This window comes from Streptomyces sp. NPDC031049, assembly GCF_055571015.1.
On the sequence record NZ_JBVIGC010000006.1, the window covers coordinates 322,364 to 379,687 of the forward strand.

The window sequence follows — 57,324 nt, forward strand, 5'->3', positions numbered from 1 at the left end:
TCCCCTCCCCCTCCCTCCCCCCCCCCCTCCCCTCCCTCCCCCCCCCCCCCCTCCCCCCCCCCCCCCCCCCCCCCCCCCCCCCCCCCCGCCGTGCGGTGCCCCGTTTCCCGCGCCCGCCGGGCGCCCCACAATGAGCGGACGCCCGGCGGGGGCCGGGCGGCATCACACGGAGGGGGAACACGTGCGGACGATCACCTGCAGAGGGCTGACGGGTCTGCTCGCGGGGGCCCTGCTGATTGCGGGCGCGCTCGTCGCGGCGGCCGCCCCGGCCCAGGCCTACGACCCGGACCCGAGCGTGGCCACGTACTACCGCGACACCGACTCCTGCCCGTGCAGCGGCGGAAGCCTGACCGACCCGTTCGACGGCACCTACTTCGCCCACGACGCGGGCGGCACCGCCGTCAAGATGGAGCTGACGCACGGGGGCCGGTTCGTCGGCAAGGTGGAGTTCCACCCGTACGACGAGAAGCTCTGGGTGTACGACACCCGCAACGACGGCGACACGGTGTACGTGGCCGTCGGCTACTCCTCGGGCGGCTCCTACCACGACCTCGGCACCTTCTCGGCGCCGGGCACCGACCAGGCGGTGGACCTCACGGTCAGGGACTTCGACATCCCCGAGGGGGCGTACGTCGACATCACGGTGTACGACGGGGCCGGGCGCTCCGACTACATCGCCGGAGCCCGCGGCACCGGCGCCGCGGTGGCCTGACCGACGGCGGGCACGGCCGAGGGCCGCACCCCCGGTGACGCCGGGGGTGCGGCCCTCTTCCTCTGTTCCGCGGGGTGTTACTTGCGGATCAGGCTGCGCAGCACGTACTGCATGATGCCGCCGTTGCGGTAGTAGTCCGCCTCGCCGGGGGTGTCGATGCGGACGACCGCGTCGAACTCCACGCCGGTGTCGGTGGTGACCTTCACCGTGCGCGGGGTGGTGCCGTCGTTGAGCTCCGTGACACCGGAGATGGAGAAGGCCTCCTCACCGGTCAGGCCGAGGGAGTCGGCCGAGGTGCCCTCCGGGAACTGGAGCGGCAGGACGCCCATGCCGATGAGGTTCGAGCGGTGGATGCGCTCGTAGGACTCGGCGATGACGGCCTTGACGCCGAGGAGCGCGGTGCCCTTGGCGGCCCAGTCGCGGGACGAGCCGGAGCCGTACTCCTTGCCGGCCAGGACGACCAGCGGGATGCCGGCGGCCTGGTAGTTCTGCGAGGCGTCGTAGATGAAGGAGACCGGCCCGCCGTCCTGCGTGAAGTCGCGGGTGTAGCCGCCCTCGGTGCCCGGCGCGATCTGGTTGCGCAGGCGGATGTTGGCGAACGTGCCGCGGATCATGACCTCGTGGTTGCCGCGGCGGGAGCCGTAGCTGTTGAAGTCGCGGCGCTCCACGCCGTGCTCCGTGAGGTACTGGCCGGCCGGGGTGTCGGCCTTGATGGCGCCGGCGGGCGAGATGTGGTCCGTGGTCACCGAGTCGCCGAGCTTGGCGAGCACACGGGCGCCGGAGATGTCCTCGACCGGGGCCGGCTCCATCCGCATGCCCTCGAAGTACGGGGGCTTGCGGACGTAGGTGGACTCGGCGTCCCACTCGAAGGTGTCGCCGGTCGGGATCGGCAGCGCCTGCCACTGGGCGTCGCCCGCGAAGACGTCGGAGTAGGACTTGGTGAACATGTCCTCGCCGATGGCGTTCGCCACGACGTCGTTGACCTCGGCCTCGGAGGGCCAGATGTCCTTCAGGAAGACCGGGTTGCCGTCCTGGTCGGTGCCCAGGGCGTCCTTGGTGATGTCCACCTTCATGGAGCCGGCGATCGCGTAGGCGACGACCAGCGGCGGGGACGCGAGGTAGTTCATCTTGACGTCGGGGTTGATGCGGCCCTCGAAGTTCCGGTTGCCGGAGAGGACCGAGGTGACGGCGAGGTCGTGGTCGTTGACGGCCTTGGAGACCTCCTCCGGCAGCGGGCCGGAGTTGCCGATGCAGGTGGTGCAGCCGTAGCCGACGAGGTTGAAGCCGACCTTGTCGAGGTAGGGGGTCAGGCCCGCCTTCTCGAAGTAGTCGGTGACGACCTTGGAGCCGGGGGCGAGGGTGGTCTTGACCCACGGCTTGCGGGTCAGGCCCTTCTCGACGGCCTTCTTGGCGACCAGGGCGGCGGCGACCATGACGTACGGGTTGGAGGTGTTGGTGCAGGAGGTGATGGCCGCGACCGTCACCGCACCGTGGTCCAGCTCGTAGGAGGTGCCGTCGGGGGCGGTGACGCGCACCGGGTTGGACGGGGTGCCGTTCGGGATGGTGGACGGCGCGTCGGAGCCGGGGAAGGACTCCTTGCTGGCCTCGTACTCGTCGTTGACGTAGGTGCGGACGTCCTGCTTGAACTGCTCGGCGGCGTTCGCCAGGACGATGCGGTCCTGCGGGCGCTTCGGGCCGGCGATGGACGGCACGACGGTGGCCAGGTCCAGCTCCAGCTTCTCGGAGAAGTCCGGCTCGGCGGCCGGGTCCAGCCAGAGGCCCTGCTCCTTGGCGTACGCCTCGACCAGCGCGAGCTGCTGCTCGCTGCGGCCGGTCAGGCGCATGTAGTTGATGGTCTCGTCGTCGATCGGGAAGATCGCGGCGGTGGAGCCGAACTCCGGCGACATGTTGCCGATGGTGGCGCGGTTGGCCAGGGAGGTCGCGGCCACGCCCTCGCCGTAGAACTCGACGAACTTGCCGACCACACCGTGCTTGCGCAGCATCTCGGTGATGGTGAGCACCAGGTCGGTGGCGGTGGTGCCCGGCTGGAGCTCACCGGTGAGCTTGAAGCCGACGACGCGCGGGATGAGCATGGAGACCGGCTGGCCGAGCATGGCGGCCTCGGCCTCGATGCCGCCGACGCCCCAGCCGAGGACGCCGAGGCCGTTGACCATGGTGGTGTGCGAGTCGGTGCCGACGAGGGTGTCGGGGTAGGCCTTGCCGTCGCGGACCATGACGACGCGGGCCAGGTGCTCGATGTTCACCTGGTGCACGATGCCGGTGCCGGGCGGGACGACCTTGAACTCGTCGAAGGCGGTCTGGCCCCAGCGCAGGAACTGGTAGCGCTCCTTGTTGCGGCCGTACTCCAGGTCGACGTTCTGCTTGAAGGCGTCGTTGGTGCCGAACTTGTCGGCGATGACGGAGTGGTCGATGACCAGCTCGGCCGGGGCGAGCGGGTTGATCTTCGCCGGGTCGCCGCCCAGCTCCTTGACGGCCTCACGCATGGTGGCGAGGTCCACGACACAGGGCACGCCGGTGAAGTCCTGCATGATCACGCGGGCCGGCGTGAACTGGATCTCCTGCGACGGCTGGGCCTGCGAGTCCCAGTTGCCGAGGGCACGGATGTGGTCGGCGGTGATGTTCGCGCCGTCCTCGGTGCGGAGCAGGTTCTCCAGCAACACCTTCAGGCTGTAGGGAAGGCGCGCGCTGCCCTCGACCTTGTCCAGCCGGAAGATCTCGTACGACTCGTCGCCCACCTGCAGCGTGCTGCGGGCGTCGAAGCTGTTCGCCGACACGACAGTCTCCTTCATTCATGTGCGCGTACCACCGCATCCTGCCGCCACGCCGCCCCGGACGATCCGCTAAGGTAAGGCTAAGTTAGGTAACCCTTACCGCCAGACCCGATGGCGGTGCGCGGCGGCGGTACGCCCCGGCAGATATCTCGATGTCGAGATAACTCTAGTACATGGGGCCGGGAAGGTCATGCCCGGTCCCGGTGTGGCGTGCACCCCACCGCCACGGGGTTGCGCCACGCCGTGCGATCGGCATGCCCATGACTCCCTCCCCTCGGGGTATCCGCACGACACCGGGGACACCCGGCGAACCGAAGGGAGGCACGATGCCACTCACGTTCCGCAAGAGTTTCCGGATCCTTCCCGGAGTACGGCTGAACATCAACAAACGGTCGTGGTCCCTCACGACCGGCGGCAGGCACGGCCCGCGCCACACCCGCAGCAGCACCGGACGTCGTACGACATCGATGGATTTGCCCGGACCTTTCGGATGGCGGCGCACCCGCTCGACCAGGCGCCGTTGACGGCCCGTCACCCGAACGGACCCCCCGGAAGGCGCCATCTCATATCTGAGATAGCCTCAACCTCATGGCAGACGACTACCTCGTACGCATCGGCAAGCTCATCCGTGACGCCCGGCAGCACCGCGGCTGGACGCAGTCACAGCTTGCGGAGGCGCTCAACACCAGTCAGAGCGCCGTCAACCGCATCGAGCGCGGCAACCAGAACATCAGCCTTGAGATGATCGCCCGGATCGGTGAGGCGCTGGACAGCGAGATCGTCTCTCTGGGCTACGCGGGCCCGATGCATCTGCGGGTGGTCGGCGGCCGACGCCTGTCCGGGGCCATCGACGTCAAGACCAGCAAGAACGCGTGCGTGGCCCTGCTGTGCGCCTCGCTGCTCAACAAGGGGCGCACCGTGCTGCGCCGGGTGGCCCGCATCGAGGAGGTGTACCGCCTCCTGGAGGTGCTGGGCTCCATCGGCGTGCGCACCCGCTGGATCAACGACGGCGTCGACCTGGAGATCGTGCCGCCGGCCGAGTTCGACATGGCGGCCATCGACGCCGAGGCGGCGGTGCGCACCCGTTCGATCATCATGTTCCTCGGCCCGCTGCTGCACCACATGGACCGGTTCAAGCTGCCGTACGCCGGCGGCTGCGACCTGGGCACCCGGACCATCGAGCCGCACATGATCGCGCTGCGCAGGTTCGGCCTGGACGTCGCCGCGACCGAGGGCCAGTACCACGCGGTCGTGGACCGCTCGGTCCGTCCCGACCGCCCGATCGTGCTGACCGAGCGGGGCGACACGGTCACCGAGAACGCGCTGCTGGCCGCCGCCCGGCACGACGGCGTCACCGTCATCCGCAACGCCTCCTCCAACTACATGGTCCAGGACCTGTGCTTCTTCCTGGAGGCGCTCGGCGTGAAGGTCGAGGGCATCGGCACCACGACCCTCACCGTGCACGGCGTCCCGGTCATCGACGCCGACGTCGACTACTCCCCCTCCGAGGACCCGGTCGAGGCGATGAGCCTGCTGGCCGCTGCCGTCGTCACCGAGTCGGAGCTGACGGTCCGCCGGGTCCCCATCGAGTTCCTGGAGATCGAGCTGGCGGTCCTGGAGGAGATGGGCCTCGACCACGACCGCACGCCCGAGTACGTCGCCGACAACGGCCGCACCCGCCTGGTGGACCTCACCGTGCGGCCCTCCAAGCTGGAGGCGCCGATCGACAAGATCCACCCGATGCCCTTCCCGGGCCTGAACATCGACAACGTCCCGTTCTTCGCGGCGATCGCGGCGGTGGCGCAGGGCCAGACCCTCATCCACGACTGGGTCTACGACAACCGCGCCATCTACCTCACGGACCTCAACCGCCTGGGCGGCCGCCTCCAGCTCCTGGACCCCCACCGGGTCCTGGTCGAGGGCCCGACCCGCTGGCGCGCCGCCGAGATGATGTGCCCGCCGGCCCTGCGCCCCGCGGTGGTCGTCCTGCTGGCGATGATGGCGGCGGAGGGCACGTCGGTGCTGCGCAACGTGTACGTCATCAACCGGGGTTACGAGGACCTGGCGGAGCGGTTGAACTCGATCGGGGCGCAGATCGAGATCTTCCGGGACATCTGACGGTCCCTTCTCCGGTGCCGCCGCATCTCGTCTGACCTGCTATTTAGCGGGTCAGGATGGGGTGCGGCGGCATCTCTGGGACTTTTCTGGGACTTTGAGGCCTTCTGGGCAACGTGACGGTTGCGGTGTGTGCTGGGGGTCGGGCACCCGCTCGCGGTCTAGGTCTGCGATGCCAGGGTGCGCAGGACGCAGAACTCGTTGCCCTCCGGGTCTGCCATGACCACCCAGTCCCGGTCCGACCCCTGGCCCACATCCGTCTTGGTGGCGCCGAGGCCGAGTAATCCGGTCACCTCCTCCTCGGTGCTGCCGTCGATCGGGCTGACGTCGAGGTGAAGCCGGTTCTTCATGGTCTTTCCCTCGGGTACCTGGATGAACAACATCCGGACCGATCAGCGCCAGCAAGCCCCTGACGGCCTCCCCGAGCGGCCTTCCCACTCCCCCGTGACCCGCACCCGCACGCCGAGGCTTCCCTGGCAGCGGCGGGCCGTCTCCACGGCTGCCGCCTGCTGCTCTGCGGTCCTCTCGGGTCCGGTGACCGGCCGCAATCGCCCCAACTCGCAGTAGACGGCGAGCGCTTCGGCGAGGGCAGCGGTCTGGACGTCCTCCCCGAGGCGGGCGACGTCTCCTCCGCCCTGGACAGCCGCAACCGAAGCGCGCTCCACCACCGGGTCCAGGCCGAGAAGACCGGAGACCTGGGCGGCCTCGCCGAGGAGTACGCCGTCATGCTCGGCCGGGCGGAAGAAGCTCCACTCGTGATCCAGCAGGCCGTCGCCGTCGCCGCTGGCCGGCGTGGAACGACCGGGCAGGCACCGTGCGCGGGGCGTCGGCGAGCGGCGCCCGCCGTGGGACGGGCGCCGGCCTCGGGACGCGTCCGTCAGTCCTGCACCAAGGTCACCTCCTGGCCCTGCTTCGCGTGGAAGGTCGGCAGGGGCAGGCCGCCGAGCGGGCGGAGTTCCATCAGGGTGGCCTCGACGTGGGCCGGGCCGGGGCGGAGGGGGGTGGAGGAGGGGCGGCCGGTGTTGGTCCAGCGGTGTTGCAGGCCGTCGCAGACGGCGCGGGTGCCGCCGATGCCGTGGCGGACGGAGCCGGAGTCCTGGCTGACGGAGGAGCTGACGAAGACCGCGCCGGTGCCGGGCGCGCAGCGGTAGGTGCCGGAGAGGGTGACGGTGCCGTCGGCGGCGATGCGGCCGGTCGGGTCGACGGTCACCGTGCCGGTGTCGTACGGGGCCGAGGGCGTGCCGTGGGCGGCGGGTGCGGCCGGCAGTAGCACGGCCGCGGTGGCCGCGGCGGCGGTGAGGGCGGAGCGCAGGGGCAGTCGCCGGTGCATGGGAAACCTCCTGGGGGTGGGGTTTCCACTGGTACCGGGCGGACGGGCCGGCGGAGGTCATCGTCACCCCTTCGGTGGCGAGTCCGCACCGCCGGTCGCCGCCCCGCCTACGGCAGTACGGCGAAGCCGTCCAGTTCCACCAGGGCCTGCTCGTCCCACAGGCGCACCACCTCCACCACCGCCATCGCCGGGTAGTCGCGGCCCGCCGACGCGCGCCAGATGCGGCCCAGTTCGGCGGCGTGGACGCGGTAGGCGGCGACGTCGGTCGCGTAGACGGTGACCCGGGCGAGGTCGGCGGGGGTGCCGCCGGCGGCGCGCAGCGCGGTCAGCAGGTTGGCGAGGGCGCGCTCGAACTGTTCGGGGAGGGTGTCGCCGGTCACCTTGCCGTCGGCGTCCAGCGCGGTCTGGCCCGCCAGGAAGACGACCCGGGTGCCGGTGGCGACGACGGCGTGGGAGAAGCCGGTGGGCGGACAGAGGTCGGGCGGGTTGACGCGCTCCGCGGTCATGCGGCGTCCTCCGGGTGCTCGGAAACGTCCCGTGCTGCGTACAGTTCCTTGGCGATGATGCCGCGTTGGACCTCGCTGGCGCCCTCGTAGACGCGTGGGGCGCGCACCTCGCGGTAGAGGTGCTCCAGCAGGTGGCCCCGTTGCAGGGCCCGCGCGCCGTGCAGTTGCACGGCCGTGTCGACGACGTACTGGGCGGTCTCGGTGGCCAGCAGTTTGGCCATCGCGGCGCGCTTGGGCACGTCGGCGGCTCCCGTGTCGTGGGCCGTGGCCGCCGCGTACACCATCAGGCGGGCCGCCTCGGTGCGCAGGGCCATCTCGGCGACCTGGTGGGAGACGGCCTGGAGGTCCCTCAGCCGGCCGCCGAAGGCCTCGCGGTCCGCGGTGTGCGCCAGGGTGGCGTCCAGCGCGGCCTGCGCCATGCCGACGGCGAACGCGCCGACGCTGGGGCGGAACAGGTTCAGGGTGCCCATCGCGACGCGGAAGCCCCGGTCCACCTCGCCGAGCACGTCGTCGGCCGTGACCGGTACGGCGTCGAAGGCGAGGGCGCCGATCGGGTGCGGCGAGAGCATCTCCAGGGGCGTGCCGGAGAGACCAGGGCGGTCGGCGGGCACCAGGAAGGCGGTGACGCCGCGGGCGCCGGCACCGGGCGTGGTGCGGGCGAAGACGGTGTAGAAGTCGGCCTCGGGGGCGTTGGAGATCCAGCACTTCTCGCCGGTGAGCCGCCAGCCGGAGCGGCCGGACGGTTCCGCGCGCAGGGTCAGCGCCGCCGCGTCCGAGCCCGCCCCCGGCTCGCTCAGCGCGAACGCGGCGATCGCCGTGCCGTCGCTCACCCGGGGCAGCCAGCGGGCGCGCTGCGCCTCGGTGCCGTGGGCGTGCACCGGGTGGGCGCCCAGGCCCTGGAGGGCGAGGGCGGTCTCCGCCTCGGTGCAGGAGTGGGCCAGCGATTCCCGCATCAGGCACAGGTCGAGGGCGCCCGCGGTGAACAGGCGGCCCAGCAGGCCGAGGGCGCCGAGTTCGGCGACGAGCGGTCGGTTGACGCGGCCGGGCTCGCCCTTCTCGGCCAGCGGGCGCAGCCGCCGTGCCGCCAGGGCGCGCAGCTCGGCGCACCAGGCGCGCTGTGCCGGTTCGAGTGAGAATGCCGTCATCGCCGGTCCTCTCTTCCCCGCGACCGTCCCGGCCGCCGCTTCGAGCCCTGCGCGGCCGGCCCTCGGCCGTACCGTCGTCCCGCGTCCCACGCGACCGACCCTCGGTCGCCGTCCGGCCGCCCAGCCGACGGTCAGCGGTGGAGCGGTCAGCGTCCCGCGGCCGTTGCCCGGCCGCTCACCCGACCGTATCGCGTCCCATTGACTGCCGTCACCAAGACGATACGCTCCATGTGCGAGCCGCAGAGCCCGCCAAGACCTGCCAGAGCCCGCCGAAACCCGCCACAGCCACGAAAGCCCGTCAGGGGCCCACCGAGAGAGCCCACCAGAGGCCCACCACAGCCCGCCAGAGCCCATCACCGCCGGCAAGGGGGCGACCCGCCATGACCGGTCTCACCCGCTCCGCCCACGTCGACACCTTCGCGCGCGACCACCTCCCGCCGCCCGGGCAGTGGCCCGAGCTGACCTTCGACCTGCCGGAACTGCACTACCCCGAACGGCTCAACTGCGCCGCCGAACTCCTCGACCGGACCCCCGCCGACCGCACGGTCTTCCGCACCGCCACCGGCGAGGCGTGGACCTACGGCGCGCTGCGCGCCCGGGTCGACCGGCTGGCGCACCTGCTGACCACCGGCCTCGGCGTGGTCCCCGGCAACCGGGTGCTGCTGCGCGGCCCCACCACACCGTGGCTGGCCGCCTGCTGGCTGGCGGTGCTGAAGGCGGGCGCCGTCGCGGTCACCGTGCTGGCCCAGCAACGCCCGGCCGAGCTGCGGGCGATGTGCGAGATCGCCCGCGTCGGGCACGCCCTGTGCGACATCCGCTGCGTCGACGACCTCGCCAAGGCCGACGTGCCGGGGCTGCGGATCGCGACGTACGGCGGGGACGCACCCGACGACCTGCTGCGCCGCCCGGCCTCCGAAGCGCCGTTCCCGGCCGTGGACACCGCCGCCGACGACGTGGCGCTGATCGCGTTCACCTCGGGCACCACCGGCCGGCCGAAGGGGTGCATCCACTTCCACCGGGACGTGCTGGCGATCGCCGACACCTTCTCGGCGCACGTGCTCAGGCCGCGCGCCGACGACCTGTTCGCGGGCAGTCCTCCGCTCGGCTTCACCTTCGGGCTCGGCGGTCTGGTGGTCTTCCCGATGCGGGCCGGGGCGAGCGCCCTGCTGCTGGAGCAGGCCGGACCCGGCCAGTTGCTGCCCGCGATCGCCGAGCACCGGGTGTCGGTGCTGTTCACGGCGCCGACGGCGTACCGGGCCATGCTGGAGGAGCTGGACGGGCACGACGTCACCTCGCTGCGGCGCTGCGTCTCGGCGGGCGAGAACCTGCCCGAGGCCACCTGGCGGAGCTGGCACGAGCGCACGGGGCTGCGGATCGTCAACGGCATCGGCGCCACCGAGTTGCTGCACATCTTCATCTCCGCCGCCGACGAGGACATCCGGCCGGGGACGACGGGCGTCCCGGTGCCGGGCTGGCACGCGCGCGTGCAGGACGCCGACGGCACGCCCGTGCCGGACGGGGAGCCCGGACTGCTGGCGGTGCGCGGGCCGGTCGGCTGCCGCTATCTCGCCGACCCGCGGCAGCGGGAGTACGTGCGCGACGGCTGGAACGTCACCGGGGACACCTACGTCCGCGACGGCGACGGGTACTTCCGCTACGTCGCCCGCGCCGACGACATGATCATCTCGGCCGGGTACAACATCGCGGGCCCTGAGGTGGAGGACGCGCTGCTGCACCATCCCGACGTGGTGGAGGCCGCGGTGATCGGACGACCGGACGAGGCGCGCGGGCAGGTCGTGGTGGCCTACGTCGTGGTGAAGGAGGGGGCCGGGCGGGACGCCTCGGCGCTGCGCACGTTCGTCAAGTCCCGACTGGCGCCCTACAAGTGCCCCCGGGAGATCGTCTTCCTGGACGCGCTGCCGCGCACGGCGACGGGAAAGCTCCAGCGCTTCCGGCTGCGCACCACCGCCACCGGGGACGACCGGCAGTGAAGCCCACCACCTAAGATGATCAACGTGTCCGATCAGCACGTGCAGCACGCCCCCAGGTCCCTGATCGTCACGCTCTACGGCGCGTACGGCCGCTTCACCGAGGGCCCGGTGCCCGTCGCCGAGCTGATCCGGCTGCTGGCCGCGGTCGGGGTGGACGCCCCCTCGGTGCGCTCGTCGGTCTCCCGGCTGAAGCGGCGCGGGCTGCTGCTGCCCGCCCGCACCGCGCAGGGCGCCGCCGGATACGAACTCTCGCCCCAGGCAAGGCAGTTGCTGGACGACGGCGACCGCCGCATCTACGCGAGCACGCCGCCCGAGGACGAGGGCTGGGTGCTCGCGGTGTTCTCGGTCCCGGAGTCGGAGCGGCAGAAGCGGCACGTACTGCGCTCCCGGCTCGCCGGTCTGGGCTTCGGGACCGCCGCTCCCGGGGTGTGGATCGCCCCGGCCCGGCTGCACGAGGAGACCCGGCACACGCTGCGGCGGCTGCGGCTGGACGCGTACGTGGACCTCTTCCGCGGTGAGCACCTGGGCTTCGCGCCGACCGCCGAGGCGGTGGCCCGCTGGTGGGACCTGGAGGCGATCGCCAAGGAGCACGAGCGGTTCCTGGACCGGCACGCACGCGTCCTGCACCACTGGGAGCGCCGGGCGGACACACCCGAGGAGGACGCCTACCGCGACTACCTGTTCGCACTCGACTCCTGGCGCCACCTGCCGTACACCGACCCCGGGCTGCCCGCGCGGCTGCTGCCCGAGGACTGGCCGGGCGCGCGCTCGGCGGCCGTGTTCCGGGCGCTGCACGAGCGGCTGCGCGACGCGGGGGCGCGCTTCGCCGGCGTACCCGAACAACACCCGCCCGCGTGACGCGCATCACATTTCTTGCCGTGGGGGCAACCTCCGACCCTCTCCCATTCTCTTCTCAGAAATGTCCCCTAGGGTCCTGACGCATGACTCTCATGCGTAACTTGAACCGGGCGCTCACCGCCACCACGGGCCTTCAGGTACGGAGGGCCACCAAGCCGGCGCCGCCCAAGCCCGTGGCGCCGCCCGCGGAGCCGGAGGCGGCGCAGTACCGCCGTCCGCCGGCCGAGGATCTGCCGACCGAACGGCTGCTGCGTCGGCCGGTCTTCATCATCTCCTCGGTCCGCTCCGGCTCCACCCTGCTGCGCATGATGCTCGGCGCCCACTCCCGGTTGCACGCCCTGCACGAGCTGCACCTCGGCAAGATCGGCGTGGACTGCGGCCCCTGGGTCTCGCAGCGGGCCATGAGCGCTCTCGGACTGCACCGCGGCGACCTGGAACACCTGCTGTGGGACCGGATCATGCACCGGGAGCTGGTGAAGTCCGGCAAGGACTTCATCGTCGAGAAGACCCCCGGCAACGCCTTCCTGTTCGACCGGGTACGGGACTGCTGGCCGGACGCGCGGTTCGTCTTCCTGCTGCGCCACCCCGAGTCGATAGCGCGGTCGTGGCACGAGAGCGACCCCGTCAAGCGGCCGTACGACAAGGCCGTCACCGAGGTGCTGAGCTATGTGCAGGCCGTCGAGGAGGCGCGCGGCAGCGGCGCCGACGGCTGCACGGTGCGGTACGAGGACATCACCGACGCCCCCGAGCGGGAGATGCGGCGGCTGTGTGCGTACCTCGGCCTCGACTACGAGCCGGCGATGCTCAACTACGGCGAGAAGAAGAGCGGCGAGCTGATCAGGGGCCTCGGCGACTGGCGGGAGAACATCCGCACCGGCACCGTTCAGCCGGGACGCGAGCTGCCGAAGGACGACGAGATCGCCGAGGTCCTCCGCCCGATGTGCAGAGCCTGGGACTACGCGTCCTGAGCCGGGCCGCTCACCGCCCCAGCGTCAGCCGCGGCCGGGGCGCGTCCGTGCGCCCGGTGCGCGGCGGACGGCTGCCCGCCCGGTACGGCGCCGGCCAGACGGCGCCCGGTCCGCCGTAACCCTGTTCGGCCGCCGCGTGCAGCGTCCAGTGCGGATCGTACAGATGGGGCCGGGCCAGCGCGCACAGGTCGGTACGGCCCGCCAGGATCAGGGAGTTGACGTCGTCCCAGGAGGAGATCGCGCCCACCGCGATCACCGGGACGCGGGCCTCGTGGCGGATGCGGTCGGCGTAGGGCGTCTGGTACGACCGTCCGAACTCCGGCCGCTCGTCGGGGACGACCTGCCCCGTGGACACGTCGATCGCGTCGGCGCCGTGCGCGGCGAAGGCGCGGGCGATCTCCACGGCGTCCTCGGCGGTGGTGCCGCCCTCGGCCCAGTCGGTCGCGGAGATCCGGACGGTCATGGGCCGTTCCTCGGGCCACACGGCCCGTACGGCGTCGAAGACCTCCAGCGGGAACCTCAGCCGCCGCTCCAGGGTGCCGCCGTAGGCGTCGGTGCGCCGGTTGGTGAGCGGGGAGAGGAAACCGGAGAGCAGATAGCCGTGGGCGCAGTGCAGTTCGAGCAGGTCGAAGCCGGCCCGGGCGGCCCGCCGGGCGGCGGCCGTGAACTGCTCCCTGATGTCGGTGAGCTGGGCCCGGGACAGCTCGCGCGGGACCTGGCTGCCGGGGCGGTACGGCAACGGGGAGGCGGCCACCAGCGGCCAGTTGCCGTCCGGGAGGGGTTCGTCGATGCCCTCCCACATCAGCTTGGTGGAGCCCTTGCGGCCGCTGTGGCCGAGCTGCACGCCGAGGGCGGTGCCCGGTGCCTGGGCGTGCACGAAGTCGGTGATCCGCCGCCAGGCCTCGGTCTGGCGGGGGGTGTAGAGGCCCGCGCAGCCGGGGGTGATGCGGCCCTCGGGGCTGACGCACACCATCTCGGTCATCACCAGTCCGGCGCCGCCGAGGGCACGGGCGCCCAGGTGGACCAGGTGGAAGTCGCCGGGGACGCCGTCGACGGCCGAGTACATGTCCATGGGCGAGACCACGACCCGGTTGCGCAGGGTCAGGCCGCGCAGCCGGAACGGGGTGAACATCGGGGGCGTGCCCGGCGGGCAGCCGAACTCCTCCTCGACGGCCTCGGTGAACCGGGCGTCGCGCAGCCGCAGGTTGTCGTGGGTGACGCGACGGCTGCGGGTGAGCAGGTTGAACGCGAACCGGCGCGGCGGCTGGTCGACGTAGCGGGCCAGGTCCTCGAACCACTCCAGGCTGGCGCGGGCTGCACGCTGGGTGGAGGCGACGACGGGGCGCCGCTCCTCCTCGTAGGCGGCCAGGGCCTCGGGCAGCGAGGGCCGCTCCTGGAGGCAGGCGGCCAGGGCCAGGGCGTCCTCGACGGCGAGCTTGGTGCCGGAGCCGATGGAGAAGTGCGCGGTGTGGGCGGCGTCGCCGAGCAGGACGAGGTTGCCGTGGGACCAGCGCTCGGTGACGAGTGTGCGGAACGTCGTCCAGGCGGACTTGTTGGAGCGCAGCGGCCGGCCGCCGAGCGCGTCCGCGAAGATCTTGGCGCAGCTCTCGATGGACTCCTGCACGGGCATGGTGTCGAAGCCGGCCGCCCGCCACACCTCCTCACGCATCTCGACGATCACGGTGGAGGCGGCTTCGTTCTGCGGCCCGTAGGGCCTCGTTGAGGGGTGGTGGTCGGGCGACGGGCGGGAGTAGGGGTAGCCGTGCAGTTGCATCACGCCGTGTTCGGTCTCGGCGATCTCGAAGCGGAAGGCGTCGAAGGCGAGGTCGGCGGCGAGCCAGAGGTAGCGGCAGCGGTGGGTGGTGAGGTGAGGGCGGAAGGCGTCGGCGTAGGCCTGCCGGGTGGTGCTGTGGACTCCGTCGGCGGCGACGACGAGGTCGTGGGTCCGGGTGAGTTCGTCGGGGTGCGGGGCCCCGGTGCGGAAGCGGAGGTCGACGCCGAGGGCTCGGCAGCGGTCGTGGAGGATCTCCAGGAGGCGTGTTCTGCCGACGGCGGCGAAGCCGTGTCCGCCGGAGGTCTGGCGGAAGTTCCTGTGGACGATGTCGATGTCGTCCCAGCGGACGAAGTCCTTCTGGAGGGCCTCGTGGACGACCGGGTCGGCGTGTTCGATGCCGCCCAGGGTTTCGTCGGAGAGGACGACGCCGAAGCCGAAGGTGTCGTCGGGGGCGTTGCGTTCCCAGACGGTGACCTGCCGGTCGGGGTCGAGGCGTTTGAGGAGGGCGGCGGTGTAGAGGCCGCCGGGGCCTCCGCCGATGATCGCTGCGCGCAGGGGGTGGTCCGGCTTCGCCGGCCGCGCCCCTTCGGGCCGGGACACTTACCGCCCCCTCCACTTGGGCGGCCTCTTCTCCGTGAAGGCCGCGTGGAACTCCGCGTAGTCCTCGCCGTTCATGAGGAGGGCCTGGGTGCTGGCGTCCAGTTCGACCGACGCCGCCAGGGGCATGTCCAGCTCGGCCGTGAGCAAGGCCTTCGTCCGGGCGTACGCCAGCGCCGGGCCGTCGGCCAGGCGGCGGGCCAGGCCGGAGGCCGCCTCGTCCGCCCGGCCCTCGTCCGTCAGTTCGCTGATCAGGCCGATGCGCTCGGCCTCGGCGGCCCGGACCGGCTCGCCCAGCATCAGCAGGCGGGTGGCGTGGCCGAGGCCGACGACGCGGGGCAGCAGGTACGCCGCGCCCATGTCGCCGCCGGACAGGCCGACGCGGGTGAAGAGGAAGGCGAAGCGGGCGCCGGGGTCGGCGACGCGGAAGTCCGCGGCGAGCGCGAGGACCGCGCCGGCGCCCGCGGCGACGCCGTGGATCGCGGCGATCACCGGGAACGGGCACTCCCGGATCGCCCGGACGACCTGGCCGGTCATCCGGTTGAAGTCCAGCAGCTGGGCGGTGTCCATCGACAGGGTGGCGCCGATGATCTCGTCGACGTCGCCGCCGGAGCAGAAGCCGCGCCCCTCGCCGGCCAGCACCAGGGCGCGTACGGACCCTTCGCGGGCGAGTTCGGCGAGCAGGTCGCGCAGGTCGGCGTAGGCGCCGAGGGTCAGCGCGTTGAGCTTCTCGGGGCGGGCGAGGGTGACGGTGGCGACGCCGTCGGTGAGATCGAGGCGCAGATGCTTCCAGTCGGGGGTGCGGGCGGCGGAGCCGGTGAAGGGACTCATGGCGGGCGGCCTCCTCGGACGGGCACGGCCTCGTGGAGCACGGCACCTCGACGCTATCACCGTTCCGTGACTGTCGTCATGAGGGCGCGATAGAGCTTCTTCGGGGGCGGAGCACTTCCGTCACAGGCGTCACCGGACGTCGACAACGCGGTAACGGCGGGAGCATCCGGGCGAGGCGAGCCGTTCACCGGGGTAGGCCGCCGGTCACGGGGCCCGAAGGTCCCGGACGGTGCCCGTCGAAGGTCTCTGCCGGGCGGCCCCGTACCATTCATAAGGTTGAAAGCAGGACAGGACCGCCTGCTCCACGAACGGAACCACCGTGTACGAACGCTCCCCCGCCCGCCCGTCGCCGGCCTCCTGGCGCATCGCGCTGCCGCACTCCACCGCGGCCGTGCCGGTGGCGCGTGCGCTGGTGCGGACCGCGCTCACGGAGCTGGAGCACGGCGCCGACTGCGACACCGCCGAGCTCCTCACGGCGGAGCTGGTCGCCAACGCCGTGGAGCACACCTCCGGCGGGGCCCCGATCGAGCTGGTCGTGGAGCTGCTGCCGACCGGCTGCCAGGTCGAGGTGCACGACCCGGACCCGGCGCCGCCCGGCGACCTGACCCGGCCGGCGGTCGCCGTGCCCGACCCGTGGCAGGAGCACGGGCGCGGTCTGCTGCTGATCCGCGCCCTCAGCTCCTCGTGCGGGCACCGCCCCACCGCCACCGGCAAGGCGGTCTGGTTCAGACTGCCTGCGGTTCCCGCTCAGCGGCGTCCGGCGTGACCTCGGCCGTCCGGGCCAGCCGGGAGTTGCGGCGCCCGTAGAGGGCGTAGATCCCGAGGCCGACGGCCAGGAAGACGGCGAACTGGAGCCAGGTCCCGGCGCCCGTCTCGTACATCAGGTACAGGCAGAAACCGACGCCGAGCAGCGGCGTCACCGGGTACAGCGGCACCCGGAAGGTGCGGGCGAGGCCCGGCTCGCGGCGGCGCAGGGCGATCACCGCGATGTTGACGGCGGCCATGGTGGCCAGGGTGCCGATGGTGCAGAGGTTGACCACCGCGTCCAGCGGGGCGAAGGCCGCCGGGAGCGCGAAGACCAGTCCGACGATCAGGGTGCCGGCGACCGGAGTGGCGGTGCGCGGCGAGACCTTCTCGAAGACCCGCGGGACGAGGCCGTCGCGGGACATGGACATCAGGATGCGGGTCTGGCCGTACATCACGGCGAGCACCACCGAGGCGATGGCGACGACCGCGCCGAAGGCGACGATCCCGCCGCCGATCGTGGAGCCGGTGACCTCGTCGACGACGTGCGAGAGCGCGGCGGGCGTGCCGCCGACCTCGCCGGCGCCGATGGCACCGATCGCGGCGACGGCGACGGCGCAGTACAGCAGGGTGACCAGGCCGATGCAGACCAGGATGGCGACGGGGATGTCCCGGCGCGGGTTCCTGGCCTCCTCGCCGGCCGTGGTGATGGCGTCGAAGCCGATGTAGGAGAAGAAGGCGGCCGTGGTGCCGGCGCCGATGCCGGCGAGGCCGGTCGGGGAGAACGGGCTGAGGTTGCCGTCCTGGAAGGCGGTGAGGCCGATGGCGACGAAGGCCACGAGGACGGCGAGCTTGACGACGGCCATGGCGGCCGTGGCCCGGGCGCTCTCCCGTACGCCGCGCACCAGCAGGACCGCGGCCATCGCGATGACGAGCACGGCGGGCAGGTTCACCGCCCCGCCGTCGGCGGGTCCGGCGGACAGCGCCTGCGGGAGCCGGAGGCCGAGGACGCTGTCGAGCAGTTCGTTGACGTACTGGCTCCAGCCGACGGCGACCGCGGAGACGGAGACGCCGTACTCCAGGAGCAGGCACCAGCCGACCAGGAAGGCGGTGGTCTCGCCCAGTCCGGCGTAGGCGAAGGAGTACGAGGAGCCGGAGACGGGGATCGCGCCGCCCAGCTCGGCGAAGGCGAACGCGGTGAAGATGCAGGTGATCGCGGCCAGCACGAAGGAGACGACGACGGCCGGGCCGGCCTCGGCGACCGAGTCGGACAGGCCGACGAAGATGCCGGTGCCGACGATTGCGCCGACGCCGAAGCAGACGAGGTGGAAGAGGCCCATCGTGCGCTTCAGGCCGTGGCCCGCGCGGTCGGCGCCGGCTTCGGCCACCAGGAGATGGGGCGACTTGATGCGGGGCATACGGGTGGTGCTCGTTTCTGGTGGTGCGGTGCGCGACGGTGGTCGCGGTCGGCGGCCCGGAAGGGGTGGCTCCGGGCCGCCGGTCAATATATGCGCTGCTCGGTATGTGCGCTGCTCGGTGTGCGCGCCGCTCTGTCAGGCGAGGGTGGCGACCATCACGGCCTTGATGGTGTGCAGCCGGTTCTCCGCCTCGTCGAAGACGACCGAGTGCGCGGACTCGAAGACCTCGTCGGTGACCTCCAGGGACCGCAGGCCGTGGGCCTCGAAGATCTCCTGGCCGACCTTGGTGCCGAGGTCGTGGAAGGCCGGGAGGCAGTGCAGGAACCTCACGTCCGGGTTGCCGGTGGCGCGCAGCACGTCCATGGTCACGGCGTACGGGGCGAGGGCGGCGATCCGGTCGGCCCAGACCTCCTTGGGCTCGCCCATCGACACCCACACGTCCGTGGCGACGAAGTCGGCGCCGCGGACGCCGCCCGCGACCTCCTCGGTGAGGGTGATCCGGGCCCCGCTCGCCTCGGCCAGCGCCCGGGCCCGGTCGACGACCTCCTGGGCGGGCCAGTAGGACTTCGGGGCGACGATCCGCACGTCCATGCCGAGCAGGGCGCCCGTGACCAGGTAGGAGTTGCCCATGTTGAAGCGGGCGTCGCCGAGGTAGGCGAAGGAGGTCCGCTCGAGCGGCTTCGTGCCGTGCTCGGTCATCGTCAGCACGTCCGCGAGCATCTGGGTGGGGTGCCAGTCGTCGGTCAGCCCGTTGTAGACGGGCACGCCGGCGTGCGCGGCCAGTTCCTCGACCTTCGCCTGGCTGTCCCCGCGGTACTCGATCGCGTCGTACATCCGCCCCAGCACGCGCGCGGTGTCCTTCACGGACTCCTTGTGGCCGATCTGGGAGCCGGACGGGTCCAGGTACGTCGTCGAGGCGCCCTGGTCGGCGGCGGCGACCTCGAACGCGCAGCGGGTGCGCGTCGAGGTCTTCTCGAAGATCAGCGCGATGTTCCTGCCCCGCAGGTACGGTGTCTCGTTCCCGGCCTTCTTGGCGGCCTTCAGCTCCGCGGCCAGCTCGACCAGGCCGCGGAACTCGTCCGCGGTGAAGTCCAGCTCCTTGAGGAAGGGCCGGCCGGCGAGGGCGGTCGGGACAGTCGCCATGGGGGCGCTCCAGGGATACGGCAACAGGGACTCTGGAATACTATACGAGCAGCAGCATTCTTATACGAACCCGTGCCGGCCGCGGGCGCACGCCGACCTGACCCATGCCGGGGACGGGCGCACCCCGCCCGCCTCACACGGCCGCCCGCTCCACCGGGCAGCTCATGCAGCGCGGCCCGCCCCGGCCCCGGCCCAGTTCGCTGCCCGGGATCTCGATCACCTCGATGCCCTGTTTGCGCAGATGGGTGTTGGTGGTGGAGTTCCGTTCGTAGGCGACGACCACGCCCGGTTCCACGGCCAGCACGTTGCAGCCGTCGTCCCACTGCTCCCGTTCGGCGGCGTGCACGTCCTGGGTGGCGGTCAGCACCCGGATCTCGCTCAGGCCCAGTGCCGCGGCGATCGCCCGGTGCATGTGTTCCGGCGGGTGGTCGGTGACCTTCAGCTCCTTGTCACCGGTGCCGGGCTCGATGGTGTACGAGCGGAGCATGCCGAGGCCCGCGTACTGGGTGAAGGTGTCGCCGTCGACCATCGTCATCACGGTGTCGAGGTGCATGAACGCCCGCCGCTTCGGCATGTCGAGGGCGACGATGGTGCGGGCCGAGCCGGCGGCGAACAGCTTGTGGGCGAGCATCTCCACGGCCTGCGGGGTGGTGCGCTCGCTCATGCCGATGAGGACCGCGCCGTTGCCGATGACGAGCACGTCCCCGCCCTCGATGGTCGAGGGGTAGTCGGACTGGCCCTCGGACCAGACGTGGAAGTCCGCCCCGCGAAAGAGCGGGTGGTGGCGGTAGATCGCCTCGAAGTGCACCGTCTCCCGCTGCCGGGCGGGCCAGCGCATCGCGTTGATGGAGACGCCGTCGTAGATCCAGGCGGAGGTGTCCCGGGTGAAGAGGTGGTTGGGCAGCGGGCGGAGCAGGAAGTCGTCCAGCTCCATGACGTGGAAGCGCACCGAGACGGGCTCGGGGTGCGCGTCGAGGAACTCGCGCTTGGTCATGCCGCCGACCAGCGCCTCGGCCAGTTCGGCGGCGGGCAGCGTCTCGAAGGCGCCGCGGAGGTGGTCCGTGGCCAGGACGCCGTACTCCTTCTCGTCGAAGACCCGGTCCAGGACCAGTTCCCGGGCGGCCGGGATGTCGAGGGTCTCGGTGAGCAGGTCGCCGAAGAGGTGGACGGCGACGCCGCGGTCGCGCAGCACGTCGGCGAACCCGTCGTGCTCGGCGCGCGCCCGGCGCACCCACAGCACGTCGTCGAAGAGCAGCGCGTCCTTGTTGCTGGGGGTGAGCCTTTTGAGCTCGAGATCCGGCCGGTGCAGGATGACGCGGCTGAGCCGCCCGGCCTCGGAGTCGACGTGGAATCCCATGGCTCCATCCTGACCATTCGGGCGCCTGTTCACCCCCTGCTTGCGCGGACCCGTGCCCGCCATGCGCCCTCCGTGTGCCCCCGTGCGACGCCCGGCGCGGTGGCGCCCGCTCCGTAAGACGGGTCGTGGGCCGGGCCGCCGGCCGGGTGGCCGGCCCGGGGACGGCCCGTGGACGGCCGGGGACAGGGGGAGACGTGAGCGGTGACGCACTGGTGCTGCACGTGGTGGGCGCCTCCGCGGTGGTCCTGGTGGCGGCGCACGCGAGCGGCCGGCTGGCCGCGCGGCTGCGGCAGCCGCGCATCGTCGGCCAGCTGGCCGCGGGCATCGCGCTGGGCCCCGCGTTGCTCGGCACCGCCGCCCCACAGGCGTACGCGGTGCTCTTCCCGGCGGCCGTGGGGCCGGTGCTCACCGGTTTCGCGCAGGTCGCGCTGGTGGTGTTCCTGTTCGCGGTGGGCTACGAGCTGGATCTGAAGGTCCTGGGCGACCGGGCGCGTACGTCGGTGACGGTGGCCCTGGCCGCGTTCGCGGTGCCGATGGCCGTGGGCAGCGGCTGCGCCGTGCTGTTCCGGGAGCCGCTGCACGACCTCGGCCTGCCGCGGGACCTGTCCCCGGCCACCGTGGTCTTCGCCGGGGTCGCCCTGTCGATGACGGCGGTGCCCGTGCTGACGGCCATCGTGCGGGAGAACGGGCTGTCCCGCTCGGTGCCGGGAGTGGTGGCGGTGTCGGCGGCCGGGCTGCTGGACGTGCTCGGCTGGACGGTGCTGGCCGGGGCGTTGCTGGACGGCGGCGGGGCGGCGGGGCTCGGCGTGCCGTGGCGCGTGGGGCTCGCCGCCGGCTTCGTGGCGGTCATGGTGTGCGCGGCCCGGCCGGTGCTGCGCCGGCTGCTGTGGCGGACGCGGCTGGAGCCCTCGCTGCGGCTGGCGCTGCTGCTCGGTTTCGCGCTCGGCTCGGCGTGGGTGACGCACGCGCTCGGGCTGCATGTGATCTTCGGGGCGCTGCTGGCCGGGGTGGTGGTGCCGCGCGAGGAGGACGGCACGCTCGACGCGGACCTGCTGCGTCCGCTGCACGAGGTCGGCTCGCTGCTGCTGCCGTTCTTCTTCGTGGTCTCCGGCCAGTCGGTGACCCTGGCCGGACTGGACGGCGCCGGCTGGCTGGCGCTCCTGGCGGTGACCGTGCTGGCGGTCACCACGAAGGTCGGCAGCGGTGCGGTCGCGGCCCGGCTCTGCGGGCTGGACCGGCATGACGCGCGAACCGTCGGCGTGCTGCTCAGCGCCCGGGGCCTGACCGAGCTGATCGCCCTGGACGCGGGCCGCCAGGCGGGGCTGCTGGGCGGTCCGCTGTACTCGGTCCTGGTGCTGATGGCCCTCGCCACGACCCTCCTCACCCAGCCGCTCCTGTTCCTGACCCGCCGCCCGGCCGCCCCCGGGACCGACACCCCCGCCCCGCAGGAAACAGCACCGGCTCCGGTCACCGGGGGGAGGTGACCGGAGCCGGTGGGGGCCGTGGTCACAGGCGTGGGTCGACCGGTTCCGACTCCAGGGCCAGGACGCCGAAGACCGCCTCGTGCACCCGCCACAGCGGCTCGCCGTCCGCCAGCCGGTCCAGGGCCTCCAGGCCGAGGGCGTACTCGCGCAGTGCCAGGGACCGCTTGTGGTTCAGGAACCGCTGCCTGAGCCGGGCGAGGTTGTCCGGGCGCGTGTACTCGGGACCGTAGACGATCCGCAGGTACTCGCGGCCCCGGCACTTGATGCCGGGCTGCACCAGCCGTCCCTCCTCGGTGCGGACCAGCGCCCCGACCGGCTTGACGACCATGCCCTCGCCGCCGCGGCCGGTCATCTCCAGCCACCAGTCGACGCCCGCCCGCACCGACTCGGGGTCGCCGGTGTCGACGTAGAGCCGGCGGGTGGTGTGCAGCAGGCCGGTGCCGTCGTGCTCGACCAGCCGGTCGATGAGGCCGAGTTGCTCGTCGTGCGGCAGGGCGGCGAGGCTGCGGCCCTGGACGGCGAGGATCTGGAACGGCGCCAGGCGGACACCGTCCAGGCCGTCCGTCGTCCAGCAGTAGCGCCGGTAGGCGTCGGTGAACGCCGCGGCGTCGGCGGCCCGGTCCCGCTGCCGTGCGAGCAGCTCCGTGACGTCGACCCCGCGGGCCGCCACGCCCTCCAGGGCGGCCAGCGCGCCGGGGAACACCGCGCCGGCGGCGGCGCCCACGGCGGCGTACTGCGAGCGCAGCAGACCGGAGGCCTTCAGCGACCAGGGCATCAGCTCGCAGTCGAGCAGCATCCAGTCGGTGGCGAGTTCCTCCCACAGCCCGGCGGCGCCGATCGCCGCGCGCAGCCGGCCGAGGACCTCCTCGGTGACGGAGGCGTCGTCGAAGAACGGGCGGCCGGTACGGGTGTAGAGGGAGCCGGTCGGGCCTCCCCCGCTCCCGGCTTCGCTCGAGCCGGAGCCGCCACCGGCCCCGAAGCGGGCGCGGGCCGTCTCCGCGTCCCGGCACACCAGGGCCACCGCCCGCGAGCCCATGTGCTTCTCCTCGCACACCACCCGCGCCACCCCGTCGGCGGCGTACTGCGCGAACGCCTCCTCGGGGTGCTCCAGGTAGCCGTCCACCCGGGAGGTGGCGGTCGGGGCCATGGTCGGCGGCAGGTACGGCAGCAGCCGCGGGTCGGCCGCGAAGCGGCTCATGACCTCGAGCGCCGCCGCCGCGTTGTCCTCGCGGACGGTGACCCGGCCCGCGTGCCGGGTCTCCACCGCACGCCGCCCGTGCACGTCCGCCAGGTCCAGCGGCCGTCCGTCGTGCCCGCCGGGCGCCTCGGTGCGCAGCGGCTTGACCGGCTCGTACCACACCCGCTCGGCGGGTACGTCGACGATCTCCCGCTCCGGCCAGCGCAGCGCGGTCAGTCTGCCGCCGAAGACGGCGCCGGTGTCCAGGCAGATGGTGTTGTTCAGCCAGGTCGCCTCCGGCACCGGGGTGTGGCCGTAGACGACGGCCGCCCGGCCCCGGTAGTCCTCCGCCCACGGGTAGCGCACCGGCAGCCCGAACTCGTCGGTCTCGCCGGTGGTGTCGCCGTACAGGGCGTGGCTGCGCACCCGGCCGGAGGTGCGGCCGTGGTACTTCTCCGGCAGTCCGGCGTGGCAGACCACGAGCCGGCCGCCGTCGAGGACGTAGTGGCTGACGAGGCCGTCGATGAACTCCCGCACCTCGGCGCGGAACTCCTCGCTCTCGCCCGCCATCTGCTCCACGGTCTCGGCGAGTCCGTGCGTGAGCTGCACCGTGCGCCCCTTGAGGTGGCGGCCGTACTTGTTCTCGTGGTTGCCGGGCACGCACAGGGCGTTGCCCGACCTGACCATCGCCATCACGCGGCGCAGCACGCCGGGGCTGTCCGGGCCGCGGTCGACGAGGTCGCCGACGAAGACGGCGGTACGGCCCTCGGGGTGCACGCCGTCGAGGTAACCGAGCTTGCCGAGCAGGGTCTCCAACTCCGCGGCGCAGCCGTGGACGTCGCCGATGATGTCGAACGGCCCGGTGAGGTGGGTCAGGTCGTTGAACCGCTTCTCGGTGACGACTCCGGCCCGCTCGATCTCCTCCGCGCCGCGCAGGACGTGCACCTTGCGGAAGCCCTCGCGCTCCAGGTGGCGCAGGGAGCGCCGCAGTTCGCGGACGTGCCGGCGGATCACCCGGCGGGGCAGGTCGGCCCGGTCGGCGCGGGCCGCGTTGCGCTCGGCGCACACCTCCTCGGGCACGTCGAGCACGATGGCGATCGGCAGCACGTCGTGCGCGCGGGCCAGCTCGATCAGCTGCCGGCGGGCGTCGGGCTGCACGCTGGTGGCGTCCACGACGGTGCGGCGGCCGGCGGCGAGCCGCTTTCCGGCGATGTAGTGCAGCACGTCGAAGGCGTCCCGCGTCGCGCTCTGGTCGTTCTCGTCGTCGCTGACCAGTCCGCGGCAGAAGTCGGAGGAGATGACCTCGGTCGGCTCGAAGTGCCGCCGGGCGAAAGTGGACTTGCCGGAGCCGGAGGCTCCGATCAGGACGACCAGGGAGAGGTCGGTGACGGGCAGCACCCGTCCTTCGGTGGTCGTGGTGCCGGTCATGCCGCCTTCGCCTCCTTCGGGGTCTCGGTAGCGGTCTCGCTGTCGAACACGGCCATGTGCGTCGGCGGCCCGACCTCGGGGTCCTCGGGGCCGACGGGGTGGAACTCCACGCGGTAGCCGTGCCGTTCGGCCACCTCCCGCGCCCAGGCGCGGAACTGCTCGCGCGTCCACTCGAAGCGGTGGTCGCGGTGCCGGACGTGCCCGGCCGGAAGGGTCTCCCAGCGCACGTTGTACTCGACGTTGGGTGTGGTGACGACGACGGTGCGGGGGCGCGCGGCGCCGAAGACCGCGTACTCGAGGGCGGGCAGCCGGGGCAGGTCGAGGTGCTCGATCACCTCGCTGAGCACGGCGGCGTCGTATCCCTTGAGCCGGCGGTCGGTGTAGACGAGGGAGCCCTGGACGAGCCGGACCCGCGCGGCCTGCCGCTCGCCCATGCGGTCCAGCTTGAGCCGCCGGGCGGCGACGGTGAGCGCCCGCACGGACACGTCGACGCCGAGGATCTCGGTGAACCGCGGCTCCTTGAGCAGCTCCCGGACCAGGTGCCCTTCCCCGCAGCCGAGGTCGAGGACCCGGGCGGCGGCGCGCTCGCGGAGCACGGTCAGGATCGCCTCGCGGCGCTGCACGGCCAGCGGGACGGGCCTCTGCTCCGCCCCGGGGTCCGGATTCGTCTCCGTCTCTGTCTCCGCCCGGGTTTCGGCCCCTGTCTCCGCCCCTGTCGCCGCTCCGGTCGCCGTCTCTGCTTCCGCTTCCGCCGCCGCCTCCGCCTCCGTCTCCGTCTCGACGGCGTTGTCGATCTCCTCGACCTCGCTGTCGTCGGACTCGGCCAGGCGCAGCAGCTCCAGCCGGTCCATCGCCTCGCGCGCCAGCGACCAGCGGCGGGACAGATAACGGCTGGTGATCAGCCGGTGCTCGGGGTGGCCGGGCAGCCATCCCTCGCCGGCCCGCAGCAGCTTGTCGACCTCGTCCGCGGAGACCCAGTAGTGCTTGGCGTCGTCGAGTACCGGAAGCAGGACGTACAGGTGGCGCAGCGCCTCGGCGACGGTCAGCGCCGCGGACTCCAGCACCAGCCGGACGTAGCGGGAGTCGCCCCACTCGGGAAACTCGGTGTCCAGCGGGACCGGTTCGGCGGTGACGGTCCAGCCGAGCGGCGCGAAGAGCCGGCGTACGAGCTCGGGGCCGCCGCGGGCGGGCAGCGCGGGCACCTCGACGCGCAGCGGCCGGGCCTCGTCCGCGAGGCCGGGCCGTGCCGTGCACACGCCGCGCATCGCACTGGAGAAGACGCGGCTCAGCGCGACGGCGAGCAGCGAGGAGGCGGCGTACGGGCGGTCGTTGACGTACTGGGCGAGCGCGGCGTCGGGGGCGCCGCCGCGGCCCTTGCCCCTGCCGCGCCTGACCAGGCTCACCGTGTCGACCTCCAGCAGCAGCGCCGCCGTGCAGCGCTGGGGCTCCGCCTCCGGGTAGAGCACGTGGGCGGTGCCGGAGGAGGTGGAGAACGCCTGCGCCTTGTCGGGATGCTTGTGCAGCAGGAAGCCGAGGTCGGTGGCGGGGCGTTCGGGCGTGCCGGTGGTGGTGAGCGTCAGGAACATGGCTTCGGGGCCTTTCCGGCCGGTCGGTCGTGGTGTGGAAGCCGTACGTGCGCGAGCCCCCAGGAGGTGGTGATCCTGGGGGCTCGGCAGGACGACGATCACACGATCGCACGAGTTCGCCGGGCGGCGCCTGCGGTTATTCGCGCCGCCGGGGCCGCTACGACAGCTGCGACTGGACCTGGGAGGAGATCAGTTCCAGGTGCTCCAGGTCGTTCAGGTCGAGCACCTGGAGGTAGATGCGCTGCGAGCCGGCCTCGGCGTAGCGGCCGATCTTGTCGACGACCTCGGCCGGGGAACCGGCGAGGCCGTTGGCCTTCAGCTCCTCGACCTCGCGGCCGATGGCGCCGGCGCGGCGGGCGACCTCCTGGTCGTCCTTGCCGACGCAGACGACGAGGGCGTTGGAGTAGGTGAGGGCGTCGGGTGCGCGGCCGGCCTCCTGGGCGGCGGTCCGCACCCGGCCGAACTGGCGCCGGGTGTCCTCGATCGAGGCGAACGGGATGTTGAACTCGTCGGCGTACCGGGCGGCGAGGCGCGGGGTGCGGGTGACGCCGTGGCCGCCGATGAGGACGGGGATCTTGGGCTGGGCGGGCTTGGGCAGCGCGGGCGAGTCGGTGAGGTCGTAGTAGGTGCCGTGGAAGTCGAAGGTCTGGCCGGTCTCGGTCGCCCACAGGCCGGTGATGATCGCCAGTTGCTCTTCGAGGCGGGCGAACTTCTCCTTCGGGAAGGGGATGCCGTACGCCTTGTGCTCCTCCTCGAACCAGCCGGCGCCGAGGCCGAGTTCGACCCGTCCGCCGGACATCTGGTCGACCTGGGCGACCTGGATGGCGAGGACGCCGGGGAGGCGGAAGGTGCCGGCGGTCATCAGGGTGCCGAGGCGGATGCGCTTGGTCTCGCGGGCGAGGCCGGCGAGGGTGATCCAGGCGTCGGTCGGGCCGGGGAGGCCGTCCACGGAACCCATGCGGAGATAATGGTCCGAGCGGAAGAAGGCGTCGAACCCGAGGTCCTCGGTGGCCTTGGCGACGGTGAGCAACGTGTCGTAGGTGGCCCCCTGCTGGGGCTCGGTGAAGATGCGCAGATCCATGACTCCATCCTGCACGCTGAGACGCCGTGGGTGATCGCCGGCCGTCGCCCCGGCAGGTCGGCGCGCCGTGTGCTCCACGGTCGGGTGAATCCGGTCAACCCGGCGCCGGGCGTGGCGGTTGCGGCAGTGACCGGGTCGCGGCTGTGATCGTTGGGTCGGCGGAGCCGGACCGCCCGGCGCCCGCACCGGCCCTCGACCGCCGGGGTGTCACCGTGCCGGCCTCCACGGGGGCCGGGGCCGAGGAGGCCGACTTGTCCGAAGAGACCGTGCCGCACCAGGGCATGGCCGCCACCGACGGGCGGCCGAAGGGGTTGCTCCAGCAGATGGAGGAGCTGATGGCGGCCCTGAACGCGGACCTGTCGGCTCTGGACGCGGAGCTTCAGTCGGCCGGGGGGCCGCGCGACGGGCAGAGCGAGGAGCGCCCCACGGACTGACCGGGCGGCGCCTACGGGGCCAGCACGAGGATCCCGAAGAGCATGAATCCCACGCCGAAGAGCAGGATCCCGCCGAACAGGAACAGTTCTGTCCGGCGGCTCGGTGGGTTCTCCCGGAAGTACTTCAGCGGCCCCCCGGACACGCCCTGCGGTCCCAGCACCATGGACTTCCCCTCTCCGGCTCGGGTGTCCCTTACCCGGCTCCCGCGTGGTTCACCCGGTGCGCCAGCGGTCCTGATCGCTGCGGCGGTCACGTGGATCGGGGTGTGGATCGCCGGCCACGCGCAGAAACTGATGACGACGGTCTTCGCGGGGGACACATGGGCGTACCGGTCGGCCGCTCCCTTGTACCGGCTGGTGTTCACCCCCGTCGGGGCGGTCCGTGCGGGGGGGCAGGATCGCCACGATGATCTGGCTGGCCCGCCGCCGGGGGAGACGGTCACCGGGCCGGGTCTCGTAGCCTCGGACACCGCGTCGCAGCACCGCGGAGAACCGTCGCAAAGCTCCCTAAGGCCCCGACCGCGCCTGGGGTCCGAAGACGTCCGGGACCTGGTGTGCGGCGAGGCCCTGGCCGGTCGCTCCGTCCGGTAACTCCGCCTCCCGGTCAGCCAGTTTGCGGAGCATCTCCAGAACGCGGTCCCGGCACTCGTCCGCCGCGTCGATCGCTTCCATGCACTGCCAGTACACGCCCTCGTCCTCCGCGGCGCTGGCGATGCCGACCAGGGCGATGCCTATCTCGCCGAGCAGGGCACCGAGGCGCATCAGAGCCTGGCGGGCGTCGCCCAACTCGGTCAGCTGGGCGGCGCGCAGCTCACCCGGGGCGAGGTCCGGGGTGTGCAGCACGCCGCAGCCGCGGCCCGCCAGCTCCGTCAGTCCCAGTGCCTCGCCGCGCAGTTCCGGTGGGCCGGAGACCGCCAGGCGGCTGCCGATCGCCTGCGCGAGGGCCTGCGCCTGCCACACCTCCGCGAGAATCTCCGGTACGTCGCCTCCGGCGGTCAGGGCACGCCTGCTCGTCACGATGAGCCGCACAGCGTCCATGCGCTGCCCCCGTCTGTCCGACGCGCGGTCACGCGCGTCCGCCCGAACTCCCTTGTCCACTACCCAGAGTGAAGGCAAGCGGGTCGAAAAGCCAGAGGAAGGCGGAAATCTGTGGACAACAAATCGGTTTCGTCACAGACGTCCGTCACTGAGCGTCACCACGAGGGGAGTTGGGAGCCGGGAACCTCCGCTCGTTGCGGTCGATCTTCGCCTCCAGCGCGGCCAGCGGATCGACGCCGAGCACCTCGCACAGCTGGAGCAGATAGGCCAGGACGTCGGCCACCTCGTCGCGGACCCGGTGCGCGCTGCCGGGGTCGTCCATCACGCGCGCCGACTCCTCCGGCGTCAACCACTGGAAGATCTCGACGAGTTCGGAGGCCTCCACGCTGAGCGCGGTGACGAGGTTCTTGGGCGTGTGGTACGGCTGCCAGTTCCGCGCGGCGGCGAACTCGGCGAGCCGGCGCTGGAGGGCCGCCAGGTCGCGTGGATGATCGGTCACGGCTCCAGGTGTACCACCGTCACCCCGTCCGTCCCCGCCGCCCAGGCCGGGTCGCTGACCGTGCCGACGAGCCGCAGATGCCCCCGGTCGCACATCCGGGCCGCCAGCCCGAGCAGCGCCTGGCGCTGACCGGGATCGAGTCCCCGGTCGAGTCCGTCGGCCAGGACGGTCAGCGTCTGGAGGGCGTCCGGCACCTCGCCGGCCGGGTCGACCTCCAGCACCCCGGGTCCGGTGAGCAGCACCAGGGCCAGGGCGAGGTAGCGCAGCTCTCCGTAGCCCAGCCGGGCCAGGCCGGTGCGGCGGCCGTCGCCCCGGTCGAGCAGGGCGCGGACCACTCCCCCGGTGACGGACTCGGCCAGCACGTCGGCGACGTGCCCCGCGCAGCCGGCGCGCACCGCCTCGACGAACAGGGCGTGCCGCCGCCCGCACTCGGTGCGGGTGCGCCACAGCACGTCGGCCAGGTTGTCGCAGCCGGGCAGCAGCCGCCCCGAGCCGGTCGGCACCGGCTCGCGCATCCGGTCGGGCCGCGGATCGCAGGCGAACACCGAGCGCAGGGCGACGACCATCTGCTCGGCGGCGGCCAGCACCCGGCGCTGCCCGTCGGTCTTGCCGGCCACGCGCAGCGGCAGCAGCGCGGTGCCGAGCCGGTCGTCCGGCAGCGGGGCGCGCGTGACCGGGGCCGGTCCGGCCGTATGCCAGGCGGCCTGCACGGTGCGCCGCCCGGGGTCGCGCAGGGCGGTCTCCAGGAGGACCACCCCGTCGGCGGTCAACCGCTCGCCCGCGATGCGCAGTTCCGGTTCGGCCTGTACGGCGAGGTCGAGCCGCACCGGTCCCTCGGGGCCGTCCGCGGTGCAGCCGATGCGGAAGCCGCGGCGCTGCTGGGCGTCGGGCCGGGCCCGGTCGGGCACGCAGGCTCCCGGGTCGGGGAAGGCGGCGGGGAGCGTGGCGCCGCCGCCGAGCCGGGCCAGCGCCTCGTACGCCCGCAGGGCGCTGGACTTGCCACAGCCCGAGCGGCCGGCGAGCAGGGTGAGCGGTCCGAGCCGCATCGCGACCCGGCGGTGCGTGGCGAACGCGGAGAGCCGCAGTTCGGTGACGCGGGGCCGCTCCGGATGCCGCGCTCCGCCGGCGAGCGGCTCCGGCGGCGAGGAGGGGCCGGTGTCCGAGGGGGACGACGCGGAAGGCACGGTCATGTCCGGACCGTAGGCCTCCGTCCGACGGGCGAACCGTTCCGCCCCGGGGCCCTTCCCACGAACGGGCGACCGGCCGCCCGCGGGACACGGCACCGGTCACACGGGAGGGCGTCGGCACCGGGGCGGCGGCAGCGGTGCCGCCCGGCAGACGGCCACCGGCCGGGACCTGCCGGACGCCGCCGGCCGGGCCCCGCCGGACGCCGCCGGCGTGACTCCGCAGGACGCCCCGTCCGCGCCGGACGCACCCGACCTGACCCCACCGGACGCCCCGTCACGCGCCGGACGCACCCGACCTGACCCGGCAGACACCCGGTCCTCCCCGGACGGCCCCGGCCGACACCCGATCCGCCCTGAACGGCCCGGCCGGACCCCGGTCACGCCCCGGGCAGGCCCGCGCCCTCCATCAGTCCCGTCACCTCGGTGCCCGCGGGGGCCAGCAGGAACACGTTGCGGTCCACCCGGTGCATGCCGCTCGCCAGACCGAAGACGACTCCGGTGCTGAAGTCGAGGACGCGCTTGGCGACCTCCGCCTCCGCGCCGGTCAGGTCGAGCAGGACCGGGATGCCGGCCATCAGGGTCTCGGCGACCTCGCGGGCGTCCGCGAAGACGTTGACGCGCAGGACCACGAAGCGGCGGCGCGCCTCCGTCTCCGCCTCCGGCATCGCCCGGTGGCCGACCGAGGACGGCCACGCGTCGCGCCCGCGCAACGGAACGACCTGGGCGAGTCCTTCCCACTGTTCATCGGTGACGTCGTGGCTGTTCACCGGCTCCCCCGCTCCGACTCGCCTCTGTTGCCTCGCACCAGCCAATTCTTACGTCATGTCACCCGTTCGGCCCAACAGCGACACGGTCCGCGACGGCTCGAGCCGGGCGGGGGCGGGCGGCCGGCCGGTGCGCGGCGTACGGCGTACGGGTCGGGGTCAGGCGCGTTCGGCCTCGTCCTGGCGGCGGGCCAGCGCCCAGATCACGAAGACGTCGATCGCCATGGTGATCACGGACCAGACGGGCGCGTACGGCAGGAACAGGAACTGGGCCACCAGGCTGAGCGCGGCCAGCAGGATGCCCGCGAAGCGCGCCCAGGCCATGTCCTTGAGCAGGCCGTAGCCGGTCGCCAGCAGCAGGGCGCCCAGGACGACGTGGATGACGCCCCAGCCGGTGAGGTTCATCTCGTACACGTACGTGCCGATGCGGGCGTAGACGTCGTCCTCGGCGATGGCCGCGATGCCCTGGAGAACGGCGAAGGCGCCGTTGCACAGGAGCAGGACACCGGCGAAGACGACACCTCCGGTCACCCACCCGCTCTGCCGGGTGGAGCGGCCGGTGGCGCCGGGGGACGGCGTACCGGGGGACGGTGCGGCGTGCTGAGCCATGAGCGGCGTCCTTTCTCGCGCGTGCTCCGAGCCTGCGGGGGGCGGCCCCGGACGGCCATCCGGGGTGCTGCGAACGGGTGAAACCGTTCGGGGTGCAGAACGTGCGGCCGGGACCGGCCTCGCGTTGACTGGGCGCACCTGCCTCGTCGGCCGGCCCACGTGCCCCATGCGACTCGCCGGAGGAGCCCATGACGACACCGGCGAACGCGGCCGTGCCCCGGGCCGAGCAGTCGCTGCGGGACACGGTGCTCAGCCGGGGCTATCTGCGGCTGTTGCTGCTGTGCGTGCTGCTCGGCGTGCCCATCGCGCTCGCCTGCTTCTTCTTCGTCGGGCTCCAGCACCAGCTCCAGCACTGGGTGTGGACCTCGCTTCCGCACGCGGCCGGTTTCGCCGCCCCGCCGTGGTGGTGGCCGCTGCCCGCGCTGGTCCTCGCCGGGCTGGTCCTCGCGCCGATCGTGACCCGGCTGCCGGGCGCCGGGGGCCATCTGCCGGTGGACGGTCTCGGCGGCGCGCCCGTCGGGCCCAAGGCGCTGCCGGGCACCGTGCTGGCGGCGCTGGCGACGCTGCCGCTGGGTGTGGTGCTGGGCCCGGAGGCGCCGCTGATGGCGGTGGGCAGCGGGCTCGCGCTGCTGGCGGTGCGGCGGCCGGCGGCCGTGGACCCCAGGGCGCGGGCGGTGGTGGCGACGGCCGGCTCCACCGCCGCGATCTCGACGATCCTGGGCGGTCCGGTCGTGGCGGCGGTGCTGCTCATCGAGGGGGCCGGGCTCGGCGGCGCCCGGCTGGTGGCGCTGTTGCTGCCCTGCCTGCTCGCCAGCGCGGCCGGCGCCCTGGTGTTCACCGGGTTCGGGGACTGGACCGGCCTGCGGATCGGCGCGCTCCGGCTGCACGACGTCCCGCCGCCGGTCGACCCGGACGCGGGCGACTTCCTGTGGGGCGTGCCGGTGGCGGCGCTGATCGCCGTGCTGGTCGCCCTCGGCCGGGAGCTGGGCCGCTCCACGGCCGGCTGGACCCGGCGCGGGCGGACCGCGGCCCGGACCGTCGCCTGCGCCACGGCCGTGGGCGGGTGTGTCGCGGCGTACGCGCTGATCACGGGCCGCTCCCCCGCCGAGGCGGCCCTGTCCGGCCAGGCCACGCTGGGTGAACTGGCCGCGCAGCCGCACGCCTGGCCGGTGGGGGCGCTGCTCGCGCTCGTCGCCTGCAAGGGGCTGGCCTGGGGGATCGCCCTGGGCAGTCTGCGCGGCGGTCCGATCTTCCCGGCGGTGCTGCTGGGCACCGCGACGGCCATGGCCTGCTCCGGCCTGCCCGGGTTCGGCACGGCCCCGGCCCTCGCGCTCGGGATCGCCGCGGCGGCGGCCGCGGTGACGGGGCTGCCGCTGGCCAGCGCGGTGCTTGCGGTGCTGCTGATCGGCGGCGACGCCGACGACCAGATGCCGCTGATCGTGACCGCGTCGGTCGTGGCCTTCATCGTCGCCCAACTCGTGCGCCGCGGGCGGCCCGAGGAGACACCGGAAGCACCCGGCGGCGAGGACGGCGCGGGCGGTGCCGGGCGGGCGGCGGGGGCGGGGCCGTGACGGCGGGGCCGGACAGGGGGCACGGCCGCCGTCCGCGCGGGGCCGTGCGGTCCGCGCGGCCCTGGGTGGTGCGGGGCGTCGTAGGGGCCGTCGTGGTCGCCGCGTACTTCCTGCTCCCCCTCGATCATCTCGGCCCCCGGCGGGCCGAGGTGAGCTGGGTGCTGTTCGGGGCCGTCCTCACGCTGGTGGCCGTACTGCTGCTGCGCCAGGTCCGCCACGTCCTCACCGACCGCCCCGACACCCGTCCCGGTCTGGCGCTCACCCTGCTGATGCTGCTGTCGGTGCACGTCTTCGCCGCCGCCTACTACTGCCTGGCCAAGCAGCCCGGCGAGTTCTCGGGGCTGCACACCCGTCTGGACGGGCTCTACTTCACCGTCGTCACGCTCGCCACCGTCGGCTACGGCGACATCACCCCGCGGGGACAGGCGGCGCGTGTGGTGACGATCGTGCAGATCCTGTACACGTTCGTGTTCCTCACGGCCGCCGCGACCGCCCTGAGCCAGCGGGTGCGCGCCATGGCCGTGCGACGGCTGGACCGTGACCGGCGCGAGTGACGGCACAGGGAGTGTGTGACCCGGGTCCGAGCGCCCCGTACGCCCTTGTCACCGCGGGTGCGGGCGCACTACTGTCACCACGCCTTGGTGAACGGGAAATCCGGTGCAAAGCCGGTGCGGCCCTCGCCACTGTGATCGGGAAGTCCGGCTCCGGCCCTCGCGGGCAGCCACTGGGTCATCACGACCCGGGAAGGCGGAGTTCGGGCGGTGGTACCCGTCAGCCAGGAGACCGGCCGAGGCGCGTCAACCATCCACGAGGTGCTGGAGAGGGTCTGCCGAGCCATGCACATAGCCGAGGGCTTCCTGCCTCCGGCGCACGCGATCGCCTGGGGTGTCGCGTCCGCGCCGTTCGTCGTCCACGGAGTACGGTCACTCACCCGCGAGGTCAGGGAGCACCCGGAGAGCACGCTGCTCCTCGGCGCCTCCGGGGCCTTCACGTTCGTGCTGTCCGCCCTGAAACTTCCCTCGGTGACCGGGAGTTGCTCCCATCCGACGGGCACCGGGCTGGGCGCCGTCCTGTTCCGGCCGCCGGTCATGGCCGTGCTGGGCACCATCACGCTGCTCTTCCAGGCGCTGCTGCTGGCGCACGGCGGGCTGACCACGCTCGGCGCCAACGTCTTCTCCATGGCGGTCGTCGGGCCGTGGGCCGGGTACGGCGTCTACCGGCTGCTGCGCCGCTGCGCCGCGCCGCTGATGGCCGCCGTGTTCTGCGCCGCGTTCACCGCCGACCTGTCCACCTACTGCGTGACGTCCGTGCAGCTGGCGCTCGCCTTCCCGGACCCGGGCAGCGGATTCCTGGGCGCGCTCGGCAAGTTCGGCTCGATCTTCGCGGTGACGCAGATCCCGCTGGCGGTCAGCGAGGGGCTCCTGACGGTCCTGGTGATGCGGCTGCTGGTGCGGTCCAGCAAGGGCGAGCTGACCCGGCTGGGCGTGCTGCCGGCGGGGACGAGGACGACGACGGAGCAGGAGGCGGCGGCCCGGTGAAGCGCGACACGAGGATCAACGCCCTGCTGCTGCTCGCGGTCGCCGCGCTCGCGGTGCTGCCGCTGGTGCTGGGGCTCGGCGACCACAAGGAGGAGCCGTTCGCCGGTGCCGACGCCGAGGCGGAGACGGCGATCACCGAGCTGGACCCGGAGTACGAGCCGTGGTTCTCGCCGCTGTACGAACCGCCCTCCGGGGAGGTCGAGTCGGCGCTGTTCGCCGTGCAGGCCGCTCTCGGCGCCGGCGTGCTGGCGTACTACTTCGGGCTGCGCCGGGGGCGGCGGCAGGGCGAGGAGCGGGCCCGCGCGTCGGCCCGGCGGGACGATCCCGCGGGGGACTGAGTGCTGCCGATCGACGCGGCGGCGCACGCGAGCCGCTGGCGCCGCCGGCATCCGGTCGACAAGGCCGTGCTGGGACTGGGCCTGACGGTGCTGGCGATCTCCCTGCCGCCATGGCCGGGTGCCGCGCTGGTGCTGGTCGCGGCGCTGGCGGTGCTGCTCGGCCCGGCGGGCGTGCCGGGGCGCCGGCTGTGGCGGGCCTGGCGGGTGCCGCTGGGGTTCTGCCTGACCGGGGCGCTGCCGCTGCTGGTGCAGGTCGGCGGCGCGGACGCGTTCGTGTCCCTCGCGGACGGGGGCCCGGCGCGGGCCGGCGCCCTGCTGCTGCGCACCTCGGCCGCCTCCCTCGGGGTGCTGCTGTTCGCGTTCACCACGCCGATGTCCGACCTGCTGCCGCGGCTGGTGCGGGCCGGGGTGCCGGCGCCGGTGGTCGACGTGGCGCTGGTGACGTACCGGATGAGCTTCCTGCTGCTGGACTCCGTGCGGCGGGTGCGGCAGGCGCAGGCGGCCCGGCTGGGGCACACCACCCGGGCCGCCGCCTGGCGTTCGCTGGCCGGGCTCGGCGCGACGGCGTTCGTGCGCTCCTTCGACCGGGCGGCGCGGCTCCAGGCCGGGCTCGCCGGCCGCGGCTACGACGGCACGCTGCGCGTGCTGGTGCCGGAGGCCCGGGTCTCGGTGCCGTTCACGGCGGCGAGCCTGGCGCTGCTGGCGGCGCTGGCCGCCCTCACCTTCGTACTGGAAAGGCCGCTGACGTGAGCGAGTCCGCCGTCGTGTCCCTGCGGGGCGCCACCTTCGCCTACGAGGACGGGCCGGCCGTGCTGCGGGCGGTGGACTTCGACGTGCCCGAGGGGCGGGCGCTGGCCCTGCTGGGGCGCAACGGCAGCGGCAAGACCACGCTGATGCGGCTGCTCAGCGGCGGGCTGCGGCCGCACGCCGGGCGGCTGACGGTGGCGGGCGAGCCGGTGACGTACGACCGCGGGGGGCTGACCCGGCTGCGCAGCACGGTGCAGTTGGTGGTGCAGGACCCGGACGACCAGTTGTTCGCCGCGTCCGTGGCCCAGGACGTGTCGTTCGGGCCGCTCAACCTCGGTCTGCCTGAGGACCGGGTGCGGGCCCGGGTCGAGGAGGCGCTCGCCGCGCTGGACATCGTCACGCTGGCCGACCGGCCCACGCATCTGCTGTCGTACGGGCAGCGCAAGCGGGCGGCGATCGCCGGTGCCGTCGCGATGCGGCCCCGGGTGCTGATCCTGGACGAGCCGACCGCCGGGCTCGATCCGGACGGGCAGGAACGGCTGCTGGCCACCCTCGACGGGCTCCGTGCGGGCGGCACCACCGTGGTGATGGCCACCCACGACGTCGACCTCGCGCTGCGCTGGTGCGAGGACGCCGCCGTCCTGACGCCGTCGGGGGTGCGCACCGGGCCCGCCGCCGCCACGCTGGCCCGGACCGAGCTGCTGCGCGAGGCCGGGCTGCGGCTGCCGTGGGGTGTCGCGGTGGCCGGTCTGCTGCGGGAGCGGGGGATACTGGCCGACCCGGCGGCGGGGCCGCGGACCGCCGAGGAGCTGGCCGCTCTGCTCGCGCTCGGCGGGAGCGGGGATTCCGGTCGGAGCGGACAGAAATAGATGTCCGGTGAACGGACCCGGTGTCCCGGATAACGGTCTGGTTTCGGCCGCTGCCATTTTCCGGGGTCACCGACCGTGATGTGATTTGCATCACTAAAAAATGCGCAAAGGGCGTGGTAGACATGCGCAACTCCGCAGGTGGCACCACCCCTCGCCGACCCGCGGAGCGTCGGCACACACGTCGACTGCATGACCAGGGTGATCACGCTCCGAGTCCGGGGCCGCACCGCCCGGGGTCACCGATCGGACAAGGGCGTTCGCTCCAAGACCGCACATCACGCCGGCGTCACTCCCCACGCCGGTCCGCGCCATCGAGGTAGCCACTGTGTCACTCGACTCCATCACCAAGTCCGTCGACGAAGCCGTCAGCGGATTCTTCGAGCCCGTAGCCACCTGGCTCGGCGAAAAGGTCTTCTACGCCGTACCCGTCGGGGGTACGGAATTTCCGCTCATCGTCGGTTGGCTCGTGGTCGCGGGTCTTGTCTTCACCGGCTGGTTCGGATTCGTCCAGCTCCGCAAGTTCCGGCTCGCCGTCGACGTGGTGCGCGGCAAGTTCGACGAGAAGGGCTCCTCCGGCGAGGTCAACCACTTCCAGGCGCTGACCGCCGCCGTCTCCGGCACCGTCGGCCTCGGCAACATCGCCGGTGTGGCCGTCGCCGTCTCCATCGGCGGCGCCGGCGCCACCTTCTGGATGATCCTGTGCGGCCTGCTGGGCATGGCCACCAAGTTCGTCGAGGTCACCCTCGGTGTGAAGTACCGCGAGGTACACCCCGACGGCACGGTCTCCGGCGGCCCGATGCACTACCTCCCCAAGGGCCTGGCCGACCGCTTCGGCAAGAACGGCAAGACCCTCGGCAAGGTGCTCGCGGTCCTCGCCTCCGCGATGATCCTGTTCTTCGGTCTCTTCGGCGGCAACCTCTTCCAGGTCAACCAGTCCTACGCGCAACTCGTCTCCGTCACCGGCGGTGAGGACGGCGCGATGGGCTCCTCCGCGGGCGCCCTGTTCTTCGGCATCCTGATCGCCGCGATCGTCGGCATCGTGCTGCTCGGCGGCATCCGCTCCATCGCCAACGTCACCAGCCGGCTGGTCCCGGCCATGGCCGGCATCTACATCGTGGCCTGCCTGGTGGTCATCCTGGTCAACGTCACCGCCGTGCCGGACGCCGTGGTCACCATCGTCGACGGCGCGTTCGACCCCGAGGGTGTCGCGGGCGGTGTGCTCGGCGCCCTGATCATCGGCTTCAAGCGGGCGGCCTTCTCCAACGAGGCCGGTCTCGGCTCCGCCCCGATCGCCCACTCCGCGGTCAAGACCAAGCACCCCGCCAGCGAGGGCCTGGTCGCCCTGCTGGAGCCGTTCATCGACACGGTCGTCATCTGCACCATGACCGCGCTGACCATCGTCATCGCCAACCCGGCGAGCTGGGGCGAGGCCCGCGCCGGCGAGGACATCGGCGGCGTGACGATCACCTCGGACGCCTTCGAGACGGTCATGCCCTGGTTCCCGTACATCCTCACCGTGGCGGTGCTGCTGTTCGCCATCTCCACCGTGCTGACCTGGGGCTACTACGGTCTGAAGGCCTGGACGTACCTCTTCGGCCGCAGCCGGGCCAGCGAGATCACCTACAAGGTCGTCTACACCGTCTTCGCGGTCGCGGGCTCCCTGCTCACGCTCCAGACGCTGATCGACCTGGCCGACGCGGTGCTCTTCTCGCTCGCCGTCATCAACATCATCGGCCTGTACCTGCTCGCCCCGGTCGTCAAGCGGGAGCTGAACTCCTTCCTGGAGTACGTCCGCACCCGCAGGGCCGGCGGCGACGGCGGCGGGGAGGAGGACCGGGAGTCGGTGAAGACCATCGTCTGACCGTCCCAGCGGCCCGGCTCCCGAGCGGCCCGTCCCCCACCCGCGCCTTGGTGGGGGACGGGCCGCTCGCCCGTGTGCGCCGGGCAGTCGGGCCGGAGGTCGGCTGCGGGTGTGTCAGACGGCGCCGCCCAGCTCCAGCAGGGCCGCCACGTACAGGCAGATCGCCACGGTCTCCAGCAGGAAGACGACGGTGGTGTGCACGGCGAGCCGGGCGCGCGGCCCGGCCCCGAGGAAGGCCCGGGCCGCTGCGCTCACCCGGGGCGCCGCGCCGTCCGGTGACGGCCCCAGCGCGGCCCGCAGGACCCGCCGCCCGGCCGCCGAGGTGACCCCGAGCCGTACGCCGTCGGCGTCCCGGACCAGGAGCGTGTGGTCCGCCCCGCCGTACGAGAAGGCCGTCACCAGGCGGACGTCCACCAGGCGGCGCGGATCGACCCGGCGGGTGCCGGTGAGGGTCCGCGCGGTCAGGCCGGTCGCCGAGTGGCGGGCCGGCCGGAGTTCCTCGCAGAGCCCGCCGGAGAACAGCACCAGGCCGAGGACCGGGCCGGCCACGACGCCCAGCACCACGCCCGCCGGCCGGGTCGCGGAGGCGGTGCACAGGGCCGGCGGCAGCAGGAGCAGGCCCAGCAGGGCGGCCGTGGCGACACGGTCGCGGCGCCTGGCCCGTCGCGGGTCCAGCGGCTCCCCGAGCGCCGGGCGGCGCCGGGGACCCGCCTCATTGCGGCCCATGGCCCGGTGTCCGGCCCGGCGCGTGACGGCCACCGGGGACGGACATCAGACGGTGCCGGGGATCGGTGGCCCGGCGGATCGCCGTCTCCACGGCCGCGACCCGGTCGGCGAGCAGTCCGAGCGCGGCGACGGCCCGCACGAGCGGGTCGTCGCCGGAGCCACCGAGGGCTTGGCCGCGGACGTACGCCGCCTTCACCTCCGCCCAGCGGGCGGCCTGTTCGGCGGTGAGGGTGCCGCGCAGCTCGGCCAGCTTCAGCAGGGCGGCCTCGGCGCCGGTCGCGAGGGCCTGGGCCTCGGCCCGGTAGTGGTCGTCGATCAGCGCGGCGAGTTCCGCGTCGTCCATCACCGGCTGGACCCGCTGGGCGATCTTGTGCATGTCGCGGTACGAGCCCTGGAGCCGGAACGGCGGCTCGGTGCGCGCCTCGTCGGACCGTGCCGCCGAGGCGATGTAGGCGGCGTTCACCGCGAGGACCGTCTCACGGGCGGTCAGCAGGTGCCGCAGCACGGCCGTGATCCGGTCCAGCTCGGCGGGCGGGTACGGGTGGGTCAGCCGGTCGGCGCGTGCCGTGGGGTCGCCGGCGGCGAGCCGGATCAGCAGGTCGAGGTCGGCGCGGTCGCGTCCGGCCAGCGGGGCCAGGACCGGGTTGGCGGTGAGGGCGTTCTCCACGAAGCTCGCCGCGAAGGCGTCCTCCTTGCCGGTCAGCACGTCCCCGAGGTTCCACACGTCGGCCCGGTTGGCGAGCATGTCGGGGACCTGGAACCGGCCGCCGGACTCGGTGTAGGGGTTTCCGGCCATGCACACCGCGAACCGCTTGCCCCGCAGGTCGTAGCTGCGGGGCCGGCCGTCCCACACGCCCTCGATGCGCCGGGTGGCGTCGCACAGCGGGATGAACCGCTGGAGCAGCTCGGGCGAGGTGTGCTGGATGTCGTCGAGGTACAGCAGGACGTTGTTGCCGGCCGCCAGAGCGAAGTTGATCTTCTCTATCTCGCGGCGGGCCGTGGCGTTCGGCGCCTCGGCCGGGTCGAGGGAGGTGACCGCGTGGCCGAGGGCGGGGCCGTCGACCTTGACCAGGATCAGGCCCAGCCGGTCGGCGACGTACTCCATGAGCGTCGTCTTGCCGTAGCCCGGAGGGGAGACGAGCAGCAGCAGGCCGCCGGTGGCGGGCCGTCCGGGCCGCCCGCCCTCACCGGTGGTGCCGAGCTGCTTGGCGAGGCTGTCGCCGACGAGCGGCAGGTAGACCTCGTCGACGAGCCTGCCACGCACGAACGTGGACAGCACGCGCGGCCGGAGGCCGTCGAGGCCCAGCCGGTCCCGCTCGGCGGCGACCAGGGCGGCGCGCCGGCGCTGGTGGGCGCGGTGGGCGGGCACGTCGTGGGCGCGGAACCGCCGGGTGCGGGCGAGGAGTTCGTCGACGCGGACGGTCAGGGACCGGCCGCTGATCCGGGGGTGGCTGCCGAGCAGGCCCTCCACGGTCTCGGTGAGCGGCGCGCCGGAGACGTACCGGGGCAGGTCCGGGCAGAGTTCGGCGGCGACCGCCTCCGCCAGGTCGCCGGGGGCGAGGTCGGTGCCGGTGGCGCCCGCGTAGGCCGACAGCCACGCCGTGACGAGCCGGCCGCGGGCGTCGAGGCCGGGCATGGCGGCCAGGTCGTCGTCGTACGCCGCTTCGTCCACGTCGCGGCGGAAGGCGTCGAGGAACGTGCGGGTGCCGGCGGCGAGCACGAAGCCGCCGGGGCCGTCGGTCAGCTCCTGGAGCAGGTAGCCGGCGGCGGCGTCCGCCTCGTCGGCGTCGCCGCCGATCGCCTCGGCCAGCTCGCGGCGCAGGTCGGTGAGGGCGGAGGAGGGGCCGAAGGCGTCCCGGGCGCGGGCCAGCGACACCGCGCGCCGGCGCCAGGACGCGCGGGCCTCGGCGGTGCTGTCGTGGGCCCAGAACAGCTGGGCGGCGGCGCGGGCGGCCGGTTCGTGGCGCAGCGGTCCGGCGCCCTCGTGCAGGCGCAGCAGCGCGGCGAGGATCAGGGTGGCGTCGTGGTCGTGGACGCCGCGTTCGTAGCCCTCGTCGTAGGCGGTCTCGGCCGCCTGCCGGACCAGGGCGGCGAGGTCGCCGGTGGCCGCGAGGGCGGCCGGACCGTGCTCGTCCAGCAGCCGGGCGGCGAGGTGTTCGGCGCGGTAGACCTCGGGCGACTCCGAGGGCAGCGGGCGGTCCCCGTACGGCAGGCTGGCCAGCAGGTCGGGGTCGGTGACCGGGGAGCGGTAGTCGGTGCCGGTGAGCGCGAGGGCGAGGCCGTCGCCGTGCGGGACGAGGGTCAGGTCGAGGGGCTGGGTGTTGACGGCGAAGCGGTGGGCGCCCAGGCGCAGGGTGCGGCCGTCGTCGCTGTACAGGTCGGTGCGGTCGCGCAGGGCGCGCAGGGCCTGCCGGCGGGCGGCGGTGAGCCGGCCGTCCAGTTCCTCCGCGCGGCCCGTCTCGCCGAGTTCGCGCAGTTCCCCGGCGAGCCGGCGGACCTTGGCGGGCATGGGGTCGGAGGTGAAGTAGGCGGCGACGGCGTCGGCGTCGGGGAGGGAGGAGGCGCGCCGGGTGAGGGTCGTCAGCACGCGGGCGGCGGAGTCGGCGAGGCGTTCGGCGCGGCGGGCGCGGGCGTCGGTGAGGGCCTGCTTGCGGGCGGAGAGGGCCTCGTGCACCTCGTCGCGCTTGTCGGCGAGCGCGCGCAGGAAGCCGTCGGACCCGGCGAACCGCGACTCCAGGTTCTCCAGCTGCACCAGCAGGGCGGCCAGCTGCTCGTCGCAGGCCCGGGGGCTGTCGGCGGCGGCGAGCGCGCCGGTGACGGCCTGGCCCAGCAGCGCGAACTCGGCGGCGAACGCGGCCCGTCCCTCGCGCTCCACCAGGTCGCGGCGGCGGGCGTCGAGCGTGGCGCGGGCGCGGTTGGCGCCGGCGAGGACCTCGGCGATCCGCTCCAGGATCGCGGTGCGGACCGTGGCGTCGGCGATGTCGAGTCCGGCGACGACCTCCGTCACCGTGCGCAGCCCGTCGGTGAGTTCGTCCAGGCGGGCGGCGACGGGTGCGGCCCCGGCGGCGGTGGTGACCGCCTCGGCGTCGGCGACGAGCCGTTCGACGTCGGCGTGGTGGCCGGCGAAGGCGTCCTCGCGGGCCAGGTGTCCGACGGCCCGCCGGCCGAAGTCGGCCAGGTCGGCCTCGACGCCGGCGGCCAGTGCGTCGATCCGGTCGGTGTCGGCGTACCGCAGGTCCTTGAGGGTGAGCAGATGTCCCTGGGCGCCGCGCAGTTCGGTCAGTCCGCCGACCCAGGCGGCGGCGCCGCGGGGCACCTCGCCGCGCAGCCGCCGCACCACCGCGTTGATGCACTCGGCGGCCTCGTCGACGGCGTCGGCGGCCCGGCGGGTGAGCGTCCGGACGGTCTCGAACTCGGCCAGCACCTGTTCGGCCGTCTCCCGCACCCGCGCCAACGGCTCGTGCAGATCGCCCAGTTCGGGGTCGGTCAGCCAGTGGTGGGCGTCGGCTGTCCGGACGCAGGAGGCGGCCAGTTCGGCGTACACCTCACCGGTCGGCGTGGTCTCGGTGACGGCGCGGGCGACGGAGAGGCAGTCGGCGATGCCGCGCACGAGGTCGGCGTTGCCGATCCGGGCGAGGGGGCCGCTGCCGGCGGGCCGTGCGGCGGCGTGGGTGTCGGAGACGTACGGGGAGCGCCAGACCTGCACCGGGTGGACGCGCCGCGGCTCGTCGGAGCCGGAGCGCAGCAGGACGAGCGTGCCGTCGTCGAACAGGGCCCAGCCGCGGCAGGTCAGCGGGGTGGCGACGGTCCTGCGGATCATGTTGTACGGCAGCAGCAGGCCGCGTCCGGCGCCGGGCGCGTGGAACGCGTACAGCACGTCCTCGCCGTTCGGGGAGCGGATCTCGCGCTCGAACTCCATGCCGGTGGTGTCGACGTCGAACGTCTTGCGGGCGCCGGTGGCCAGGCAGTAGCCGCCGGGGAAGACGATGCCCTGGTCGTCCGGGAGGCGGCGGCAGCCCTGGCCGATGCCGTCGAGGCGGACGACGGTCCCGGTGAGGGTGTTGACGACCAGGTGGCGGTCGGTGTCCTCCTTGTAGGGGCGCACCCGCAGCAGGATCAGCGGGCCGACGCGGGCGTGGGCGATGCCGGCGTCGGCGAGGGACTGCAGCGGCTCCTGGACCGGCTCGGTGTGGATGCCGTCCGGCGTCTCGGTGTCGTTCTCCGTCTTGACGGTGAGGGTGCCGCCGACGGTGGAGACGAACACCTCCCCGCCGACGGACACGTGGGGGTGGCGGCCGAGGACGTGGTCCTCGCGGGTGGCGTGGGTCCACTCGACGTCGTGGACGGGCGGCCGGACGTGGTCGCGTTCGCCGCGCGCGTCCAGGAAGGCCACGGGCCCGGTGTCCGGCACCGACCAGCGCAGGACGCGGATGTCCGCGGCCTTCTCGCCGGTGCGGAAGACGGCCAGCAGCTTGCCGGGGACGCGGCGCAGCCGCTCCAGGCGGGCCTGCCGGAAGTAGCGGTGCAGGTCGGCGAACTCCCGCCGCAGGGCGGGGTCGTCGAGCAGTCCGGGCACGGCGTCCTCGGGCAGCCGCTCGTGGTCGCGGCCGTGCAGGGCGAGGACGTCGCCGACGCCGGTGTCGGCGCCGCGTCCCGGCACGGTGCCGTACCCGAAGAGCAGCGCGTCGCCGACGGCGGTGACGTCCCGGGGGACGCAGGCCCGCTCGGTGCGCAGCTCCTCGGTGCCGGCCAGCTCCAGCCGTACCGCGCCGAACTCCTCGGTACGGCGGGCGTCCAGCTCCTCGGCACGGCGCGCCAGTTCGGCGGCCTGAGCGGTGAGGCGATCCCGCAGGACCCCGTAGGTGCCGGTGTCGAGGTGGGGGGTGGCGGGGGTGGAATCGGCGGTGGGTCCGGCGCCGGCGGCGGTCGAGGTCCCCGTACGGGTGCCGCTGCCGTCGGCCGGGGGCGCCGAGGCCGGGTGGGCGGTGGCCGGGTTCCGGCCGGTGGCCGTGCCGGTGCCGGCCGGGGCCGGGCCCCCGGCGCCCGCGTGCGGGCCCGACGGAGCGGGGCCCGTGCGCGGGCCGGTGGGCCCCGTGCCGGTCGGGCCGGTGCCCGTGCTCCGGCCGGTGGTGCCGGTGCCCGTGCTCCGGCCGGTGGTGCCGGTGCCGGTGTCCCGGCCGGTGGTGCCGGTCGTCATGGCGTCCCTCTCAGGCGTGTCGGGCCGTGCCGTTGGCCATGGCGGTGGTGAGCGGGCGGTCGGCGAGGCCCAGTTCGTCCGCCTTGTCGAGCAGTTGCTTCAGCTGCCCGGCGTCGGAGCCCGCGGAGTTCATCAGCCGCATCAGCAGGGCCGAGACGGTGAGGTTCTGCACGTCGGCCGTGGAGACCGAGCCGAGGACCCGGGTGAGGTCGGCGGTGAAGTCCGCCGTGCCGTCGAGCCAGGGGCCGGCCAGCGTCCGGGCGGTCTCGGAGTGCTGGACGAATCCGTCGACGCCCTTGCCGAGCGCGATCGAGGACAGCAGCCGGTCGAAGAAGACCGACTCACCGCCGACGATGTCGATGTCGGCGTTCTCCAGCCCGGTGGCCAGCACCGTGGCCTGCGCCTCGGCGACCTGCCGCTGCACCTCGAGCCCGGCCAGCCGGATGTCCTTCTCGGTCTCCAGCCGCAGCCGGTACTCCTCGTGGCCGCGGGAGGCCTCGTCCAGCGCGGCCATGGCCGCCGCCTTCTCCGTCAGGCCCGCCGCCTCGGCCTTCAGCCTCTCGCCGACGGCCGCCGCCTCCGCGAGCGCCCGGGCCCTGGCACCCTCCGCCTCGGCGCGCAGCCGGGCCTCGGTGGCCTCGGCCTCGGCACGGCCGGCCTTCTCGATGACCTCGGCCTCCTTGTCGCGGACCTGCACGGCGGCCAGCCCCTCGGCGGCGGCTTCGGCCTGGAAGCCCTCGGCGAGCCGCTGCTTGGCCTTCGCCTCCAGGTCGGCGGCCTTCATCTGCGCCTCGGCGAGCGTGAGCCGCTCGGCGGCACGGTGGGCGGCGGCCTGCTCGGCGGCCTCGGCGGCCTTGATGTCCTTCACCAGCCGTTCCTGCGCCTCGGCCTCGGCGGCGATGACGACGGCCTGCCGCTGCCGCTCGGCCTCCTCCACGGCCCGCAGCTTCTTGATCGACTCCTCCTGCTCGGCGACCGTGCGGTCCACGGCGACCCGCTCGCGGACGACCTCGGCGATCTGCCGCTTCTCCGCCTCGACCTCCTTCTCGGCGGCGATCCGGGTCAGCTGCGTCTCCCGTTCCCGGGCGATGGCCTCCAGGAGCCGGTCCTTCTCGATGCGCTCGTTCTCGACGGCGATGACCCGCTCGCGGTTCTTCTCGGCGACGGCGATCTCCCGGGCCTGGTTCTCGCGCTGCACGCCGAGCTGCTCCTCGGTGGCCAGGAACGCCGACTGGGCGCGCAGCCGCTCCTCCTCCACCACCCGGGCCGTCTCGGCCTCCTCGCGGGCGCGCACCGTCTCGATCTCCCGCCTCTGCCGGATCTCCGCGTCGGCCTGCCGGCGCTCCAGCTCCAGCACCGCCTCGCGGGCGTCGACGTTCTGCCGGGTGATCTCCTTCTCCTCGGTGCGCTGCGCCTCGTTGGTGCGCACGTGCTCCACGGCCGTCAGCTCGGTGATCTTGCGGATGCCCTGGGCGTCGAGCACGTTGGCCGGGTCGAGCTGGGACAGCGGCGTCTGCTCCAGGTAGTCGATCGCCGCGTCCTCCAGGTGGTACCCGTTCAGGTCGACGCCGATGACCTCGATGATCCGGTACCGCAGTTCCTCGCGCTTGGTGTACAGGTCGGTGAAGTCCATCTGCTTGCCGACGGTCTTCAGCGCCTCGGAGAACTTCGCGTGGAACAGCTCCTGGAGGGTGTTCCGGTCGCTGGCCCGGGCCGTGCCCACCGCCTGGGCGACCCTGATGACGTCCTCCACGGTCTTGTTGACCTTCACGAAGAACGAGATCCGGATGTCGGCGCGGATGTTGTCCCGGCAGATCAGGCCCTCGCGCCCGGCCCGGGTGATCTCGATGGTCTTCACCGAGATGTCCATCACCTCGGCCCGGTGCAGCACCGGCAGCACGACCTGCCCGGTGAAGGTCACGTCGACCTTGCGCAGCTTGGAGACGATCAGCGCCTTGCCCTGCTCCACCTTGCGGAACAGCCGCGAGACGACGAAGAGGGCGAGCAGGACGACGGCGGCGGCGAGCACGCCGAGGCCCACGGTGACGACATTCATGGCATACGTCCTCGGGCAGGCGGAATCCGGTGGGTGGAGCGCGGGGTGCGCGGGACGGCAGGGGCCGCCCGTGGTGAGACGGCGGCGCGGCAGGACCGGCCGCGCGGCCATGGCCGGACTCCGGCGCCGCGCGTCTGCCGGAGACCGGCAGAGGGCGGCGTCGGAACCATCCGTAGTGCTCCCCGTACGCTCATGGTGCCCGGCCGGACCCGGCACCGCATTGCCGGAACCCGGCAAGGTTCACTAGTGTTCGGATGCCGGTGAGCCGCTGCGGAACCGTCAGTGGTGCGTCAGGATTTCGAGGGGGGACATGACGGAGCGGGATATTCCGGAGGAGTATCTGGACGGCTATGCCCGGATACTGACGGAGTCGGCCGCCACGGGCCGGCGTCTGACCCGGGACGAGATCGAGTCCCGGCGCATCCTGGGCGAACAGGCCGCGGAGGCCGGCTACGGGCTGCGTGCCCTGGTCAGCGCCCACCTGTCCGCCGCCCGTACGGCCTGGCCCGGCAGCGGCGCTCCGGCCGACCACGCGCTCGCCACCGTCCAGCAGGCGGTCGACGCCTTCGCGGAGGGCTACGAGCGCGCCCAGCGGCTGGCGGTCCGTCAGGAGGAGGCAGCCCGGCGGGAGTTCATCGACGACCTGCTCTTCGGCCGCAGCGATCTGGGCCGGCTCGCCGAGCGCGCCGAGCGTTTCGGGCTGCGGCTCTCCCACGCCCACGCCGTCGCCGTGGCGCAAGGCCCCGAGGCCTACGACGAAGGGCACGCGGTACCGCGTCGGGTGGAGCGCGCGCTCATCTCCCGCTTCGGCGACCGCAGCATCCTGCTGACCACGAAGGACGGGCGGCTGCTGTGCATCGCGCCGGGCCATCAGGACGAGGTCCTCACCCACTTCGCCAAGCAGGCGCACGCGGCCACCGGCGGCGGCCTGGTCGCCATCGGCCGCGCCCAGCCCGGCCCCGGCGGTGTCGTGCACTCCTACGAGGAGGCCCTGAACGCCCTGGAGCTGGCCGAGCGGCTGGAGCTGGACGATCCGGTGCTGCGCGCCGCCGACCTGCTGGTGTACCCGGTGCTGACCCGGGACCGGCAGGCCATGGCCGACCTCGTCGTGAACACCCTCGGCCCGCTCACCGCCGCCCGCGGCGGCGCCAGGCCCCTGCTGGAGACGCTGACGGTGTATTTCGACTCCGGCTGCGTCGCGGCCGAGGCGGCCCGCCGGCTGTCGCTGAGCGTACGGGCGCTGACCTACCGTCTGGAGCGCATCCACCAGCTCACCGGGGCCAACCCCGCCGATCCGGCGCACCGTTACATGCTGCAGACCGCGGTGATCGGGGCACGGCTGCTGGACTGGCCGGCCCAGGAGCTGTGAGCGCCGAGGCCGGTGGTCACCCGCCCGTCACCGGCGCGCCGGGCGGGCGGGTGCCGGACGGCAGGTCCCGTTTCCGGGCGGCGAGTTCGGTGAGGATCGCCGTCCGCAGCGCGTCCCGGTCGTGGCGCAGCAGGCCGGGCAGGGCCGTGTTCCACCGCTCGGCCGTGCCGTCCAGCTCCCGCGCCAGGGACCGGTGGAGCCGGCCCTTGGCCATCCGCAGCACCAGAGCCGCCACCGGGCGCAGCAGGTGCCGGCCGCGCAGGGTCACGGTGACGGTGACCTCCCACCGGCCGAAGCCGGCCGGGCGCGGGACCGCCCGCAGGCCCGCCCGGAACAGCCGGTGCTCCAGCCGGACCCGCAGCGGCGGTGTGCGGGCGGCGCGTCCCCGGTCCGCCGCGTCCCACCAGGCGTCGCAGCTCAGGCGGGCCGAGCCCTGGAACGCGCCGAGTCCCGGCCGCTCCCCCGGGCCGCGCGTACGGCCGCGCACCTCCAGCAGCCTGGGCCGGCCGGCGCCGTGCAGCGCGCCCGCGACGGCGAGGTGTCCGTCCGGTCCCCGCACGTCGACCGCCGCCCGCAGGCGCCGCCGGTTCCACTCCCGGATCCGGACGCGGACCGTGCCGGCGTCGTCCTCGGCGGCGTAGACGGCACCGGGCCGCAGGTGCCGGCCCTCGACCAGCCCGGCCCCGGCCACGACGCTGCCGTCGGGGAGCAGGAGCCGCCCGTCGGCGGTGCGGACCGTCTCCGCCAGGTCGAGGAGCACACCGACGGCGTCCTCGCACCAGCGGCGCGGCACGGCGTCGACGAGCACGGTGTGGCGGAAGGCGACCATGGCCCCAGCATGGCGGGCGGGCCGCCCCCACCGTCAGTCGTCGCCACGGCATCCCCGCCCCCGGCGGAGGTGCCGGGACCCGGCAACCTGCTCTTCCCTGCACCCCGGCCGACGCCCCGCGCAACCGGCCGCCGACGGCGCGCACGCCCCGACGCCGGCGGCCCGGCGCCCCGACGGGTGACGCGGTGCCCGCGCCACCCGCCTGCGGCAGGGAACGCGCGCACCCCGGCGCCTCCCGCCCACGCCTCTCGCCCCGGCCGGCGACGCACCGACCCGGCGCCCGGCCGGGCCCCGTCGGCGACGCACGCGATGCGGCACCGCGCGCCCGGCGGGTCCCCGTCGGCGGTGCCCGTCGGCCATCGCTCGTGGCCCGTGGTCCGTGGCCCGCCGCTGTCAGGCGCGGGTCAGTTCGGCGGCGCCAAAGGAGACGTCGAAGCGGTCGCACCAGATGCTCACGCTGCTGAACCGGGACGGATCGACGCCCGCCGGCACGGCGTAGTTCTGGCTGCCCTTGTTGCCCTTGAGCTTGCCGAGGGTGACGTACTCGCCGTCGTCGAAGACGTGCCAGCCGGCCTTGCCCTCCTTGACCGGCGCGTCGGTCAGCCACACGTGCAGATCGGGGCCGTTGCTGGTGTCGAGGTTCTCCAGCCGGACGACATGGGAGCCGTCCGCGAGCCGTACCAGCTTCGCCGTGCCCGAGGTGGCGTGCTCGTGGCTGATCAGCTCGCCGGAGGCGAGGGTCGCCGGGGCGGGCGAGGCGGAGGGGGTGGCCGCGGCGGAGGGCGCCGAGGGCTCCCCGCGGTCCGGCGCGGGGGTCGCCACCGCACCCGGCAGGGCCTCCTGCACGGTCTCGTCCTGCCACAGCTTCCACGGTTGGAACCAGTACAGCCCCAGCCCGGCACCGGCCAGGGCCACCACCAGCACCCCGATGATCCACGGCCTGCCCGCCACCGCGCCCGCACGCGCCATTCCCGCCTCGCTTCGTCGAAACCGTTCCGTCGCCCTCATTCAACTCGCCGAACGGCCCCGGCGGTCCCCGGGAAAGATGACGGATCCCTTACGTTGGGCCGCGCCGCTCCGTCCGGGCCCGCCCGGCCAGGACGCAGTCGCCGCAGTAACCGCCGCCGGGGACGCGGTAGTAGAGGCAGCAGCTGTTGCGCCGGTAGGACCACGGCCCGCCGTGGAACGTCCCGGAGCCGGCGAGCGGCTCGCGCTCCAGCAGGGCGGTCAGCGGTGCGAGCGGGACGTCGGGGCGCTCGGCGTGCAGCACGCGCAGGGCACCGATCAGAGCGGAGGTGACATTGCCGGGCAGCACCTTCGCCGACAGCCCGGTGTGCCGGTGCAGCGCCTCGCCCAGCGGGCGCAGGGCACGCTCGTGGACCGTGCCGTGCAGGGCGCCGACGACGTCCCGGCCGGGCAGGGCGGCCGGCTCGGGCAGCCACAGCTCGATCGGGCCGGTCTCCGGCATGCGCCACCACAGCCGGCCGGGTGCCAGGTCGGGTGCCCGGCCGGTGAGCGCCGCCGTGGCCACGGCCACCGACCACAGGCGGGCGGCGGTGCCGATGTGCAGCGTGGACGCGGCCACCCGCCGCTGCCCGGTGCCCAGCCGGCGGCCCACCTGGGAGACGTACGCCGCCAGCACCGTCTCGTCGGACAGCAGGTCCGTGAACGGCCGGTAGCCCGCCGCCTCGGCTCCCGGTCCGCTGTGGACGGTGAAGTAGGGGCCGACGGCCGACACCTGGGCGAGGGCCCGGGCCGTCACCGCCGTCATGCCGCTCCCCCGGGCCCGGCCGGGGGCAGGCCCAGCAGCCGCAGGTACAGGTCGGTGACCCGGGCGACGAGTTCGGCGCGGCGGCCCGGCTCGCGCACCAGGACCGGCGCGAACACCGCGACCATGCCGCCGGCCGCGGTGGCCACCGCCTCCGGGTCCGCCGCCGGGTCGGCCCGCCCGCTCTCGACGAGACGCCTGATGTAGCGGGCCGTGCGGGCGCGGGGCCGGGCGTGGATCTCCTCGCGGAGGTCGTGCATCGCCGGGTCGGCGATGGCCTGGTGGTCGATCAGGGTGAGGAAGGCGAGGTCGGCCGCGTAGGCGTCGAGGTAGGCCGCGTTGGTGGCGCGGGCCACCGCCCAGGGGTCGCCGGCGTCGACGCCGGTCAGCTCCTGGGCCGCCAGGAAGCGGTCGCGCACCCGGTGCGCCAGCACGGCGAAGACCTCTTCCTTGGAGGCGAAGTAGACGTAGAAGGTGGCCCGTCCGACGCCGGCCTCGCGGGTGATGTCCGCGACGGTCGTCCGGGCGTAGCCCCGGGTCTCGAAGACGGCGCGGGCCGCGTCGAGCAGCGACCGGCGGGTCTCGCTGTCGGCCCGGTCGAGCTTCTCCCGTACGGCCCAGGGTGCGGTCGGCATGGGTGCACGATGCATTGACGTTGACGTCAATGTCAATCGAGGATGGCGGCGGCAACCGCACCGTCGAGCGCGAGGGCACCCGTATGTCATCGATCCTCATCGCCAACCGCGGCGAGATCGCCGTCCGTGTCCTGCGGGCGGCGCGGTCGCTGGGACTGCGCACCGTCGCCGTCCACGCCCCCGACGACCGGTCCGGCGCGGCGCTGCGCCTGGCCGACGCGGTGGTGCCGCTGACCGGCGCGCGGCCCTACCTCGACGCCGGGCAACTGGTCGCGGTGGCCCGGCGGTCCGGGTGCGCGCTGCTCCATCCCGGCTACGGCTTCCTGTCGGAGAGCCCGCGGCTGGCGCGGCTGTGCGCCGAGGGCGGGGTGACCTTCGTCGGTCCCGGTCCCCGGACTCTGGAGGTCCTCGGTGACAAGGCGCGGGCCCGGGAGCTCGCCGGTGAGCTGGGCGTGCCCGTGCTGGAGGCGACGCCGGCGGGGGTGGGAGCCGACGAGGCGCGGCGGTTCCTGGCCGGGCTGGGGCCGGGCGCCGGGGTGATGGTCAAGGCCGTCGCCGGCGGCGGGGGCCGGGGGATGCGCCCGGTCACCGATCCCGGCCTGCTGCCCGCGGTGCTGGAGCGCTGCCGGTCGGAGGCCGAGCGCGCCTTCGGGGACGGTGCGCTGTTCCTGGAGCGGCTGATGCCGCGTGCCCGGCACGTGGAGGTGCAGGTGATCGGCGACGGCACGGGTGCCGTCAGTCATGTGTGGGACCGCGAGTGCAGCCTCCAGCGGCGCCGGCAGAAGGTCGTGGAGATCGCGCCGGCCGTGACGGTGCCCGAGGAGTGCCGTGCGGCGCTGCGCGAGGCGGCCGTGCGGATGGCCGGGGCGCTGGCCTACCGGGGCCTTTGCACCGTCGAGTTCCTGGTCGACGCCGACGCCCCCGAGCGGTTCGCCTTCCTGGAGGCCAACCCGCGCGTCCAGGTCGAGCACACCGTCACCGAGGAGGTCACGGGGCTGGACCTGGTCGCCCTCCAGCTCCGTGTCGCGCAGGGGGCGACCCTGGCCGAGCTGGGCGTCGCCCAGGCCGACGTGCCGCGTCCGCGGGGCGTCGCCGTGCAGGCCCGGGTCTGCCTGGAGGAGCTGCGTCCCGACGGCACGGCGCATCCCACGGCCGGCCGGATCGAGGCGCTGACGCTGCCCGGCGGCCCGGGTGTCCGGGTGGACACCGCCGTGCGGGCCGGGGACGAGGCGACGCCGGTCTACGACCCGCTGCTGGCCAAGGTGGTGACGCACGTCCCGGCGGACGACCTGGGCGCCGCGCTGCGGGCCGCGGGCGGTGCCCTGTCCGAGCTGGCGGTCGGCGGGCCGGGCACCAACCTCGCCTTCCTGCGCCGGCTGCTGGACCACGACGAGGTCCGCCGCGGTCTGGCCACCACCTCCTTCGTCGACGACCACTTCGCCGAACTGGTGCCGGATGCCGGGCCGGGTTCCGAGCGGCCCTCCGAGCCGCCCCCCGAGACACACTCCGAGCCGCCCCCCGAGACACACTCCGAGCCGCGCCCCGGGACGCACTCCGAGCCGCACTCCGAAGCGCACCCTGCGCCGCGCCCCAAGGCACGCTCCGAGCCGCACCCCGCCGGACGCGGCGAGTCCGCCGCCGAGCCGGTCCCGGTCCCCGGCCCGCCCCGGGAGGCGGTGCGCGCCGGGTTCGCGGGTGCGGTCGTCTCGGTGGCCGAGCCCGGCACACGACTCGGCCCCGGCGACCCGGTGGTGGTGCTGGAGGCGATGAAGATGGAGCACGTGCTGCCGTCGCCGTGCGCCGCCACGGTCTGCGCCGTGCACGTGGCCGAGGGCCAGGTGACGGCCCCGGGCCTGCTGCTGGCCGAGCTGCTGCCGGACGACGAGCGGCCTCAGGTGTCCGGCGGCGCGGCCGAACCCGACCCGGACGAGATCCGCCCGGACCTGGCCGAGGTGAGGGAGCGTCACCGGACGGTCCTGGACGAGGCGCGCCCGGAGGCGGTCGCCCGGCGCCACCGTACGGGCCGGCGGACCGCCCGCGAGAACGTGGCGGACCTCTGCGACGCCGGCGGCTTCACCGAGTACGGCGCCCTGGTCGTCGCCGCCCAGCGCCGGCGCAGGCCGCTGGCGGACCTCATCGAGAACACCCCGGCCGACGGCATGGTCACCGGCGTCGGGACCGTCAACGGCGCCCTGTTCGGCCCCGAGTCCGCCCGGTGCGTGGTGCTGGCCTACGACTACACCGTGCTGGCCGGCACCCAGGGCCTGCTCAACCACCGCAAGACCGACCGGATGCTCGCCCTGGCCGAGCGCCAGAGGCTGCCCGTGGTCCTGTTCGCCGAGGGCGGCGGCGGCCGGCCCGGGGACACCGACACGACCACCGTGTCCGGCCTGGACATCGGCACCTTCGCCGCCATGGGCCGGCTCAACGGGCTCGTGCCGACCGTGGGCATCGCCGCCGGCCGCTGTTTCGCGGGCAACGCCGCCCTGCTCGGCACCTGCGACGTGGTGATCGCCACCCGCGACGCGACGATCGGCATGGCCGGCCCGGCCATGGTCGAGGGCGGTGGCCTGGGCACCCACCGTCCCGAGGACATCGGCCCGGTCTCCGTGCAGGAGCCCAACGGGGTGATCGACCTGGTGGCGGACGACGAGGCCGGCGCCGTGGCGCTCGCCCGGCGCTACCTGTCCTACTTCCAGGGCCCGGTCACCGAGTGGACCGCCCACGACGTGCGCCGGCTGCGCCACGTGGTGCCCGAGAACCGCGTCCGCGTCTACGACGTGCGCCGCGCCGTCGAACTCGTCGCCGACGCCGGCTCGGTGCTCGAACTGCGTCCGCGGTTCGGCGCCGGTGTCGTCACCGCGCTGGCGCGCGTGGAGGGCCGCCCGGTCGGGCTGCTCGCCAACGACCCGGCCCACCTCGGCGGGGCGATCGACGCAGACGCGGCGGACAAGGCGGCACGCTTCCTCCAGCTGTGCGACGCCCACGGCCTGCCGGTCGTCTCACTGGTCGACACCCCCGGCTTCATGGTCGGGCCGGAGGCCGAACGCACCGCCACCGTCCGCCGCTTCAGCCGGCTCTTCGTCGTCGGCGCCCATCTGACGGTTCCGGTGATCGGCGTCGTCCTGCGCAAGGCCTACGGGCTCGGCGCGATGGCGATGGCCGGCGGCGGCTTCCGGGTGCCCGAGGCCATGGTGGCGTGGCCGACGGGCGAGGTCGGCGGCATGGGCCTGGAGGGCGCCGTCCGCCTGGGCTACCGGCGGGAGCTGGAGGCGGTCGAGGACCCGGCGGAGCGCGAACGGCTCCACGCCCGGCTGCTGGCCGAGGCGTACGAGCGCGGCAAGGCGCTGGCCGCGGCGACCGTCTTCGAACTGGACGACGTCATCGACCCCGCCGACACCCGCGCCTGGATCAGCCGCACACTGCCGCCCGCGGTCCCCGCCGACCGGCCGGTGCGCCGCCGCGTGGACACCTGGTGAACGCTGCCGCCCTCTCCCCCGTCCGCCGGGACGCGCGGACGAGTTCTGCGCCAGGATGGAGTGCCGCAGAGCCAAGCAGTCTCCACCGGAAGAGGTTCCGTGAGCCGGGAATTACTGAGGCCCGACGACCCGCAGCGCATCGGCTCCTACTGGCTGGCCTCGCGCCTCGGGTCCGGCGGGCAGGGCGTGGTGTACGAGGCGTACGACGGTGCGGGGACACGGTGTGCGGTGAAGGTGCTGCGCACGGACGGCACGGCCGGCGCCCTCGCCAGGGACCGGTTCCGCAAGGAGGTCGCGGCGGCCCGGCGCGTGGACTCCTTCTGCACCGCCCGGGTGCTCGCCGCCGACCCGGAGGCCGAACCCCCGTACATCGTCAGCGAGTTCGTCGACGGCCCGGACCTTCAGTCGGTGGTGCGGGAGCGCGGTCCGCTCGGCGGTGACGGCCTGGTCCGCCTCGCCACCGGGATCGCCACCGCGCTCACCGCGATCCACGCCGCCTCCGTGGTGCACCGGGACCTGAAGCCGGGCAACGTGCTGCTCGGCCCAGACGGTCCCCGGGTCATCGACTTCGGGATCGCCCGCACCCAGGAGATGTCGCTCACCGAGACCGGCAGGCTGATGGGCACGCCCGGCTACATGGCGCCGGAGGTGCTGCGCGGCCGTCGCGCGGACGGGCGCAGCGACGTGTTCGCCTGGGGCGCGGTGGTGCTCTTCGCGGCCACCGGCCGGGCCCCCTTCCACGGCGAGAACCTCGGCGAGATCGTCGTCCGGGTCACGGAGCTGGACCCCGACCTCACGCCGCTGCCGGAGCGGCTGCGGCCCCTGGTGGGCGCCGCGCTGTCCAAGGACCCCGCACTGCGGCCGGCTTCGGACCAGTTGCTGTTCGGTCTGCTCACCGGCGGCGACCGGCTTCCCGCCGCGGCCTCGGCGGCCGAGCTGCTGGACCGGGGCGCCCGGGCCGCGACGCTGCCGGACCTCGCGGGGCACGCCCCCGCCACCCTGCCGGACTGGGGCGCGGCGGCGGAGCGGGTGTTCGCGGAGCTGGACCCCGCCGCCCGGGCCGCCGCCCAGGAGCTGCTGCTGCGACTGGTGGCGCCGGGTGAGGCGCCGGACGGCTCGCAGGACGAGGTACGGGCCGCCGGGTACGAGGAGTTGTTCGGCGGGCGTCCCGCACACGAGGCCGCCTCCGCCCGGCAGGCGCTGTCCGCCTTCGCCGCGGAGCGGATCCTCGTCCCCGACCCCGACGGCTCCGTCCGCCCGGCGGGCGCGGCCCTGCTCAGGGCGTGGCCGCGGCTGGGCGCGTGGGCGGCCGAGCACCGGGCCGCGCTGCGGGTGCTGCGCAGGACCGGCGACGCCGCGCGGGAGTGGGAGCGGGCCGGGCGGAGGCCGGACGACCTGCTGCACGGCAGTGCCCTGCGCGCCGCCCTGGACCAGGCCGCGACCGCGCCGGCCGCGCTGCGGCCCAACCCGCTGGAGCGGGCGTTCCTGGACGCCGCCCGCACGGAGGAGTCCCGCCGCACCCGTCAGCGGCGCCGGCTGCGGGGCGGGATCGCGGTGCTGCTGGTGCTGGCGCTGGCGGCGGGCACCGTGGCCTGGCAGCTGCGGCGGACCAACGCGGAGCAGCGGGCGCTGGCCACCGCGCGGACCGTGGCGTCGGTGGCCGAGGGCATGCGGGCCTCGGACCCGGAGACGGCCGCCCTGCTGAGCCTGGCCGCGTGGCGGGTGGCACCGGCGGTCGAGGCCCGGTCGGCGCTGTACCGGTCGGCGCTGCAACGGGAGACCGCCGTCTTCCGCGACCCGACACCTCCGCCGAGCGCCATCGAGTCGTCGATGACCCGCTCGCTGTCCGCGGGCGGCCGCTACCTGACCACCCAGGTGCACGAGGCGACGGCGACACCGCGGACGCGCCACTACGACGTCCGCACCGGGGAGCCGGCCGACCTGGGTGAGGGCGGGAGGACGTTCACCGTCGTGGCGCCGGACGGCGGGTTCGCCGTGTCCGGCGAAGTGGTGTGGAACCTCGCCACGGACGAGCCCGTCGGGAAGGTGCCCCGGGCGGCGGGTACCGTCCTGGCGCTGGCGTCGGGCGGCGGTCGGGCGCTCACCGTGACCGACGACGCCCGCAGCAGCGTCGTCGACACGCGGACCGGCCGCACCCTGCTCCGGCTGTCCGGCACGGACCCGGTGCTGTCCGACGACGGACGGCGTCTGGCGTCCTGTCCCGCGGGCGGCCACCCGGTCGTGTACGACGTCGGCAGCGGTGAGCCGACGCGGATGCGGCACGCGGACGACCTCACGCGGTGCGACGAGACGTCGTCGGTCTGGCCCAGCGCCGACGGCGGCAGGGTGCTGACCAGCACGGGCGGGCGCCTGTACGTCTGGGACACCCGCACCCGGAAGCTGGTCTCGGACGGCAGCCTGAACGGCGACGCCGAGGAGGTGACCGCCGCCATCAGCCCGGACGGGCGGCTGGTCGCCTGGATCGACGACCGTGCCGTGGTCCTCTCCGGCGCCGAGGACGTCGGACGGCCCCTGCTCACGCACGAGACGGGCGCCCGGGAGGAGGAGCCGTACTGGTCGCAGGTCGGGCGGGCGCTGGCGATCGACTCCGCGGCGCGCGAACTGGTCTACATCGACGGCGCCTCGGTGCACGTCCTGGACCTCGGCGTGACGCGTCTTCCGCGGCAGGCGGAGGAGGGCATGATGGGCGGGTACGGCCCCGGGGCGGCGACGCTGAGGACGGTCCACTACACCCGGGACACCTCCCGGTTGC

At 74.0% G+C, this 57,324-nt stretch carries 44 protein-coding genes, 1 pseudogene and 1 riboswitch (1 of these 46 running past the window's edge); of the genes and pseudogenes, 19 read left to right on the forward strand and 26 right to left on the reverse strand.

The window, feature by feature from the left end; genetic code table 11:
* The first annotated feature begins 181 nt into the window (after positions 1-181).
* A complete protein-coding gene (locus tag ACZ45Q_RS13290; protein ID WP_468259311.1) occupies positions 182-712 on the forward strand; it encodes a hypothetical protein in 531 nt (176 codons plus the stop codon).
* Between the two features lie 77 nt (positions 713-789).
* Here the strand turns inward: ACZ45Q_RS13290 and acnA are convergent, their stop codons facing one another.
* Positions 790-3,507, reverse strand: a complete 2,718-nt coding sequence (acnA, locus tag ACZ45Q_RS13295; RefSeq protein WP_468259313.1) for an aconitate hydratase AcnA — start codon at positions 3,505-3,507, stop codon at positions 790-792.
* Between the two features lie 323 nt (positions 3,508-3,830).
* On the opposite strand from acnA, the gene ACZ45Q_RS13300 reads away from it, so the two are divergent.
* Both ACZ45Q_RS13300 and ACZ45Q_RS13305 read left to right on the forward strand, forming a co-directional pair.
* A complete protein-coding gene (locus ACZ45Q_RS13300; RefSeq protein ID WP_468259316.1) occupies positions 3,831-4,028 on the forward strand; it encodes a DUF4236 domain-containing protein in 198 nt (65 codons plus the stop codon).
* A gap of 64 nt (positions 4,029-4,092) precedes the next feature.
* Positions 4,093-5,622 (forward strand): helix-turn-helix domain-containing protein, encoded by a 1,530-nt coding sequence (locus tag ACZ45Q_RS13305; protein ID WP_468259319.1) that lies wholly within the window; start codon positions 4,093-4,095, stop codon positions 5,620-5,622.
* 158 nt (positions 5,623-5,780) lie between these two features.
* On the opposite strand, the pseudogene ACZ45Q_RS13310 reads toward ACZ45Q_RS13305, so the two are convergent.
* The 4 genes and pseudogenes from ACZ45Q_RS13310 to ACZ45Q_RS13325 all read right to left on the reverse strand — a co-directional run.
* Positions 5,781-6,002, reverse strand: a pseudogene (locus ACZ45Q_RS13310) (VOC family protein); the annotation flags it as partial.
* 494 nt (positions 6,003-6,496) lie between these two features.
* Entirely contained in the window at positions 6,497-6,937 is a 441-nt protein-coding gene (locus tag ACZ45Q_RS13315; protein WP_468259516.1) for a DUF6299 family protein, read from the reverse strand.
* Between the two features lie 119 nt (positions 6,938-7,056).
* Positions 7,057-7,455, reverse strand: coding sequence for a RidA family protein (locus ACZ45Q_RS13320; RefSeq protein WP_468259322.1), 399 nt, complete (start codon positions 7,453-7,455; stop codon positions 7,057-7,059).
* Positions 7,452-8,600, reverse strand: a complete 1,149-nt coding sequence (locus tag ACZ45Q_RS13325) for an acyl-CoA dehydrogenase family protein (protein WP_468259325.1) — start codon at positions 8,598-8,600, stop codon at positions 7,452-7,454. Before ACZ45Q_RS13325 ends, ACZ45Q_RS13320 begins: the two co-directional genes overlap by 4 nt.
* A 380-nt stretch (positions 8,601-8,980) precedes the next feature.
* On the opposite strand from ACZ45Q_RS13325, the gene ACZ45Q_RS13330 reads away from it, so the two are divergent.
* The 3 genes from ACZ45Q_RS13330 (at position 8,981) to ACZ45Q_RS13340 (ending at position 12,417) form a co-directional block, all read left to right on the forward strand.
* Positions 8,981-10,591, forward strand: a complete 1,611-nt coding sequence (locus ACZ45Q_RS13330) for an AMP-binding protein (RefSeq protein WP_468259328.1) — start codon at positions 8,981-8,983, stop codon at positions 10,589-10,591.
* Positions 10,592-10,606: 15 nt separating this feature from the next.
* A complete protein-coding gene (locus ACZ45Q_RS13335) occupies positions 10,607-11,449 on the forward strand; it encodes a PaaX family transcriptional regulator (protein WP_468259331.1) in 843 nt (280 codons plus the stop codon).
* 83 nt (positions 11,450-11,532) lie between these two features.
* Entirely contained in the window at positions 11,533-12,417 is an 885-nt protein-coding gene (locus ACZ45Q_RS13340) for a sulfotransferase family protein (RefSeq protein WP_468259333.1), read from the forward strand.
* Positions 12,418-12,427: 10 nt separating this feature from the next.
* On the opposite strand, the gene ACZ45Q_RS13345 is transcribed toward ACZ45Q_RS13340, so the two are convergent.
* Both ACZ45Q_RS13345 and ACZ45Q_RS13350 read right to left on the reverse strand, forming a co-directional pair.
* A complete protein-coding gene (locus ACZ45Q_RS13345) occupies positions 12,428-14,791 on the reverse strand; it encodes a bifunctional salicylyl-CoA 5-hydroxylase/oxidoreductase (protein ID WP_468259335.1) in 2,364 nt (787 codons plus the stop codon).
* Entirely contained in the window at positions 14,792-15,619 is an 828-nt protein-coding gene (locus tag ACZ45Q_RS13350) for an enoyl-CoA hydratase family protein (RefSeq protein WP_468259338.1), read from the reverse strand.
* A 319-nt stretch (positions 15,620-15,938) separates the two neighbouring features.
* Here ACZ45Q_RS13350 and ACZ45Q_RS13355 point away from each other — a divergent pair, with 319 nt between their 5' ends.
* A complete protein-coding gene (locus tag ACZ45Q_RS13355; RefSeq protein WP_468259341.1) occupies positions 15,939-16,385 on the forward strand; it encodes an ATP-binding protein in 447 nt (148 codons plus the stop codon).
* Here ACZ45Q_RS13355 and ACZ45Q_RS13360 read toward each other — a convergent pair.
* The 3 genes from ACZ45Q_RS13360 to ACZ45Q_RS13370 form a co-directional block, all read right to left on the reverse strand.
* Positions 16,345-17,781 carry an amino acid permease gene (locus tag ACZ45Q_RS13360; protein ID WP_468259344.1) on the reverse strand — a complete coding sequence of 479 codons (1,437 nt, stop codon included), beginning with the start codon at positions 17,779-17,781 and terminating at the stop codon, positions 16,345-16,347. The genes ACZ45Q_RS13355 and ACZ45Q_RS13360 overlap by 41 nt on opposite strands.
* Before the next feature lie 135 nt (positions 17,782-17,916).
* On the reverse strand, positions 17,917-18,924 hold the full coding sequence (argF, locus tag ACZ45Q_RS13365; protein WP_468259347.1) for an ornithine carbamoyltransferase: 1,008 nt from the start codon (positions 18,922-18,924) through the stop codon (positions 17,917-17,919).
* A 133-nt stretch (positions 18,925-19,057) separates the two neighbouring features.
* Complete coding sequence (locus ACZ45Q_RS13370; protein ID WP_468259350.1) at positions 19,058-20,281, reverse strand: arginine deiminase; 1,224 nt, start codon at positions 20,279-20,281, stop codon at positions 19,058-19,060.
* Between the two features lie 194 nt (positions 20,282-20,475).
* On the opposite strand from ACZ45Q_RS13370, the gene ACZ45Q_RS13375 reads away from it, so the two are divergent.
* The gene (locus ACZ45Q_RS13375; RefSeq protein WP_468259353.1) at positions 20,476-21,765 is read left to right on the forward strand and encodes a cation:proton antiporter; all 1,290 of its coding nucleotides are present in this window, start codon (positions 20,476-20,478) and stop codon (positions 21,763-21,765) included.
* A gap of 22 nt (positions 21,766-21,787) precedes the next feature.
* On the opposite strand, the gene ACZ45Q_RS13380 is transcribed toward ACZ45Q_RS13375, so the two are convergent.
* The 3 genes from ACZ45Q_RS13380 to ACZ45Q_RS13390 form a co-directional block, all read right to left on the reverse strand.
* Complete coding sequence (locus ACZ45Q_RS13380; RefSeq protein WP_468259356.1) at positions 21,788-24,370, reverse strand: polynucleotide kinase-phosphatase; 2,583 nt, start codon at positions 24,368-24,370, stop codon at positions 21,788-21,790.
* A complete protein-coding gene (locus ACZ45Q_RS13385) occupies positions 24,367-25,956 on the reverse strand; it encodes a 3' terminal RNA ribose 2'-O-methyltransferase Hen1 (protein WP_468259358.1) in 1,590 nt (529 codons plus the stop codon). The genes ACZ45Q_RS13380 and ACZ45Q_RS13385 overlap by 4 nt, the downstream gene beginning before the upstream one ends.
* A gap of 157 nt (positions 25,957-26,113) precedes the next feature.
* A complete protein-coding gene (locus ACZ45Q_RS13390; RefSeq protein WP_468259361.1) occupies positions 26,114-27,037 on the reverse strand; it encodes an LLM class F420-dependent oxidoreductase in 924 nt (307 codons plus the stop codon).
* Between the two features lie 251 nt (positions 27,038-27,288).
* Here ACZ45Q_RS13390 and ACZ45Q_RS13395 point away from each other — a divergent pair, with 251 nt between their 5' ends.
* Entirely contained in the window at positions 27,289-27,471 is a 183-nt protein-coding gene (locus ACZ45Q_RS13395) for a hypothetical protein (RefSeq protein ID WP_468259363.1), read from the forward strand.
* A gap of 11 nt (positions 27,472-27,482) precedes the next feature.
* Here ACZ45Q_RS13395 and ACZ45Q_RS13400 read toward each other — a convergent pair whose 3' ends face one another.
* From ACZ45Q_RS13400 to ACZ45Q_RS13425, 6 genes are all read right to left on the reverse strand, one after another.
* Positions 27,483-27,635 (reverse strand): hypothetical protein, encoded by a 153-nt coding sequence (locus tag ACZ45Q_RS13400; protein ID WP_468259366.1) that lies wholly within the window; start codon positions 27,633-27,635, stop codon positions 27,483-27,485.
* A 343-nt stretch (positions 27,636-27,978) separates the two neighbouring features.
* On the reverse strand, positions 27,979-28,509 hold the full coding sequence (locus ACZ45Q_RS13405) for a DUF6099 family protein (RefSeq protein ID WP_468259368.1): 531 nt from the start codon (positions 28,507-28,509) through the stop codon (positions 27,979-27,981).
* A 145-nt stretch (positions 28,510-28,654) separates the two neighbouring features.
* On the reverse strand, positions 28,655-29,008 hold the full coding sequence (locus ACZ45Q_RS13410; protein ID WP_468259371.1) for a nucleotide pyrophosphohydrolase: 354 nt from the start codon (positions 29,006-29,008) through the stop codon (positions 28,655-28,657).
* Entirely contained in the window at positions 29,005-30,198 is a 1,194-nt protein-coding gene (locus ACZ45Q_RS13415) for an AAA family ATPase (RefSeq protein ID WP_468259373.1), read from the reverse strand. Before ACZ45Q_RS13415 ends, ACZ45Q_RS13410 begins: the two co-directional genes overlap by 4 nt.
* A gap of 374 nt (positions 30,199-30,572) precedes the next feature.
* Positions 30,573-30,962, reverse strand: coding sequence for a cell division protein SepF (locus ACZ45Q_RS13420; protein ID WP_468259375.1), 390 nt, complete (start codon positions 30,960-30,962; stop codon positions 30,573-30,575).
* A gap of 156 nt (positions 30,963-31,118) precedes the next feature.
* Positions 31,119-31,568, reverse strand: a complete 450-nt coding sequence (locus ACZ45Q_RS13425) for a DUF7144 family membrane protein (protein ID WP_468259378.1) — start codon at positions 31,566-31,568, stop codon at positions 31,119-31,121.
* A gap of 188 nt (positions 31,569-31,756) precedes the next feature.
* Here ACZ45Q_RS13425 and ACZ45Q_RS13430 point away from each other — a divergent pair, with 188 nt between their 5' ends.
* The 7 genes from ACZ45Q_RS13430 (at position 31,757) to ACZ45Q_RS13460 (ending at position 38,492) form a co-directional block, all read left to right on the forward strand.
* Positions 31,757-33,139 (forward strand): voltage-gated chloride channel family protein, encoded by a 1,383-nt coding sequence (locus ACZ45Q_RS13430; RefSeq protein WP_468259381.1) that lies wholly within the window; start codon positions 31,757-31,759, stop codon positions 33,137-33,139.
* Positions 33,140-33,231: 92 nt separating this feature from the next.
* On the forward strand, positions 33,232-33,693 hold the full coding sequence (locus ACZ45Q_RS13435; protein ID WP_468259384.1) for a potassium channel family protein: 462 nt from the start codon (positions 33,232-33,234) through the stop codon (positions 33,691-33,693).
* 68 nt (positions 33,694-33,761) lie between these two features.
* Positions 33,762-33,945, forward strand: a riboswitch (cobalamin riboswitch).
* A gap of 30 nt (positions 33,946-33,975) precedes the next feature.
* On the forward strand, positions 33,976-34,677 hold the full coding sequence (locus tag ACZ45Q_RS13440; RefSeq protein WP_468259386.1) for an energy-coupling factor ABC transporter permease: 702 nt from the start codon (positions 33,976-33,978) through the stop codon (positions 34,675-34,677).
* The gene (locus tag ACZ45Q_RS13445; RefSeq protein WP_468259389.1) at positions 34,674-35,015 is read left to right on the forward strand and encodes an energy-coupling factor ABC transporter substrate-binding protein; all 342 of its coding nucleotides are present in this window, start codon (positions 34,674-34,676) and stop codon (positions 35,013-35,015) included. The genes ACZ45Q_RS13440 and ACZ45Q_RS13445 overlap by 4 nt, the downstream gene beginning before the upstream one ends.
* Complete coding sequence (gene cbiQ, locus ACZ45Q_RS13450; RefSeq protein WP_468259391.1) at positions 35,016-35,765, forward strand: cobalt ECF transporter T component CbiQ; 750 nt, start codon at positions 35,016-35,018, stop codon at positions 35,763-35,765.
* Complete coding sequence (locus ACZ45Q_RS13455; protein WP_468259394.1) at positions 35,762-36,631, forward strand: energy-coupling factor ABC transporter ATP-binding protein; 870 nt, start codon at positions 35,762-35,764, stop codon at positions 36,629-36,631. The genes cbiQ and ACZ45Q_RS13455 overlap by 4 nt, the downstream gene beginning before the upstream one ends.
* A gap of 325 nt (positions 36,632-36,956) precedes the next feature.
* Positions 36,957-38,492, forward strand: a complete 1,536-nt coding sequence (locus ACZ45Q_RS13460; RefSeq protein WP_468259397.1) for an alanine/glycine:cation symporter family protein — start codon at positions 36,957-36,959, stop codon at positions 38,490-38,492.
* A 114-nt stretch (positions 38,493-38,606) separates the two neighbouring features.
* On the opposite strand, the gene ACZ45Q_RS13465 is transcribed toward ACZ45Q_RS13460, so the two are convergent.
* From ACZ45Q_RS13465 to ACZ45Q_RS13475, 3 genes are read right to left on the reverse strand one after another with little or no spacing between them, the layout of a single operon-like run.
* Positions 38,607-39,218 (reverse strand): hypothetical protein, encoded by a 612-nt coding sequence (locus tag ACZ45Q_RS13465; RefSeq protein ID WP_468259400.1) that lies wholly within the window; start codon positions 39,216-39,218, stop codon positions 38,607-38,609.
* The gene (locus tag ACZ45Q_RS13470) at positions 39,205-44,415 is read right to left on the reverse strand and encodes a DNA repair ATPase (protein WP_468259402.1); all 5,211 of its coding nucleotides are present in this window, start codon (positions 44,413-44,415) and stop codon (positions 39,205-39,207) included. The genes ACZ45Q_RS13465 and ACZ45Q_RS13470 overlap by 14 nt, the downstream gene beginning before the upstream one ends.
* 10 nt (positions 44,416-44,425) lie before the next feature.
* The gene (locus tag ACZ45Q_RS13475) at positions 44,426-46,471 is read right to left on the reverse strand and encodes a flotillin family protein (RefSeq protein WP_468259405.1); all 2,046 of its coding nucleotides are present in this window, start codon (positions 46,469-46,471) and stop codon (positions 44,426-44,428) included.
* A 310-nt stretch (positions 46,472-46,781) separates the two neighbouring features.
* Here ACZ45Q_RS13475 and ACZ45Q_RS13480 point away from each other — a divergent pair, with 310 nt between their 5' ends.
* Positions 46,782-47,840 carry a PucR family transcriptional regulator gene (locus ACZ45Q_RS13480; protein ID WP_468259408.1) on the forward strand — a complete coding sequence of 353 codons (1,059 nt, stop codon included), beginning with the start codon at positions 46,782-46,784 and terminating at the stop codon, positions 47,838-47,840.
* 16 nt (positions 47,841-47,856) lie between these two features.
* Here the strand turns inward: ACZ45Q_RS13480 and ACZ45Q_RS13485 are convergent, their stop codons facing one another.
* The 4 genes from ACZ45Q_RS13485 to ACZ45Q_RS13500 form a co-directional block, all read right to left on the reverse strand.
* Positions 47,857-48,669 carry a hypothetical protein gene (locus tag ACZ45Q_RS13485; RefSeq protein ID WP_468259411.1) on the reverse strand — a complete coding sequence of 271 codons (813 nt, stop codon included), beginning with the start codon at positions 48,667-48,669 and terminating at the stop codon, positions 47,857-47,859.
* A gap of 393 nt (positions 48,670-49,062) precedes the next feature.
* A complete protein-coding gene (locus ACZ45Q_RS13490) occupies positions 49,063-49,638 on the reverse strand; it encodes a DM13 domain-containing protein (RefSeq protein WP_468259413.1) in 576 nt (191 codons plus the stop codon).
* 88 nt (positions 49,639-49,726) lie between these two features.
* Positions 49,727-50,440, reverse strand: a complete 714-nt coding sequence (locus ACZ45Q_RS13495) for a (2Fe-2S)-binding protein (protein WP_468259415.1) — start codon at positions 50,438-50,440, stop codon at positions 49,727-49,729.
* Positions 50,437-51,072, reverse strand: a complete 636-nt coding sequence (locus ACZ45Q_RS13500) for a TetR/AcrR family transcriptional regulator (RefSeq protein WP_468259417.1) — start codon at positions 51,070-51,072, stop codon at positions 50,437-50,439. Before ACZ45Q_RS13500 ends, ACZ45Q_RS13495 begins: the two co-directional genes overlap by 4 nt.
* Before the next feature lie 29 nt (positions 51,073-51,101).
* On the opposite strand from ACZ45Q_RS13500, the gene ACZ45Q_RS13505 reads away from it, so the two are divergent.
* Both ACZ45Q_RS13505 and ACZ45Q_RS13510 read left to right on the forward strand, forming a co-directional pair.
* Positions 51,102-54,551, forward strand: a complete 3,450-nt coding sequence (locus tag ACZ45Q_RS13505; RefSeq protein ID WP_468259419.1) for an acetyl-CoA carboxylase family protein — start codon at positions 51,102-51,104, stop codon at positions 54,549-54,551.
* 99 nt (positions 54,552-54,650) lie between these two features.
* Positions 54,651-57,324 carry the 5' portion of a protein kinase domain-containing protein gene (locus tag ACZ45Q_RS13510; protein WP_468259421.1) on the forward strand. It continues 977 nt past the right edge of the window, so only the first 2,674 of its 3,651 coding nucleotides appear in the window; the start codon lies at positions 54,651-54,653; its stop codon lies beyond the right edge, outside the window.

What these genes read in the sequence shown, in the direction of transcription:
- ACZ45Q_RS13400 (WP_468259366.1), bottom strand. Translation starts at nt 27,635, where the DNA reads ATGGTGCTGGGACCGCAGGGCGTGTCCGGGGGGCCGCTGAAGTACTTC.
- ACZ45Q_RS13415 (WP_468259373.1), bottom strand. Translation starts at nt 30,198, where the DNA reads ATGACCGTGCCTTCCGCGTCGTCCCCCTCGGACACCGGCCCCTCCTCG.
- ACZ45Q_RS13335 (WP_468259331.1), top strand. Translation starts at nt 10,607, where the DNA reads ATGATCAACGTGTCCGATCAGCACGTGCAGCACGCCCCCAGGTCCCTG.
- ACZ45Q_RS13370 (WP_468259350.1), bottom strand. Translation starts at nt 20,281, where the DNA reads ATGGGATTCCACGTCGACTCCGAGGCCGGGCGGCTCAGCCGCGTCATC.
- ACZ45Q_RS13465 (WP_468259400.1), bottom strand. Translation starts at nt 39,218, where the DNA reads ATGGGCCGCAATGAGGCGGGTCCCCGGCGCCGCCCGGCGCTCGGGGAG.
- ACZ45Q_RS13350 (WP_468259338.1), bottom strand. Translation starts at nt 15,619, where the DNA reads ATGAGTCCCTTCACCGGCTCCGCCGCCCGCACCCCCGACTGGAAGCAT.
- ACZ45Q_RS13440 (WP_468259386.1), top strand. Translation starts at nt 33,976, where the DNA reads ATGCACATAGCCGAGGGCTTCCTGCCTCCGGCGCACGCGATCGCCTGG.
- ACZ45Q_RS13360 (WP_468259344.1), bottom strand. Translation starts at nt 17,781, where the DNA reads ATGCCCCGCATCAAGTCGCCCCATCTCCTGGTGGCCGAAGCCGGCGCC.
- ACZ45Q_RS13300 (WP_468259316.1), top strand. Translation starts at nt 3,831, where the DNA reads ATGCCACTCACGTTCCGCAAGAGTTTCCGGATCCTTCCCGGAGTACGG.
- ACZ45Q_RS13430 (WP_468259381.1), top strand. Translation starts at nt 31,757, where the DNA reads ATGACGACACCGGCGAACGCGGCCGTGCCCCGGGCCGAGCAGTCGCTG.
- ACZ45Q_RS13490 (WP_468259413.1), bottom strand. Translation starts at nt 49,638, where the DNA reads ATGGCGCGTGCGGGCGCGGTGGCGGGCAGGCCGTGGATCATCGGGGTG.
- ACZ45Q_RS13380 (WP_468259356.1), bottom strand. Translation starts at nt 24,370, where the DNA reads ATGACCGGCACCACGACCACCGAAGGACGGGTGCTGCCCGTCACCGAC.
- ACZ45Q_RS13485 (WP_468259411.1), bottom strand. Translation starts at nt 48,669, where the DNA reads ATGGTCGCCTTCCGCCACACCGTGCTCGTCGACGCCGTGCCGCGCCGC.
- ACZ45Q_RS13505 (WP_468259419.1), top strand. Translation starts at nt 51,102, where the DNA reads ATGTCAATCGAGGATGGCGGCGGCAACCGCACCGTCGAGCGCGAGGGC.
- ACZ45Q_RS13385 (WP_468259358.1), bottom strand. Translation starts at nt 25,956, where the DNA reads ATGTTCCTGACGCTCACCACCACCGGCACGCCCGAACGCCCCGCCACC.
- ACZ45Q_RS13325 (WP_468259325.1), bottom strand. Translation starts at nt 8,600, where the DNA reads ATGACGGCATTCTCACTCGAACCGGCACAGCGCGCCTGGTGCGCCGAG.
- ACZ45Q_RS13330 (WP_468259328.1), top strand. Translation starts at nt 8,981, where the DNA reads ATGACCGGTCTCACCCGCTCCGCCCACGTCGACACCTTCGCGCGCGAC.
- ACZ45Q_RS13470 (WP_468259402.1), bottom strand. Translation starts at nt 44,415, where the DNA reads ATGACGACCGGCACCACCGGCCGGGACACCGGCACCGGCACCACCGGC.
- ACZ45Q_RS13340 (WP_468259333.1), top strand. Translation starts at nt 11,533, where the DNA reads ATGACTCTCATGCGTAACTTGAACCGGGCGCTCACCGCCACCACGGGC.
- ACZ45Q_RS13390 (WP_468259361.1), bottom strand. Translation starts at nt 27,037, where the DNA reads ATGGATCTGCGCATCTTCACCGAGCCCCAGCAGGGGGCCACCTACGAC.
- ACZ45Q_RS13320 (WP_468259322.1), bottom strand. Translation starts at nt 7,455, where the DNA reads ATGACCGCGGAGCGCGTCAACCCGCCCGACCTCTGTCCGCCCACCGGC.
- ACZ45Q_RS13405 (WP_468259368.1), bottom strand. Translation starts at nt 28,509, where the DNA reads ATGGACGCTGTGCGGCTCATCGTGACGAGCAGGCGTGCCCTGACCGCC.
- ACZ45Q_RS13475 (WP_468259405.1), bottom strand. Translation starts at nt 46,471, where the DNA reads ATGAATGTCGTCACCGTGGGCCTCGGCGTGCTCGCCGCCGCCGTCGTC.
- argF (WP_468259347.1), bottom strand. Translation starts at nt 18,924, where the DNA reads ATGGCGACTGTCCCGACCGCCCTCGCCGGCCGGCCCTTCCTCAAGGAG.
- ACZ45Q_RS13305 (WP_468259319.1), top strand. Translation starts at nt 4,093, where the DNA reads ATGGCAGACGACTACCTCGTACGCATCGGCAAGCTCATCCGTGACGCC.
- ACZ45Q_RS13495 (WP_468259415.1), bottom strand. Translation starts at nt 50,440, where the DNA reads ATGACGGCGGTGACGGCCCGGGCCCTCGCCCAGGTGTCGGCCGTCGGC.
- ACZ45Q_RS13500 (WP_468259417.1), bottom strand. Translation starts at nt 51,072, where the DNA reads ATGCCGACCGCACCCTGGGCCGTACGGGAGAAGCTCGACCGGGCCGAC.
- ACZ45Q_RS13480 (WP_468259408.1), top strand. Translation starts at nt 46,782, where the DNA reads ATGACGGAGCGGGATATTCCGGAGGAGTATCTGGACGGCTATGCCCGG.
- ACZ45Q_RS13425 (WP_468259378.1), bottom strand. Translation starts at nt 31,568, where the DNA reads ATGGCTCAGCACGCCGCACCGTCCCCCGGTACGCCGTCCCCCGGCGCC.